47 protein-coding genes and 1 other annotated feature (1 of these 48 only partly in view) are annotated in these 57,671 nt (G+C 34.2%); of the genes, 5 read left to right on the top strand and 42 right to left on the bottom strand.

Annotated features, from left to right (window positions below; all coding sequences use genetic code 11):
* Positions 1 to 121 precede the first annotated feature (121 nt).
* The gene (locus AN960_RS05745) at positions 122 to 4,264 is read right to left on the bottom strand and encodes a S8 family serine peptidase (RefSeq protein WP_056468135.1); all 4,143 of its coding nucleotides are present in this window, start codon (positions 4,262 to 4,264) and stop codon (positions 122 to 124) included.
* Between the two features lie 474 nt (positions 4,265 to 4,738).
* Here AN960_RS05745 and AN960_RS05740 point away from each other — a divergent pair, with 474 nt between their 5' ends.
* A complete protein-coding gene (locus AN960_RS05740) occupies positions 4,739 to 5,290 on the top strand; it encodes a signal peptidase I (protein ID WP_172795397.1) in 552 nt (183 codons plus the stop codon).
* 21 nt (positions 5,291 to 5,311) lie between these two features.
* On the opposite strand, the gene AN960_RS24380 is transcribed toward AN960_RS05740, so the two are convergent.
* Entirely contained in the window at positions 5,312 to 5,455 is a 144-nt protein-coding gene (locus tag AN960_RS24380) for a hypothetical protein (protein WP_156339630.1), read from the bottom strand.
* Between the two features lie 312 nt (positions 5,456 to 5,767).
* Between AN960_RS24380 and AN960_RS05735 the strand changes: the two genes are divergently transcribed.
* On the top strand, positions 5,768 to 8,794 hold the full coding sequence (locus AN960_RS05735) for an efflux RND transporter permease subunit (protein ID WP_056468130.1): 3,027 nt from the start codon (positions 5,768 to 5,770) through the stop codon (positions 8,792 to 8,794).
* 150 nt (positions 8,795 to 8,944) lie between these two features.
* Here AN960_RS05735 and AN960_RS24375 read toward each other — a convergent pair whose 3' ends face one another.
* The 20 genes from AN960_RS24375 to AN960_RS05635 all read right to left on the bottom strand — a co-directional run bounded on the left by AN960_RS24375 (position 8,945) and on the right by AN960_RS05635 (position 33,044).
* Complete coding sequence (locus tag AN960_RS24375; protein WP_156339629.1) at positions 8,945 to 9,097, bottom strand: hypothetical protein; 153 nt, start codon at positions 9,095 to 9,097, stop codon at positions 8,945 to 8,947.
* Entirely contained in the window at positions 9,094 to 10,353 is a 1,260-nt protein-coding gene (locus AN960_RS05730; RefSeq protein WP_056468127.1) for a helix-turn-helix domain-containing protein, read from the bottom strand. The genes AN960_RS24375 and AN960_RS05730 overlap by 4 nt, the downstream gene beginning before the upstream one ends.
* 169 nt (positions 10,354 to 10,522) lie before the next feature.
* Entirely contained in the window at positions 10,523 to 11,230 is a 708-nt protein-coding gene (gene chbG / locus AN960_RS05725; protein WP_056468124.1) for a chitin disaccharide deacetylase, read from the bottom strand.
* Complete coding sequence (locus AN960_RS05720; protein ID WP_056468121.1) at positions 11,227 to 12,558, bottom strand: 6-phospho-beta-glucosidase; 1,332 nt, start codon at positions 12,556 to 12,558, stop codon at positions 11,227 to 11,229. Before AN960_RS05720 ends, chbG begins: the two co-directional genes overlap by 4 nt.
* 179 nt (positions 12,559 to 12,737) lie before the next feature.
* Positions 12,738 to 13,853, bottom strand: a complete 1,116-nt coding sequence (locus AN960_RS05715) for an RNA-guided endonuclease InsQ/TnpB family protein (RefSeq protein ID WP_056468120.1) — start codon at positions 13,851 to 13,853, stop codon at positions 12,738 to 12,740.
* Between the two features lie 185 nt (positions 13,854 to 14,038).
* Positions 14,039 to 14,359, bottom strand: a complete 321-nt coding sequence (locus tag AN960_RS05710) for a PTS sugar transporter subunit IIA (protein WP_056468118.1) — start codon at positions 14,357 to 14,359, stop codon at positions 14,039 to 14,041.
* Between the two features lie 171 nt (positions 14,360 to 14,530).
* A complete protein-coding gene (gene celB, locus AN960_RS05705; protein ID WP_056468115.1) occupies positions 14,531 to 15,847 on the bottom strand; it encodes a PTS cellobiose transporter subunit IIC in 1,317 nt (438 codons plus the stop codon).
* Between the two features lie 22 nt (positions 15,848 to 15,869).
* Entirely contained in the window at positions 15,870 to 16,175 is a 306-nt protein-coding gene (locus AN960_RS05700) for a PTS sugar transporter subunit IIB (RefSeq protein WP_025671987.1), read from the bottom strand.
* 1,003 nt (positions 16,176 to 17,178) lie between these two features.
* Positions 17,179 to 18,519: a germination protein YpeB gene (ypeB, locus tag AN960_RS05690; protein ID WP_056468109.1), complete on the bottom strand. Its 1,341-nt coding sequence runs from the start codon at positions 18,517 to 18,519 to the stop codon at positions 17,179 to 17,181.
* A gap of 16 nt (positions 18,520 to 18,535) precedes the next feature.
* Positions 18,536 to 19,249 (bottom strand): spore cortex-lytic enzyme, encoded by a 714-nt coding sequence (sleB, locus tag AN960_RS05685; RefSeq protein WP_056468108.1) that lies wholly within the window; start codon positions 19,247 to 19,249, stop codon positions 18,536 to 18,538.
* A gap of 152 nt (positions 19,250 to 19,401) precedes the next feature.
* Complete coding sequence (locus tag AN960_RS05680) at positions 19,402 to 21,168, bottom strand: LTA synthase family protein (protein ID WP_082459382.1); 1,767 nt, start codon at positions 21,166 to 21,168, stop codon at positions 19,402 to 19,404.
* Positions 21,169 to 21,220: 52 nt separating this feature from the next.
* Positions 21,221 to 23,473, bottom strand: a complete 2,253-nt coding sequence (locus AN960_RS05675) for a glycosyltransferase (protein WP_056468104.1) — start codon at positions 23,471 to 23,473, stop codon at positions 21,221 to 21,223.
* A gap of 7 nt (positions 23,474 to 23,480) precedes the next feature.
* The gene (locus AN960_RS05670; protein WP_056468102.1) at positions 23,481 to 23,819 is read right to left on the bottom strand and encodes a hypothetical protein; all 339 of its coding nucleotides are present in this window, start codon (positions 23,817 to 23,819) and stop codon (positions 23,481 to 23,483) included.
* A 161-nt stretch (positions 23,820 to 23,980) separates the two neighbouring features.
* Complete coding sequence (locus tag AN960_RS05665; RefSeq protein ID WP_056468099.1) at positions 23,981 to 24,901, bottom strand: DMT family transporter; 921 nt, start codon at positions 24,899 to 24,901, stop codon at positions 23,981 to 23,983.
* A gap of 229 nt (positions 24,902 to 25,130) precedes the next feature.
* The gene (locus AN960_RS05660) at positions 25,131 to 26,609 is read right to left on the bottom strand and encodes a protein adenylyltransferase SelO (protein WP_056468097.1); all 1,479 of its coding nucleotides are present in this window, start codon (positions 26,607 to 26,609) and stop codon (positions 25,131 to 25,133) included.
* 418 nt (positions 26,610 to 27,027) lie between these two features.
* A complete protein-coding gene (locus AN960_RS05655) occupies positions 27,028 to 27,420 on the bottom strand; it encodes a VanZ family protein (protein WP_056468094.1) in 393 nt (130 codons plus the stop codon).
* On the bottom strand, positions 27,417 to 28,331 hold the full coding sequence (gene vanY / locus AN960_RS05650; protein WP_056468091.1) for a VanY-A/VanY-F/VanY-M family D-Ala-D-Ala carboxypeptidase: 915 nt from the start codon (positions 28,329 to 28,331) through the stop codon (positions 27,417 to 27,419). Before vanY ends, AN960_RS05655 begins: the two co-directional genes overlap by 4 nt.
* Before the next feature lie 102 nt (positions 28,332 to 28,433).
* The gene (locus AN960_RS05645; protein ID WP_056468088.1) at positions 28,434 to 29,546 is read right to left on the bottom strand and encodes a HAMP domain-containing sensor histidine kinase; all 1,113 of its coding nucleotides are present in this window, start codon (positions 29,544 to 29,546) and stop codon (positions 28,434 to 28,436) included.
* Entirely contained in the window at positions 29,539 to 30,237 is a 699-nt protein-coding gene (vanR, locus tag AN960_RS05640) for a vancomycin resistance response regulator transcription factor, VanR-F/VanR-M family (protein ID WP_056468082.1), read from the bottom strand. Before vanR ends, AN960_RS05645 begins: the two co-directional genes overlap by 8 nt.
* 275 nt (positions 30,238 to 30,512) lie before the next feature.
* Complete coding sequence (locus AN960_RS05635) at positions 30,513 to 33,044, bottom strand: vitamin B12-dependent ribonucleotide reductase (protein WP_156339628.1); 2,532 nt, start codon at positions 33,042 to 33,044, stop codon at positions 30,513 to 30,515.
* 364 nt (positions 33,045 to 33,408) lie between these two features.
* On the opposite strand from AN960_RS05635, the gene AN960_RS05630 reads away from it, so the two are divergent.
* Entirely contained in the window at positions 33,409 to 33,903 is a 495-nt protein-coding gene (locus AN960_RS05630) for an acyl-CoA thioesterase (protein ID WP_056468078.1), read from the top strand.
* 63 nt (positions 33,904 to 33,966) lie between these two features.
* Here the strand turns inward: AN960_RS05630 and AN960_RS05625 are convergent, their stop codons facing one another.
* From AN960_RS05625 to AN960_RS05595, 6 genes are all read right to left on the bottom strand, one after another.
* A complete protein-coding gene (locus AN960_RS05625) occupies positions 33,967 to 34,674 on the bottom strand; it encodes a M48 family metallopeptidase (RefSeq protein WP_056468075.1) in 708 nt (235 codons plus the stop codon).
* Positions 34,675 to 34,808: 134 nt separating this feature from the next.
* Positions 34,809 to 35,621: a DUF5995 family protein gene (locus tag AN960_RS05620; RefSeq protein ID WP_056468073.1), complete on the bottom strand. Its 813-nt coding sequence runs from the start codon at positions 35,619 to 35,621 to the stop codon at positions 34,809 to 34,811.
* Between the two features lie 206 nt (positions 35,622 to 35,827).
* Positions 35,828 to 36,157, bottom strand: a complete 330-nt coding sequence (locus tag AN960_RS05615) for a hypothetical protein (protein ID WP_056468072.1) — start codon at positions 36,155 to 36,157, stop codon at positions 35,828 to 35,830.
* Positions 36,158 to 36,180: 23 nt separating this feature from the next.
* Positions 36,181 to 36,633: a VanZ family protein gene (locus AN960_RS05610; RefSeq protein ID WP_172795396.1), complete on the bottom strand. Its 453-nt coding sequence runs from the start codon at positions 36,631 to 36,633 to the stop codon at positions 36,181 to 36,183.
* Positions 36,634 to 37,359: 726 nt separating this feature from the next.
* Positions 37,360 to 39,087 (bottom strand): AAA family ATPase, encoded by a 1,728-nt coding sequence (locus tag AN960_RS05600; protein WP_082459381.1) that lies wholly within the window; start codon positions 39,085 to 39,087, stop codon positions 37,360 to 37,362.
* Positions 39,088 to 39,300: 213 nt separating this feature from the next.
* Positions 39,301 to 39,597: a hypothetical protein gene (locus AN960_RS05595; RefSeq protein ID WP_056468064.1), complete on the bottom strand. Its 297-nt coding sequence runs from the start codon at positions 39,595 to 39,597 to the stop codon at positions 39,301 to 39,303.
* A 365-nt stretch (positions 39,598 to 39,962) separates the two neighbouring features.
* Between AN960_RS05595 and AN960_RS05590 the strand changes: the two genes are divergently transcribed.
* Positions 39,963 to 40,694, top strand: coding sequence for a hypothetical protein (locus tag AN960_RS05590; protein ID WP_056468061.1), 732 nt, complete (start codon positions 39,963 to 39,965; stop codon positions 40,692 to 40,694).
* A 123-nt stretch (positions 40,695 to 40,817) separates the two neighbouring features.
* On the opposite strand, the gene AN960_RS05585 is transcribed toward AN960_RS05590, so the two are convergent.
* From AN960_RS05585 to rpiA, 4 genes are all read right to left on the bottom strand, one after another.
* A complete protein-coding gene (locus AN960_RS05585) occupies positions 40,818 to 41,489 on the bottom strand; it encodes a hypothetical protein (RefSeq protein WP_056468058.1) in 672 nt (223 codons plus the stop codon).
* A gap of 15 nt (positions 41,490 to 41,504) precedes the next feature.
* Positions 41,505 to 42,176 carry a GNAT family N-acetyltransferase gene (locus AN960_RS05580; protein ID WP_056468055.1) on the bottom strand — a complete coding sequence of 224 codons (672 nt, stop codon included), beginning with the start codon at positions 42,174 to 42,176 and terminating at the stop codon, positions 41,505 to 41,507.
* A gap of 34 nt (positions 42,177 to 42,210) precedes the next feature.
* The gene (locus AN960_RS05575) at positions 42,211 to 43,065 is read right to left on the bottom strand and encodes a carbon-nitrogen hydrolase family protein (RefSeq protein ID WP_056468052.1); all 855 of its coding nucleotides are present in this window, start codon (positions 43,063 to 43,065) and stop codon (positions 42,211 to 42,213) included.
* A gap of 112 nt (positions 43,066 to 43,177) precedes the next feature.
* Positions 43,178 to 43,846 carry a ribose-5-phosphate isomerase RpiA gene (gene rpiA, locus AN960_RS05570; RefSeq protein WP_056468050.1) on the bottom strand — a complete coding sequence of 223 codons (669 nt, stop codon included), beginning with the start codon at positions 43,844 to 43,846 and terminating at the stop codon, positions 43,178 to 43,180.
* Between the two features lie 171 nt (positions 43,847 to 44,017).
* Here rpiA and AN960_RS05565 point away from each other — a divergent pair, with 171 nt between their 5' ends.
* Entirely contained in the window at positions 44,018 to 44,215 is a 198-nt protein-coding gene (locus AN960_RS05565) for a hypothetical protein (RefSeq protein ID WP_056468048.1), read from the top strand.
* 97 nt (positions 44,216 to 44,312) lie between these two features.
* Here AN960_RS05565 and AN960_RS05560 read toward each other — a convergent pair whose 3' ends face one another.
* From AN960_RS05560 to AN960_RS05515, 10 genes are all read right to left on the bottom strand, one after another.
* Complete coding sequence (locus AN960_RS05560) at positions 44,313 to 45,662, bottom strand: FAD-binding oxidoreductase (protein WP_056468046.1); 1,350 nt, start codon at positions 45,660 to 45,662, stop codon at positions 44,313 to 44,315.
* A gap of 98 nt (positions 45,663 to 45,760) precedes the next feature.
* Positions 45,761 to 47,092, bottom strand: a complete 1,332-nt coding sequence (locus AN960_RS05555; protein WP_056468044.1) for a cytochrome P450 — start codon at positions 47,090 to 47,092, stop codon at positions 45,761 to 45,763.
* A gap of 309 nt (positions 47,093 to 47,401) precedes the next feature.
* Positions 47,402 to 49,189, bottom strand: a complete 1,788-nt coding sequence (locus AN960_RS05550) for a helix-turn-helix transcriptional regulator (protein ID WP_056468042.1) — start codon at positions 49,187 to 49,189, stop codon at positions 47,402 to 47,404.
* 96 nt (positions 49,190 to 49,285) lie between these two features.
* Positions 49,286 to 49,864, bottom strand: a complete 579-nt coding sequence (locus tag AN960_RS05545) for a sensor domain-containing protein (RefSeq protein ID WP_056468039.1) — start codon at positions 49,862 to 49,864, stop codon at positions 49,286 to 49,288.
* Between the two features lie 197 nt (positions 49,865 to 50,061).
* On the bottom strand, positions 50,062 to 51,408 hold the full coding sequence (locus tag AN960_RS05540; RefSeq protein ID WP_056468036.1) for an erythromycin esterase family protein: 1,347 nt from the start codon (positions 51,406 to 51,408) through the stop codon (positions 50,062 to 50,064).
* Positions 51,409 to 51,746: 338 nt separating this feature from the next.
* Entirely contained in the window at positions 51,747 to 52,730 is a 984-nt protein-coding gene (asnA, locus tag AN960_RS05535; protein ID WP_056468033.1) for an aspartate--ammonia ligase, read from the bottom strand.
* Positions 52,731 to 52,800: 70 nt separating this feature from the next.
* Positions 52,801 to 53,061, bottom strand: a binding site (T-box leader).
* 272 nt (positions 53,062 to 53,333) lie between these two features.
* Complete coding sequence (locus AN960_RS05530) at positions 53,334 to 53,594, bottom strand: hypothetical protein (protein ID WP_056468030.1); 261 nt, start codon at positions 53,592 to 53,594, stop codon at positions 53,334 to 53,336.
* 565 nt (positions 53,595 to 54,159) lie between these two features.
* Positions 54,160 to 55,332 (bottom strand): sugar ABC transporter permease, encoded by a 1,173-nt coding sequence (locus AN960_RS05525; RefSeq protein ID WP_056468026.1) that lies wholly within the window; start codon positions 55,330 to 55,332, stop codon positions 54,160 to 54,162.
* A gap of 15 nt (positions 55,333 to 55,347) precedes the next feature.
* The gene (locus tag AN960_RS05520) at positions 55,348 to 56,862 is read right to left on the bottom strand and encodes an ATP-binding cassette domain-containing protein (protein WP_056468025.1); all 1,515 of its coding nucleotides are present in this window, start codon (positions 56,860 to 56,862) and stop codon (positions 55,348 to 55,350) included.
* A gap of 111 nt (positions 56,863 to 56,973) precedes the next feature.
* A protein-coding gene (locus AN960_RS05515; RefSeq protein WP_286131601.1) for a sugar ABC transporter substrate-binding protein crosses the window boundary here: on the bottom strand, positions 56,974 to 57,671 show its 3' portion. 451 nt of this gene lie beyond the right edge of the window; only the last 698 of its 1,149 coding nucleotides appear in the window; its start codon lies off the right edge, out of view — the gene reads right to left on this strand; the stop codon is at positions 56,974 to 56,976.

Genomic DNA, 57,671 nt, shown 5'->3' with positions numbered 1-57,671 from the left:
TTTTTGTAAAGGTCACTAATCTTGATTGTGTACCGAGGACTGATTTGCCTTTACCTACAAAAACATTATGTAAAGACAAATCCCCCCCGCCTTTTCCTAGATTAAAAATCCTTCTAGCTTTCTATTTTTTATTAGGCTCAAGACCTAACGTGCGTAAAATATCTTCTAACCCTTTTTTACCAAGCTTTTCTTGCGGCTTTGCATTTTTCTTCGCATTTTCTCCTATTTTCAAGAAGTTCTTTTCAATAAAACGAACATCTTTTTCATCTACTATGCCGTCCTGGTTGATGTCTTCTTTGTCATGTTTTTTACCGTATTGTGCTGCAACTTGAATTAGATCATTAATATCAATCACTTCATCCCCGTTTACATCGCCAGCAGGAAACTGATCTGTGTACGTTCGAAGGCTTACTCCCACTAGTTCTCCATCGACCTCTTTACTTAACTTAGCAGTTGTCTTACTAGTTAAATGCCCCGGAACTTCTACATAAATATCATAATCTTTAGTTGAAACTGGAATTCCATGAATCTCATATTGTCCCGATTTATCAATCGTTCCTACATATTCTTGGCCATTTCCTGCTTTTGCATAAACTTTGGCATGGATTTGGGTTTTGTTATTTGAATCTAATGCTTCCGGCTTAACGAATCCACGTACATTGGAATGTTTTGGGATGATGGAGAACTGCTCATTTGTGTATCCCGGTATCGTTGTTTCCTTCGTTTCTCCGACTTTCGTATACATAAATTTATTTACATTCATGCCTGCAAGTCCATCGTAGCTTTCATCATTAATGACTTTAAATGTCACATCAAGGAATGGGGTATCACCATCAAAGCCTTTAAAATCCTTTTGATTAAAGGATGCACCAACATTTACTGTTTTCGTCCATAAATCATCATTAATTGTCGGTTTATCTAGAGAAACATTTAGTTTGTGGTCATTTGCATATTTTTCAAAAGCTTTGTTTAGCACCACATCTCTAAATTCGTATAAACTTTTCGTATATTCAACTCCATATTTTCCGGAAACGAGCTTTTTCACATTATTGATACTTAATGTCATCGTAATTGTATCGCCTAGTTTTACTTTTTTCTTGTTGTAGCTTGGTAATACATACTCTGTTCCTTCTTTGACAAATGTATAATTATAGCCTAAAAGATTCCCAGCTGTTGCTAGATCAAATGGGTATAGTTTTAGATTTACAGGTGTTTCAACTTCTTCCGGTAATAATCCAAATTTGAAATCCCCGTTAGGTTGAATAGGCAGGATGCCTGTTGGCCATGCCGAATTTTGATAATAAAAGAGCCAATTTGCAGTTTGATCATAGTTAAGACCTTTTGACTTTAATAGATCAATCGTAGAGTCATATACATTACCATGTGCCCATAAAGCGTGGTAGCCGTCTTCATCCGTGTACATTGACTGATCCACTTCGTAGAAACCTGGCTTATAGTCCTTGAAAGTTAATTCCGGTGGCTTATTATCTACAATAATCACTTGATCATTCACATAAGTTTTTCCATCATTATCTTTAGCGATCATTTCAAATGTATAATCACCATCAGGCAAACTAATACGTTTATTAGCTATAGGATTCGCTGGGTCATTGGTAAATGGATAAACAGATCCTGTAAAAGCCCATAAAATATATTTTTCTGAATCTGGTTCAATGTTATCGACATTTATTAGTGAACCAAGAAAGCCAACAGGCTGACCCGTTTTTCCGTCCTTGATGATAATATCGATTGTTTTCATCGGGCTCTTCAATTTAAACATTGCATTTACGAATGGAGTTAAGTATGGATGAAATTTCGTTGTATCCGTTGCAACAGCCGGTCTATCTAATTCAGCATAGTCGATCCCTTTATCTGTGTAGCGAATCGAAAATGGTATTTGATAGTTTTCGGTTCCATCCTTTTCATTTACAAAATGAATATATCCTTCATATCTTCCTGGTTCAGCGTTCGTCGGAACATGGATGGATGGTTGAATTTCTTTTGATTGGCCAGCGGTTACCGTAATAGATGATGGTGTTGTCACCTTCACACCATTTTTCACTGCATCCTTCACATTTCCTTTTGCTGGTGAATATTCCACTTCCACTTTAAATTCTTTCGCTTCTTTCGCATCTCTGTTTTGAATCACTACTTTTCTGCTTTCATCTATATCCTTATCTTTTTGATAATGGCTGCCTAACGCCATTGAGCCTGTCTCTTCATCAATTTCAACAGTTTGGTTTCCATCCATATTTTCTGTTTTATCAATTACTTTAATGGATGTATTAGCATGAACCGCCTCGTACGTATCAATACGACCTGCCCCTACTTCATTTACTGAATACTTTTCTTTTAACTCATCTGCTGTATTCATCAAGGCTTCTTTCACTTCAAATGGTGTATATTCTGGATGCTCTTGTAAAATTAAAGCTGCTGACCCTGCAACATGAGGGGTCGCCATTGAAGTTCCTGACATACGTGTGTAGGCGATATCGTAATTTTCACCATCTCCAGGGTCATTCATATATTCTGGATAGGTTGAAAATACCGCCACTCCAGGTGCAACAATGTCTGGCTTAATATCATAGTTCTTCTCAACTGGTCCACGAGAGCTAAAGTCTGCTAAATGATCTCCTTCTGTATGCACACTGCTCATTTCTTCAAATGTAAAGGAGCCACTTTCCAGAGATTTTAAACGTTCCCCTTCTGCTTTTGTAAGTTGGAAGGTTGGAACATAACTAGCGCTTTCTCCCAAATAAGCTGGAATCTCTCCATCTACATTGTTGTATACAATGATCGCCTTAGCTCCCGCGTTCTTGGCATTACGAATCTTTTCATCAAACGCGATTTCTCCGCGTTGGATTAAAGCTAATTTTCCGTTTAAATCTTTTCCTGTAAAATCACTACTTTTTCCTAACCCCACATAGATAACTGGGAGAGATTTTCCTTTTAATTCATCTAACTTATCCGTAAAGTTCTTTCCTAGTAACTTCATTTCATTAAACTTCTCATTTCCCGCACTCGCGGAATACGTCGTAATCGTTTGTGAATAATCACTCGCTCCAACTGTTATGGCAAATGAAGATGTACCTGGCGAGCCAACTGTTTTTTCACCCGGCCCCGAATTTCCAGCTGCAACTACAGAAACTACTCCAGCAAGCATTGCATTATTAATAGCTACGGATGTTGGGGAAAGGGCATCATTAATACCTTCACCAAGAGATAAATTGATTACATCCATTCCATCTTTTACCGCTTTATCAATTCCGGCAATAACTGCATCTGTAGTACCTCCTCCATAAGGTCCTAACACACGATACACATAAAGATCAGCTTCTGGTGCGACTCCTTCCACTGCATGGTCAACATTATTTTTCTTTTCCGCAGCAATTGTTCCCGAAACGTGCGTCCCATGCGAAGTATAATAAGGTGCGCCAGAATAAGGGTCTATTTCAGGATAATTTGTTTTTTTCCAATCTTCATAGGTAGCTTCCATTGGATCATTGTCGTTGTCAACAAAATCATATCCACCTTTATATGCATCTTTTAAGTCGGGATGATGATAGTCGATTCCTGTATCAATTACCCCTACTTTGATGCCTTTCCCTGTGATTTTTTCTTTATGAAGCTTGTCCACGCCAATTTGGCTATTGCTATCTTCGGATCCTGACATTGCGGTTGACTTTAAATCTTGCGTTTCTTTCGGAAGAGCCAATTTTAGCTCCTTATTATTCCATACGCGTTTAACAATACCTGATTGAACCAAGGATTCAATCATATTACCCGGCATAGTTACCGCTACTCCGTTAAAGGCATTTTTATATTCTCTAGTAATCTTTGATTCATTTAAATTTTGACTGAATGTAGTTTTTGAACCTTTAAGTTTATTAAACTCTTTTTTAAATTGTTGATGAGATTCCTCTACTTTATTCTGTGCAGAGGATAGTACCATTCTTTTTCCTGAAGCCATTTGTTTCATCATTTCCACTTGTGCTGGTTCTTGCTTGAATTCTACAATGACATTTACCATTTCAGGACTGTTAACTTTAATATCTGGCGCGATAACAAACCCTGATCCTACTTCAATCTCCTTAAGTGCCTTTCTTTGTTCAACGCTTAAGTTGTTCAGTATTTCTTCGGCATTCGTAACCTTTGCCTTTTCCTGAGCCCTCGCCAACACATTAAAAGGAACACCCGAAGCTGCTACTAAACTAACGGTTAACGCAGAACCCAACAATACACGGCCAAATTTCCCTTTCTTCATTCCCTTTCGCTTCCTCCTTTATTTCCCTTTTTATTAGTGAACTAAGAAGTAATAATGTTTCTAGATGTCTTTATTCGATTACTTAGATTTGTTTTCTAAATTGGACGAATATTCACTCTACTCACATTGTAAATAGGCCATTATTTTTCGTAAATCGTGGTTTATTGGATCATCATAAAGCGGGCCCATTTTCCTGAAAATTTATAGGAAATATTTCTCATTTTTGTTTTCTTTTGATGCGATTCATGAAAAAAACGACTTTATACCTATAGTCTTTTTTCCTATTTAAAAATAACAAAAAGTGAAAAAACGATAACAATTACCCCAAAAAAGGGGTAATATCGTTAATTTTTGAAAGTATGAAAACGGTGTGGCAATATTCTTCAGTTTTAAAAAAAATAGCAAGAGCTTATAATAAGTGAAATAAGAGGGGTTATAAGAATATTCTGATATCAAATGAAGGTTGGGGAACTCATGATTAAAACTGTATCTAAAAGCATTTCTATTATTTTTCTGATTATTATTTTATTCGTCATATTATTTTTGCTTTACTTCACATTTCAATCAAAAAAACATCCAGAGAAAATGCCCTCCATTTTTGGAGTCAGCCCATTAACCGTGTTAACTAACAGTATGCACCCTTACATTAAAGCGGGTGACTTAGTCATTATTAAAAAGGCGAAGCCATCGGATGTAAAAGTAAATGATGTGATTACTTTTAGAGATTCACCTACAAAGTTTTTTACCCATCGTGTCGTCTCCATTAAACAAAATCAAGGAAAGATTGGATTTGTAACAAAAGGGGACAATAACAATACAGCAGATTCCAGTGTTGTCACCTCTAATAATCTCGTCGGTAAACTAATATTGAAGGTTCCGAAAGCTGGATATGTAGCAAAATTTGTTAGTGGACCAGTTGGATTTATTGTACTAATACTAATACCTGCTACCGGATACATTTGTTTAGAGGTTTTCGAAAGACTTTCTAGGGAAAAAACACAATCGTCTGGTATTTTCAAGGGGTAATTGGGTTTTATAAAACTTTATTTAAATCCACTGGAATCGATTGTCTAAAATAGTAATTATAAAAGCTGCCATTTTATAGTGGCAGCTTTTTAATTTGACAGCTAGTAGCTCTGCTTGATCACTCCGTTCAACCCCTGTCAATGATCGCTCTCTTTCGCTAGTCATTCAACTATAATCTCTCGAATTCTTTATCAGATTCATTAGCTGGCTGGACTAGTTAAGAACGACAACGGAATTAATAAAACTGTTTTTTTAAATCGTCTATCTTAATCATTAAACAAGTATAAAAGACAAATTGTCTCATATTTTAGTAAAGTATGTATTAATTCATTTACCACTTAAACTGTTCAAATGTCGAATTGTGCTCTTAAATATTTTGTAAATTCTAAATTGAATGTATTTTAATTTTAAGATTAGTGTGTTACGATTCAACTTGTGCGTTACTGGATATATTTACCATAAAGGGGGATAACTTGAATGTCGTGGTTTACAAAATGGGCCTTTAATAATAAAGCCGCCATTACCTTTTTATCAGTTCTCATTTTATTAATTGGAGTATTAAGTTATAAAAAGCTTCCAATGGAATTTCTACCTGCTGCAGATCAGCCAATTGTTTCTGTCATTGTTATGGGCCAAGGTACTGATTCGAAAACAATGGAGGATCAAGTAACTACTCCGATCGAAAGTGCTGTCTCTGGTGTGAAAGGTAAAAGTCATATTTATTCAAGCACAAGCAATGGTTTCTCAAAGATTGATGTATATTATGAATCAGGAACAAACATGAAGGACGCTAAACAAGAAGTCCAAGAATCTTTAAATAAAGTCACCCTACCTCAAAATGTTAGTAAACCTACAATTGTTCAATTAAACACTTCCATGATCCCTATCGCAGATGTTGCAATCACTTTTGAGGATGGATTAAGTCCGAATAATATTGATTTTGCAAACAAAAAAGTTATTCCATATTTCAAAGACATAAAAGGCGTAGCTGACGTTCAAACATACGGTACAGAAAAATCTTTTGTTTCTGTAAAAGTCGATAATACGAAGCTTGCGCAAAATAAAGTATCACTAGAAACTGTCATGGGTATTATTCGAGGCCAAAATTCTGCAGTTTCAGTTGGTGAAGGTATTATAAATGATAAAACTAGTAATATAAAAATTGTTGGGAATTTAGACAATATAGACAAAGTAAAGAGTCTTATGGTCGCTGATCATGTTAAATTAGCTGATATTGCAACTGTTGAAGTGAAAAAGCCAGCAAACAATCTAACAAGAATCAACGGAAAAGACGGATTATTATTAATCATCACAAAGGATAGTAATTCTAATGCTGTTAGTATTACAAAGGATGTAAGAGAAGCTACTAAACACTTAAATAAAAAATATAAAAATATGAATTCAGATGTAATGGTCGCAACATCAGATATGGTTAAAACTTCTGTACATGCAATGATTAAGGAAGTTTTACTTGGTGCATTATTTGCTACGATTGTCATCATGTTATTCTTAAGAAATGTACGTTCAACACTAATTACAATTGTTTCAATTCCTCTATCTTTATGTTTAACATTATTTTTACTTGCGGAGTCCGGCATTACACTTAATGTTTTAACACTTGGTGGAGTAGCTGTAGCAGTTGGACGATTAGTTGATGATAGTATTGTAGTTATTGAGAATATTTTTAGAAAAACTCAATCAGAGAAATTTTCGGTTCAAATGATTATTGACGCTACAAAAGAAGTCGGGAGTGCAATCACAGCCTCTACTTTAACGACTGTTGCAGTATTTTTACCAATAGGAATTATTAGCACGGGGCTTAAAGATTTCATGCTTCCATTTGCTTTAACTATTACTTACTCTTTATTAGCTTCATTATTTGTTGCATTGACGGTCGTTCCATTATTAAGTGCATTCTTCCTTAAAAAGGCTAAATTAAAAGCTCATAAGCCTTCAGTACGATATAAAAAAGTTCTCACATGGTCATTAAATCATAAATGGGTCATTTTAGTCGTTTCATTTTTATTATTTGTCGGCTCAATAGGTACTTATTTCGCTATGCCAAAAGGTGCGACAGATAATTCATCTTCAGACTTTGTTCAAACAACATTAACGTATCCAAGTGATACACCAGTTGAAAAAGTAAAGGAAAACACGCTTAAACTAGAAAAGTATATTCTTGAACAAAAAGGAATAAAAGGAGTTTACACTCAATTAGGTAGTACAGCTGATGCTGCAAAATATGGGGATGTCCGCTCTTCTACCCAAGCAATCTATTTAATTACACTAGACAATAAAAAACTTACTGATCAAGTCGTAAAAAAAATCAATACGCAAAAATCTAACTATGCGGATGCAGAATTAAGTACAATGGCATCTAGTTTATTTGGAGGATCTAAAACTCAAATTACAATTGATGTGGTCGGAAATAATTTAAATGATTTAGAGAATACCGCAAGTGAAATTAAAAATAAAATAAAAAATATTGATGGAGTTAAAAAGGTAACAACAAATGAGGAAGACAAAAAAACGGTTTACTCGTTAGAGGTTGACCCTTCCAAAGGTAATGCTGAACAACTATCGCAACAGTTATTTGTTATGTTGAATCGAACTCCACTTGGAACAGTTACAATTGATCAACAACCGACTGATGTATATCTTGAACCAATATTAGAACCTAAAACTCCTGACGATATTAAATCAGTACCGATTATGACTAAAACTGGAATGATTCCGGTATCGTCAGTAGCTACACTAAAAGTAGAGGAAAAGTCTACGAATCTATATCATAAAGACGGCGATCCATATTTAAGTATATCCGCTGAAGTAAAGCCGGATAAACTTTCAAAAATTAATGCAGATTTAAATAAAGTTATTTTTGGAGATAAAAAATCAAAAGGTATGAAAATTGCCGATGGCGTAAATGTTTACATTGGTGGTGCTCTTGCACAACAATCACAAGATTTCTCAGATCTATATATGATCATGCTTGTCTCAATCGGCTTAGTATTCCTAATCATGATTATTACATTTAAAACATTCCGTGCACCAATTGCTATACTATGTTCTTTACCTTTAGCAGCGATTGGAGCTGTGCTAGGATTGATTATAAGTCGCATATCAGTTGAACCAACAGCACTATTAGGAGCACTGATGCTCATCGGAATTGTCGTAACAAACGCAATCGTATTACTAGACCGAGTAAAACAAAAAGAAAAACAAATGATTCTACGTGAAGCAATTATTGATGCTGCGGTAACTCGAATTCGGCCAATTCTCATGACGGCTGTTGCTACAATTTGTGCAATGCTACCACTACTATTCAAAAAAGCCGAAACCGGTAGTCTTGTATCACAAAGCCTTGCAGTTGTAGTAATTGGCGGATTAACTGTTTCAACATTATTAACACTAATTGTCATCCCTGTCATTTATGAGTTACTTTATTTTAGAAAATCTAGAAAACAACGTAGAAAGCAAGATACTAGTAAGCCAGTAAGTTTGTAAATAAATGCGGGATGTCTTAGTAGTATTGAGACATCCCATTTTTTTGGATAGAGATCAATCACGAACACTTTAAGGAATCGGCTTAATTCAAATAAAAATAAAAAACACAAGGAAAATGAACTAACCTTGTGTTTCTTCTTTATATCCCCATCAACTGCCTGGAGGTTTTGGATCGTCTTGCTTCTTATTGGATGCGTAAATTTCATTGTTTGAAGAGTGATGAATTTGAATAGTATTTATTCCTACATTCACCAGCACAGTGATGATTAAGGAGAGAGCGATAATTTTAATCATTTTTTTCATCTGATAACCCCTTTATTATGTGTCTTCTTCATTTGATGTAAACTGATTTGTAAATACTTGTTAGCTAAAAGTGGGTCTCCTTGATCTTGGTAATACTCGGCGATTCGTTCACTATATTCATAAACCTTCATTCGATTACCATGTTTCTCCATGATTGGTAAGCCGTCTTCCATTAAATATTGGATTAATGCTTTCTCTTCATTTTTTGCTTCAAAATATAATACGCGTAATTTCACATATTCTAATTTTGTTTTTTCTTCAAATAACTCTAGTTCATGTTCTAGCATATTCACAACTTGTTCATTTTTTTGTAGCTTTAGCAAATGAGAAGCAATATTCCCTAATGTAAGATAATAACTCTCGGTATTTTTCTCAATTAACGCTAGTGATTTATAATAACACTCCAGCGCTTTTTCTGAGAGGTTTTTAGCGCCATACAAGTAACCCAAATTATGCCATGCCATTTCGACAATTGTTGTGTTTTGAATTAATTCTGCATCATCTAGTATTTCTTTTAATAAATTTTCTGCTCTTTCGTATTCGCCAGTTTCAGTTAAATGAATTGATAAAATTGTTTTTACATCTAACGTTCGTATAATGTTATTCCTTTGTTTAAAAACCTCTAATGCTTTATTACCAAAATAAATTGCTAATGCTGATTGTCCTAATCTACAATGCATTAATGATTTTAAATAATAATATTCTGTTATTTCATCTCGATACTGTTTCCTTAAATCCTTTACTTCATCTAAAAAATTCAAAGATTTAATAAAATTATTCCTTTTATGATTAAAAATTGCATTTAATACATTCCAAACAAATAATTCAAATTCAGAAAACATCCTTACATTTTGACTCATTTTTTCAATCATTTGCTCTGCTAATTCGAGTTGATTTAAAAACAAAATATACCTTAACATGTACAATTCATATACATAAAGTAGTTCCGTATATAGAACAAACTCCCTATATTTCCTTAGATCTAAATAGAGCGCATCTGCTTTTTTATGATGAAGTCGTTCAATTGAGTCATAGAACTCATGTAATTTTATTTTAATATGATTAACTTTATTTTTTTCATCCTCAACTGATATACCTAACTTCATACACAATAAGTTTAAAGTTTCGATATTAACCTCTTTTGAGTTGTTCTCAATCTTACTTAAATGAGAAATTGAACAAATTCCATCACAGAGTTGCTCTTGTGTCATCTGTTGTTTTTTTCGATGGTAATTAATAATTTTTCCAATTTTCATAGGTATTTTCCTTAAATATTATTTTAATATTGTTAATATTCATTATAGTGTAAAACTACTCCTATTTCATCTTACATTTTTTCCCATGATTATAAAACTCTAATTATATATTTATACAAAAAAAAGCATAGAGTCCCATTCCGACTCTATGCTAATAAATCAAATTAGCCTATAATAATTCAATCCCTTTTGGTAGTTTAACAGCAGATAAAATTAGCGTCTCCTTTACTCGATCTTTAGCATAAGAAGAATTGTTTAGTATCTCATGATCAAGATAACCAGGATGACACATGACTTCAACAGATTGACCGTCCTGAACCCGCGTTAAAATCTTATCAAAATAGTCATCCGTTACGCCTTCTCCATAGAAATCATGAAGAAAAACATCTGTAAAAGGAGCAATCCCTTGTAAAGCATTTTCAGAAATGCGTCTAGCACATAAATTATATTTTTGAGCTAACTTCTGTACGACTGGTAAAAATTCAGGAACAGTATGAACATGGTGGTGGCTATCAAAATGAGTTGGTTTCAGTCCCGATTCTAAGAATTTTTCTATTTGTGCAGTCCATTCTCTTTCCAATTCATCTAGTAATATATTTTTATTTTCAAAGAATTCATGTCTACTTTTAAAGTTACCCTTTTCATTAACAAGTGTTGGAACATTATTTAAAAGTGGCTTTCCACAAGTTAAAACAAGATGTATTCCAACTTGAAGGCTTGGATTTTCTTTTGCTAGCTCTACCGCATGACTTACGCCGGGCATATTCATCATCATCGTAGCTGAGTTAACAACTCCATTTTTATGTGCATCAATTATTCCATAATTAATTCCCCTTGAATAACCAAAATCGTCTGCATTAACAATTAATTTAATCATTTAACCTTCACCTCTTTAAAAAATTGAGGTAAATATTTTTTATGTGCTTCTAGCATTTCATCAACAATTTGTTTAGCAACTTGATCAGATGCAACTAACGGGTTAATCGTTAACGCTAGAATTGCCAGTTCATAATCACCTGTTACCGCTGCTTCACAAGCTACTCTTTCAAATGATTTGATTTGTTGAACGAGCCCTCTTACAGAAACCGGTAGATCCCCCATTACGATTGGTTTTGGCCCATCCTTTGTAATGACACAACTAACCTCAACTGCTGAGTCGTTTGGAATACTAGCAATCGAACCATTATTCATCGTATTAACTGGTTGAATATCACCTTTATCATTATAAATAGAAGAAATTAAACGAACGGCTGCATCACTATAATAAGCTCCCCCTCGTTTTTCGAGCTGAGGTGGTTTGATTGATAGATTTGGATCTTTATAAAGTTCAAAAAGATCATCTTCTAATTTTTTAACAACTTCAGCACGGGTCCCTACAGTTTCGGCATTTTTAATATCTTTATCAACCATTTCACGAGTTTTATAATAATAGTTATGATATGGACATGGTAGTGCGTTTAAAGCACGGAGAAACTCAGGTTCCCATCCATATCCTTGAATATTTTTAACAAAACTAGAGTTTTCCGGATTCGTTAATAATTCAATTACTTGATCTTTTACACTTTCGCCGTCAACAAATACATCTAACCCATAAACCATATGATTTAATCCAGCAAAATCAATCCGTACGCGTGAATGCTCAACCTTTAATAATTTGGCAATTCCCATTTCCATTCCAATTGGGACATTACATAAGCCAACTACTTTTCGGTGGTCGGTGTAACGAAGTACCGCCTCGGTAACCATACCAGCAGGATTCGTAAAATTAACTAACCACGCATTTGGACAAAGATCTCTCATATCTTTTACAATATCTAAAATTACTGGAATTGTTCGCAAACCTTTAAATAATCCTCCTGGTCCATTTGTTTCTTGACCAAGTACCCCGTATTTTAAAGGAATTCTTTCATCTTTTGCCCTCGCATCTAACAAACCAACACGAAATTGGGTTGTAACAAAATCGGCATCTTTAAGCGCCTCTTTTCGATCAAGAGTCAAATGAACTTCTACCGGAAGACCTGCCTTTTCAAACATTCGTCTTGCTAATTGACCAACAATCTCTAATTTCTCCTTGCCCTCTTCAACATCTACTAGCCAGAGCTCTCGTAAAGGAAGCTCATTGTACCGCTTAATAAAACCTTCTACTAACTCTGGAGTATAACTTGATCCCCCACCAATTGTCGCAATTTTGATAGTTTTACTCATGCTATGTAACCGTTGCCAAAAAATTATAAAAATCCAAGTATCTACTATTTTTATAGATTTTGTTTACTTCCCTGTTCTACGTGTCCGATTTTGCCGAAGCTACTCTCGTTTGGTATAACACTCCAAGGGCGTAAATTCGGATACAACGAATCCTACATATCAGTAATGACGTCTAAGTGTCAGATTACTAATTTATATCGTGACAAGTTGATCGCTGCGTTTAGATCTCGATCTATTCCATGACCGCATTCACATTTAAAATATCGGTCTGATAGTTTTAAATCATTTTTCTTATTTCCACAACTTGAACACGTTTTAGAAGATGGGTACCATTTATCAGCTTCAACAAATTCAATCCCATATTTTTCACATTTATATTGAATTTGGCGTTTGAATTTACATAAACACTGCTTCGCGATTGCTTTTGACAGGTGCTTATTCTTCATCATTCCTTTGATATTTAAAGTTTCCATTACGATGTGAAATGGTTTGGTTTTCACGATTTCGCTCGTGGATTGATGAAGATGGTCTATTCTGATATTTGACAACCTTCTATATAATAGTTGTATCTTCTTTTCGATTTTTATAATGTTGCTTGTTTTGACGTAACGGTCTCCCTCCTTATTCATTTTATATTTACGAGAAACTTGACGATGCAACCTACGCAGGCGTTTCTCTAACCTTCTAACAGTGCTTGTTTTGTTAATATTTTTCTTTTTGATGCCATCTGAACAAACTGCTAATTCTTTTATCCCTACGTCAATACCAAGTGAGACTTCAGTCATTTCAACTACTGGTTTTAATTCTTCCATTCCTATAGATATATACCAGTATTTCCCGTCATTACTAATTCTAGGATTATAGTATTTTTCATCTGATATAATTTCAGAAGTTACAACCCAACCGACTTTTTCAATCAACACTTTCTTTCCTTTTACTTTTAACTTCACATTATCATTATAAAAAGATGGTTTTGATTTTCTTCTACTTTTGAATTTTGGTTTATCAGCTAACCCTTTAAAGAACTTTTTATACGCATTACAAAGATCTTTTATCGCTTGCTTTGTAATATTATTCGATACTTTATACAACCAAGAAAATTCTTCAGTTTGTTTTAATCTAGTTAATTCTTTTCTTAACATACTATCAGAAATAAATTTCCCACCTGTTTTAAAATTTTCTTTCTGCTTAGCCAATGCCCAATTATATGCCCATCGTGCTGTACCAACTGATTTCCATAATTGTATTTCTTGTTCTTTAGTTGGCTTTAATCTCACTTTCTTCGCAAGTATCATTGTTTTGAACCATTTTCTATGAGTTTGTTCAGTCTCCTTATCTTTTGGGCAAATCCACCTTTCAAATATAATTTCAAATTAATCACCTCATGTAAATTTAAACACAATAGGTGAATTTGATTTAGAACAAATTGTGATATTTTTATAAACTTGTATCAATTTAAATTACCTGTTGTAACCTCCCTTTATTGATTGCTTACTTCTTGCCGCAGTTCAATTATCTCCCTTGCTAAATCTTTAAGCGTCATTGCTGTCATTAAATGATCTTGTGCATGAATTAATAGAATTGGTGTATCAAAATCTTCTCCACCAGCCTCTGCCTGAATCAATTGAGTTTGAAAGCGATGTGCTTGACTAAACTCGCGATCTGCCTCTGAAAGCTTCTCAAAAGCTAGTTCAAAATTCTTTTCTTTTGCTGCATAGATTCCCTCCATTGAAAGACTTCTAGCATTTCCACTATGCAAGATTAACTGAAAGGAAAGGTTGTACAATTCTTCTTTTGTCACTAGAATCACACCCTTTACAAGAATTTAAGAAAACAATACCAAGAGCTTGCCCATAGGCAAGCTTCCAGTGTGTTTACGCAGAATCAAAACTTTTGTAATCTGACTGATTGAAAGCGAGCTCTTTCCAATAGTTTGGGAGCCTGCTAGTTAGCAAGCCCCTTTATGCATTTCTTATTTTGGTGCGCCTTGTTCAGTTTGTAAGTTTTGTTTATCCCACATTCTAAAGAATGGGAAGTAAATTAAAAATGCTATAACAAGATTAATCAATTGCATTGCAGAACCTCTCCAGTTACCTCCAGTTGCTAGCCAACCGCCGATAATTGGTGGAGTCGTCCAAGGAATAGCAATACCATGTGTTTTTGGAGCAAATCCCGTTTTCATTCCTATATATGTGGTTACAACAAGAACTAATGGAGTTAGAATAAATGGAACTAAAAGCAGTGGATTCATTACAACAGGCGCACCGAATGTAATTGGTTCATTAATATTAAAGATACCAGGTCCAATTGATAGCCTTCCTAGTTGTTTTGCATGCTGACTCTTTGCAAATAATAGCATCATAAGAGCAAAACAAATTGTTGCACCAGAACCACCCATGTAGACGAAGATATCAAAGAATTGTTGTGTAACGACATTTGGCATTGCATGATGAGATTGCAGGGCTAAACGGTTTGCATCAGTTGCAGCTAACCATACTGGGCCCATTACACCACCAACAATTGCCGCACCGTGTAAACCAACTGACCATAATAACTGAATTAATAATACAGCAATTAACGCGCCAGCTAATGACCCACCAAGTCTACTAAGTGGATCTTGTAATAGATCTCCAACGACATTGTGTAGAGTTTCATAGTGTGTATTTTCAATTAATAAACGAATAATCCATACTAGGAGAATAACTAAAAATGCAGGGAATAAAGCAACGAATGATTTACTTACACTAGGTGGTACGCCATCTGGCATCTTAATTACGAAGTTCCTTTGAATTACCCATCTATAAACTTCAGTTGAGAATAATGCAATAATAATAGCAACAAACAGACCTTTACTACCTAAAAATGCCATAGGAAGTACGCCGCCTACTTTAATAGCAGCAGTTGCTCCATCTGGAGTAAACATTGTGAAGTATGGTGTTGATAAAATAAATGAGGCAATCGAGATCGCACCAGCATTCAATGCATCTACTTTGTAATGTTCAGCGAGTCGATATGCAATACCAAATCCTGCAATGAGCGCCATTATATCAAATGAAGCACTTACAGGATAAAGAAGTTTTGTTTGCCAAGCTGCACCGAATGTTTTTGCCATAAAATCTGGATATCCGTCAAACGGTAAGAAGCCTAAAATTAAGAAAATAGAACCGACAATAATAAGAGGCAGTGTTAAAATAATTCCATCACGTAATGCTTGCAAGTGTCTTTGACCTGCAATTTTACCAGCAACAGGCATTACTTTCTCTTCTAACATTTGAGTAAAGTTGGCCATCACAAATCACCCCTATATGAAATTATGAACCTATTAAATCGATTGCAAATTTCAGGACCTCTGCTCCTTTACACATCCCGTAATGAACCGGATTGATGGCATCAACTGGTATTCCTTTTTGTAAACCTTCTTTTTTTAATTGTGGGAGTAGGTACCTTACTTGGGGACCTACAAGTAATACATCTGCTTGATCAAGATGATTTTTAACATCATTAGCACCCACTGCCCAAATCCTTGCATCGATTCCTTCAGATTTTGCAGCAGCTTCCATTTTTGTAACTAATAAACTTGTAGACATACCGGCAGCACAACATAATAATATGTTCATTTAATCCCCCTTTCTCTCTAAAGGAAACGCTTACAAGACAATTAAACTTCTACTAACAAGCAGAATCTACCCCTTACCTCTCTCCCTCTAGAATTTTAATCTCAAGAAATATATATTCGCCATTTTGGACATTAGGACAAATATAAAAAATATTTTTTTGCTACTTGAATTCTATAAATTCCTACTCCTAAAGTCGCTTAAAATAAAGCTTTGTACAAGCCTAAAGTATGATATCTTGTCAGACTTAACGGACAGGATTATGTATGTAAACGATCTGAAAAAAGTCTCGTATTTGTAATAAATAATGCATGTATTTTGAACTGAAATGCTAGTTTGGTATTCCTACTATTATTAAATCTAGTAAAAAAGGAAATGGTTATAGCTTATTTCATTTTTCTTTTTTTATCTTCATTATTATTGGGAGAATCTTTAAAGTAAATAGAGGACTTAAGTTACATACTTAAGTCCTCAGAGTGTTGAAATATAAAATGGTCAGTAGGAAAACGGACATTAAATAACATTTATTAATGATGAAATTATCATTTTTCGGGTGATTTATTATAGGTTTTAAAATTTAAAATGTTTGAGCAATTTGATGATTCCAATAACGCTAGTAAGTTTTTTTGAATTCAATTGAATAGTTTATTAATTAATGTTCGATATTATTTGACCTACAATCTGATTAATAAACAACTGATAGGATACTTTAAGTAAAGGCTATTTGAATTGGTTTTATTGGTGACTTTTTTTGGTGAATAAGTTGATTGGAACGGAGGGGTGCTCGACTCCTATGGGATTAGCGGGAAGGCTGAGACCCCGCAGGAACGAACGTGACGAGGAGGCTCAGGTCTCGCCCCATGGAAAGCGAGCATCCTGTAGTGGAAATCAACATCACTCTACTCCTTTACGAAAATTTGGTAATTTAATTGACAAGGCTTTTTTCAACAGTGTGAGAGGACTTAAGTTACATACTTAAGTCCTCATCATTAAAAAAGTGTAAGCTTCAGTCGTAGTTTTCGATTAAGACATTCAATTTCTTAATCTGTTCTTCTACACCAGTATCCGCATTCACGAAAATTTGATATGTGTCGTTTCCTCGTGTTCCTACAAATTCATAGCAAAGTACTTCTTGATTCAATTTATTTAAAATGATCGCTTGACGCTCTTCCATTATTTTTAAGTTTGAATTAATATTATTTCTCGCTTCTTCAACCGATATTTTCGGCTTTGGAATCGTTCTTTTTGTATATGCTGCTAAGTAATTTTTTGATGAAAAACCTATAATACTTCCGTCATCAAGAGCAATCTTCATCGTAACAGATTCAGGATAAATTCTTACACCATCCTGCTTTGTTACGTATGTAAATACACCAATCGTATCATATTGCGAGCTTTCTGTTAGTTCCATATTGGAGAATTTATTACGCTCTAAAAATTTCAGACCGTTAATTGAAGCCTGATTTAAATCGATTTTTTGCCCTTTAATATCACGACGATCAATAACCCAAACTGGATATCCTCCCTTTTCAGTAATATCCATATAAATTTCGCTATTTGTTTTTGGTTCCCGAATTTCTAAGCTATAGTACCGATCTGCTAATTTTTCACCTGTAAGATCAACTTTTATTTGTGCAGTACTATTTAATTCAAGAAACTTTTTTGCAATGTCCTTTGCTTGCTCGGTCGTTATTTTTTCACCTTTTACATTCGAAAGGTTTGTACGATTTACTTTATAATTTGTCAGTGATGGATCTGCATTTGCATCGGAATATGTCATTACATTCCTTTCCACTGTCTTAAATCCATCAATAATTACGTTATTTTTCGGATTTTGATCTTTTGCATAAGCAAGCTCTACATCCATCCAACGTAATTTATTCTCAAATACCATATGCTGAACTTTTCTAATCTCTCCTTGAATATCAGCAGAGTTATCGTATAACTTTTGCAGTGTTGCGTATTCATTTTGAGTCAATGGTTCTTTATCCAAATCTCTTACTGCAGTTCGATAACTAAAATCACCAATATTTGTTAGAAATTCTTCCGTTTTATTAACTGGTAATAGTCTCAAAGGAAGTTGCCCTACGTTAGATCTAGCTTGAGAAGTTAGTCCCCATACTTCAACTAGTGCTGGAGAAAGAGATGACTTTGATTTCATTGCTAAAGTATCCCCAATTTTATCATGTAATAAATCTATTTCATAAGTTAGTTCATGAAATGCCCGTTGATAGTTGTTTTCTGCCTGGATATTGATTTCGTTTTTAGCCTTATGCTCTGTATAACCCCAATATGATGTTCCGATAATTCCAATTGCTAACACGCCTATTGTAGCTTCCTTAATCACTTAAAACACTCCTTTCTTATCGGCAAAATATATGTCTACCAATTTGTTTTATTTGTGGTCTGCTCCAAATCCAAGCACTTGTTGCTGTGTCAGGATTAAAATAATAAAGTGCACTTTCGCTCGGATCCCAACCATTTACAGCATCTAAAACAGCTTTTTTGGCTGTCTCATTTGGTGTTAAATAAATTTGTCCGTCAGACACGGCAGTAAATGCACCCGGCTCAAAAATAACACCAGACACTGTGTTTGGAAATGATGAATTGCTAACGCGATTCAGAATTACTGCAGCAACTGCTACTTGTCCAATATACGGTTCACCACGTGATTCCCCATAAACTGCATTAGCCATTAACTGAATATCATTTTGCGAATAGCCATTCGGAACATTCGATCCAGCACCTGCATTTTCACCTTTTTCATATTTTGTAGCTTTTACTAGCATCGCTTTTGTCTTAGCTCCAACAATCCCATCGACAGGCATTCCGAAATTATTTTGGAAATTCCTAACTGCCCAATATGTGTTGTATCCAAATACCCCATCCACTTTGCTTGTGTAATAGCCGTTGTATTTTAACCGAGACTGTAATTCAATAACATCTTCTCCTGTAGCACCCATTTGAAGTACTTGGCTTGTAAAAGCATTTACATTATTATGTTGAACATTACAAAAGAAACTAACAAATACTATTAGTAAGATCAAAGGACCTTTTAAGAAAACTAGTTTCCTCATTTCAAACCTCCTAAAGTATACTTATCCCTTTTTGTATTTTTTTCAAGAACTCCCAATTTATGTAAACACTTTTAAAATGCAATCAGATTTCTTTCCGAAGTATTAAAATAAGTCAGTTTTTCCCAATAAAAAAGGGCCCTTTTGGCCCGTTTTTATTTTCTATTAAAGGTTATTCCTTCACCATATACTCGATCATAGATTACCCAATCCCAAATATCATTTGAATGTTTTTGAAGTACCCAGTCATACCATGAATGTTCAATCTGACCGTTTGTTAGAACTTTCATTAAAAGTGGTGCAATTTCGTATGATTCTAATTTAAGATTTCCTTTCTCTAAAAATGGCTTCGAATAGTTTCGGATCTTGTCCATTGTATTTTTGTCGTTACTCCAAATCCACATCGGAGTTTCATTATACCAATCTTCTTCTTCACTCTTCTCCACTGGTGCTCCCCACTGCTCGTATGTTGCCTTTTTATCGCCAAATGTTGGACGATGGTCACCATAAAAAAGGACGATTGTAGGATTCTTACGTTTTTTTATTTCTTGCCATACTGAAACGAGAGAATTGCCGCTTTTATAAATCCCACTTGCATAACTCTCCACTTTTCCTTTTAAATCCTCATCCATCGGTACTCCATTAACTTTCATGTTTTCTTCAGGAAAATGGCCTTTACGCCAATCAAAATGATTTTGCATTGTCACAAAAAATACAAATTGGCTCCCTTTTTTACTAATTAATGATAATGCTTTTTTCAAACTACACTCATCTGATAAATATGAACCAAACTTTTCACAAGAAGATAAATCTGCTTCTGACAAGAACTGGTTAAATCCTATGTTAGGATAAACTTCTTTTCGTTTGAAAAATGATGTTTTAAATGGATGAAGGGCTATTGTATCCATACCAAAGTTTCTAACATCTTGAATGAAACTAGGTGATGGCCTATTACCCATTTTTCCTTCTTGGTATGGTGTCCGCTCTTCGAATTTACGTTTTAATTTTAGACTAGTTAATACTTCAAACTCCTCGTTAGCCGTCCGTCCTCCAAATGTATTACTTATTAAAGTTCCATGAATCCCTTCATTTATAGAGCGAAGAGGTGCATTGGGATCAGAGTCCCATTTTAATTTCATGTCATCAAGAATGCTGTAGGCCTCACTTTGAATCACTAAAATATCTGGTAATTGTTTAGGTTTGGAAAGTGGTTTTAAAGAATTGATCTCTTTAATGACCTCATTTTTCACTTCATTAGATACTTGAGGTTCTCCACGCTTGCTATTTACATAAGTTACTAAAAATGCTGGATACATACCATATCTTTCAACACTAGTTTCGTAATTCCAAGGTATATATTCAACATTTGAGTTTTTTACAAAATAAGCATAGCCTTCTTTTGAACCAATTGTAAAAAAGACCCCAAGAAATACAATTAGTAAAAAGCGTAGACTATTTTTCCTTGCAGAAGCATTTCTCCATTTTTTATAGGCAAAAAAAGTCCCTAAAAAAAGAAATGTTATGATTCCAATTAATGCTCCCCATTTGAGAAGAAATGGAAGCTTTGAAAATTGTAAAAAAACGATTGGGTCACGCAGGAAAAATAAGTCGCTTGGATGAAAAGGCTCTCCAGTATATTTTATTTTTTCTGATAGCGCATATGAAAAAATCCCAATTGAACCTACAATCGTAATTAAAATCCACCAAACATTATAGCCTAGAACAAGAAGCCCAATGATTAATACTGATACAACAACTGACACAATCATAAAGTTCCACTTAAAAAAATCCGTGATAATCCAATTCTGATAAAGATTCACATTGTTCTTCCACAAATAATTATGAGACCAAATTACAAGTAAATAGCTACAGACCAATCCGATTAGAATTGGTCCGAGCAAATTAAAACCCTTTTTAATCATGAAGAATCTACCCTTTACAAAATTATAATAATTAACTTTGTTTTTTTCGTTATTACATTAATTTCTCATTCGGTAATGCTTCATCAAGCTGCTTGTATTGTTGAATTAACTTCTCCGTAACTAAAGATTCAAACACTTTAGTAGCACCTTCAATATCGCCAATCTCTGATTTGTATTTCGTTTCAAATCTACTTAGAATACTGCCTTCTTCAAAAATTCCCCATATATTATTCCCACTACCTTTGTAGTCGCTCAATTTAGAAGGTAAGTATGGATTAATATTTTTATAATCCTTCGTAAACGCATCGTTAACAATTAGACAATCGAATTTTGTTGTAAAATTTAAAAACTCTAAAAAGTTAACATATGGATTTACTTTGATATGTTTTTCAATTACTTCTCCCGAAAGTTCATTTGCAAGTGATTTTGGATCAGAAGTAAAAATATGAAGTTTAATTTTATCTCTTAATTCAGGTTTAGTTAAACTAAGCCCTTCAATTATTTCATTTAACTTCCTCGTTTGATAAAACGTACCAAAGTACCCTAAGTTCACTTTGTCTTCATCAATTCTATATTTACTTGCTTTAACGTGATAATATTGCTTCGGTAATGTCGGTTGATTACAAATTTTTGCTTTACTTAAAATGACTTCTTTCATTTCCTGCATTGGGAACATTTCTGACATGTATTTCAACTGATTTTCATTTGTAAAAACAATTTCATCTGCAAATGCATAGGCAATGTATTCACACCAAAAAAACATATTGTTATTTAACGCTAGTGGGAAGTTTTTTTTCTTTAAAAGTGCATTTACTTTTTTATAAAACCCTAAATCAATAATTGCTGACTTCCGTTCATTCCCATGAATATCTAATAGGATCGGATCAGAGAATTCTGCAACCCATTTTACCTTTGGATTTTTTAATTTGTATTCAAATGCTAAAAAATGTGAAGCAGGCCACAGTGCTCGGCTATAGATTTTATGGTATGTTCCATTTTTTCTTTCTTTAAATTTAATTTCCTTAAGAGATTTTTTAATAAAATCTTTCATTGATTTCCATTGTTTAAAACTACTAGCAGAAGATATTTCCATGCGATTATTAATAAAACCGTCTACCATTGCATTTTGTCGATAATCAACTTCCCTTACCTTCGACATATTATTATAAATTACATCCACCACTTCATTATTTTCGATAATACGCTTAGCCATTACAGTTCCACTTGTATCAACGTACGGTGGAAAACAATAAGAAATAATTAAAGAACGCGTCTCTCCATTGTATAACTTAAAATAAGGGAAATAGACGAAACAATGTTTATTTACTTCTTCAATTACTTGTTCTCTCAATTCATTGCTATTGTTTATATATCGATCTATAAATCCGTATTGAGCGTGTATTTTACCTTTAATGAATTGTTGGATTGTTGGACTATTCGTTTCTCCTAGTAAAACATCAAGATTTTTCATTACTTCCAAACGTTCTTTTACATTAAACTCAAATGAGTTTTTACGTCTAGAAACTGAGTTATCTCTTAAAACACGATAATAAATTGCCTGATCTTCTAATGGGACAATCTTTAGATGAAAATGATGCAAAGCAAATAATTTAGTAAAAAACACTACATCTTCTCCACTTTTTAAACCGAGTTCGTAGCGTTGCGTTTTTACTTTCTTTGTTGGTATTAATTTACAAGCATTCATTGTTAAAACACTATTTAAATCAGTATAAGTATAAATTTTAGTATCTAACGCTTTTTTTATTTGAGAGTTAACAGGGTTATTAGGATTACTATTACCTTCTAGATCTACGTCCACAACTTGTGAAATGACAACAGATTCTTCATCAGCATGATTGAATAGTTTTTCAAGAAAGTTCGGTGAAATGTAATCATCGTCGTCCAAGAATGTAATGTATTTTTTTGACGCTTGTTGAATTCCCATATTCCTTGCAGATGAAACACTAGCTTCTTCTGAATGAAGAATGTTAAAGTGATTTATATTATGTTCCTTAATGAAATTCATTAATATCTCTTCGGTATGATCTTTTTCTCCATTGATTATAAAGAACACTTCAAAATATTTTGGTGATAAAGTTTGATTTTTTAATGATTCAATACATTTTCTTATAACTTTTTCACCTTTATATGTCGGGACGATTACGCTAATACCGTTTATTAATTTTTTAAAATGATATTTTGAAAATATTAAGTCTTCCGGGATTTCTTTATTCATTCGTTGGTAAATTTCGATCTTAATTTTTTCAATTTCTTCTAACCTTTGCTGAATTTCAAATTTGTTCAAAACTTACTCACCAACCTCTTATCTTTCTAAAAAGCCATCTTTTAGCTTTCCAATAAAACTGAATTAATCTGCCAAGCTTTGAGTGCATTACTTTTCGATAGCGTTCTTCCATTATTTGAATTTCATTCTCTAGCTTTTCAATATACTTTATATTTTTATATTGCAGCTCTAACGCTGTTTCTTCATTAATTAATACGGTTAAGAACTGTTCATAAAACTGAGACTCTATCTCCAAATTATTTAAATTAGATTTAAGCTTGTTTAATTTTGTAAACCAACTAGGTATTTCTAGTTCATTCTCAATTGTTTCTGCATTTAATGATTGAGTTCTTGGATCGATTGGCATCTTGATGAGTCCTTCCTAATAGCTTGAATACTTTATAATATGCCCTAAATTTGTAGTTTTTTTTCATGAAAAAATGAATTAGAAATCATTTCTTAAAATAAAAAAAGACAATCACCTTATTGGTAAATTGTCTTAAGATACATGGTTATACTATTTTGAATTTAGATTTGGAATTGATTATCCCTTTTAAATTTGCGGGATACATCTTCATATACTCCTGAACCAAACATCACACCTATTAAAATTAAAATAAAACCGACTACTTGAGTTAAAACAATTTTTTCACCTAAAAATAATACCGCACCAATAAGTGAAAAGAATGGATTTAAATTTAAAAATATAGCCGCCTCTGTTGTGCCAACCTTACCAAGAGCAAAATTATATAGCATATGCCCCATAGCTGTTGCAACAACTGCTGATGCAAAAAATACCGCCCAAATTCCTACTGAATGATGCACCATACTAGCCAATCCACCCGGCTCAAGTATTTGGCTAATTCCAAATAATATAATCGAACCCATCACTAGCATATATCCAGTCATTAACCGTGGATCTAAAGTCTTTGAAACTTTTTTAATTAAAACAAAGCTAGATGCTTGAGCTAAGATTGCTAAAAACACATAAAAATCTCCATGCGAAACGCCATGAAAACCTCCTCCGCTCTGGAAGACAATAAAAGCAACACCTGCAAAACCAAATAAAACGCCTAAAATTCTAACAAAGTTCATAGTACTACCTAAAAAGAAAACCGACAATAAGGCTGTTAAAAGCGGCCCCATTCCTAGAATTAGACCTCCGTTTGATGCTGAAGTTTGGGAAAGACCAATTGATAAAAAATAATGGTGTGCAACTACATTCAATAGCATCGCAAAAAATACATACCCAAACTCTTTTTTAGTAAGTAAACGAACTTTTTTTATTAAAAATAAAATAATAAAAACACTTACTCCAGCAGTGAAAACACGAATAGCTGTCATCGTAACTGGCATAAAGTTCTCTACGAGAACTTTTGTTGCAATTACATTAAATCCCCATACCACCATAATACAAAATAAAATGATATAAATTTGTTGCTTCTTCAACTTCCCCACTTCTTTCTACTGGCCTAAATATAAAAAGAGGGAAATTTGCCCTCTTATATTATCATTCAGAAAACTTTTAATTTACTTTTTCTAATATAGTAAATTTTCGACTTTTATTCAAAGTGTATGCTCAGATTCACTAAAAATATGTTCCTTGTTTTTACTAAAAAAATAAAATACTACCTATAGATAAAGGTAGTATTTGTACTATAAAAATATATGAATAGAATCAAGTACCACAATAAGTCTGATAAGGACGATCTGGGTCAGGAGGTAGTGTACAATAATTTATCTGTTCCTTCGATTCAATAAAAGGATTAGAAAGTGCTTTAAGCAATTTCTCCATCACGCTATAATCTCCGTTCTCTACCGCTTTTTCTAATGCTTCTTCTACGCGATGATTTCTTGGGATTACGGTCGGATTATTGTCTCGCATCAGTTGAAGAGATGCTTCATTTGTTTCTGATTGTCTACTTAATCTCTCCTGCCACTGTTTCTCCCACTGTTTAAATTCAGATGATGTAAACAAAGGCATTTCATCTTGAATACCATATGATAATGCTCTGAACGTATTCGTATAGTCGGCTTTATACTTTTCCATTATTTCAAGTAACTCATCAATTAATGACTTATCCTGCTCTTCTTCATTAAATATTCCTAACTTTTTCCTCATTCCTGCAATCCAATTATCTACATAAAGAATAGGGTATTCTGAAATTGCATTCTGTGCTATTTCTAAAGCTTTTTCCTGATCATCATGCAATAAAGGTAATAATGTTTCAGCAAATCGCGCAAGATTCCATCCAGCCATTTTTGGTTGATTTCCATATGCATAACGACCGCGAAGATCAATTGAGCTAAAAACTGTTCCTGGGTCGTATGTATCCATAAATGCACATGGACCATAGTCAATTGTCTCACCACTAATTGTCATATTGTCAGTGTTCATTACACCATGTATAAAACCAACAAGTTGCCATTTGATAATTAAGGAAGCTTGACGTTTAATGACTCCTTGAAGAAGTGAAAGATATCGGTTTGGATCATTTTGATCAATTTCTGGATAATGCCTTTGGATTGTATAGTCAGCAAGTTCTTGAAGTTCATTCACACTACCCCATCTTGAAACATACTGAAACGTACCAACACGAATATGACTAGCAGCAATTCGGGTCATAACTGCCCCAGGTAATCGGGTTTCACGCTGGATTTGTTCACCCGTCGTTACAACGGCAAGACTCCTTGTAGTTGGTATCCCAAGCGCATGCATCGCCTCACTAATAATGTATTCCCGAAGCATCGGGCCAAGTGCTGCACGACCATCTCCACCGCGTGAATAAGGTGTTCTACCTGAACCTTTAAGTTGTACATCAAATCGTTCGTTTTTTGGAGTGATCTGTTCACCGAGTAATAAAGCTCTTCCATCCCCTAGCATATTGAAGTGTGCAAACTGATGCCCTGCATATGCTTGTGCAAGTGCCAATCCACCTTCTGGCACTTGATTTCCGGCAAAAACATTTACACTTTCTTCGCTTTGAAGTGATTGAACATCTAGACCAAGTGATAATGCTACCGGTTTATTTAGAACAACCAATTTCGGTGAACTTACCGGATTTAAATCCTGAGTAGCAAAAAAGAATTCCGGTAATTTTGAATAACTATTATCAAAATTCCATCCTGCATCACTTTTTACATTTCCCTGAGTCATCTTATCCCCCTTTTCCACTTTTTTCTTTTTTATTAATTACTCTCTACATATAACAAAAAAACCATAGATTTTCTATGATTTTGTTTTCACAATCCATTCCTCACGTTAGTTTCTACTCCACAACTTCAATATATTCTAACATTGCCTGAAAAAGGCATAACTTCAATTAGCTGATTTAACAAAAAAAAACGGCTACTTCATAGCAGCCGTTTCTTACCTAATAACCAGTCCTATTATTAATGATATGGTCTTCCTCGAAATTTTAAAATTCCTGTTTATCAACAATCTCTCTATCTTGGCCAACGCCTGATATATCTATAAATTTATTATAAACCCTATCACAAAACTTGATCGCACAATAGCCAAGCAATCCCCCAGAGGTATTTAGTATTAAATCATCCACATCAAAAATTCCTAACTAAAAAACAACTTGAGATGTTTCTAAGCATAAACTAAAAATCAAAGATCGACCGAATACGCCTATGAATGACATCCCTCTATTTTTAGATAAAAGAACAAGAAACATTCCAAATGGGATGAAAGCTACGATATTCCCAACCAAATTACTAAAATCAGGCCAAGATGATAGAGTATTAATATTAATGAATATAGTTTTAAATGGGATAAGATTTCCCATTTTCAATTCGTTTATGAGATTAACAGGATTCCCGAGATTAGTCTGAAGTTGATACGAAAGAAAGGATAGATCTCTCCAGCGGAACTTAAATAGAATGACCCTAATTACTGCATACATATAAAAGACAAATAATGCTGAAACAAAAATTTTGTTCATTAATTTTATTATTTTCATTCCGCTAAGCTATCCTCCTTAAGATTTGTTGAGTTATGAAATACAGTTACAAACACACCATCCATGTTGTTGCCTGATATTTCATAATGAAGATTGGTTGGCACCTGAATGTTCATATTTTTAGTAACTGGATAATAAGATATTTCGTATTTTTCGCCATTTATAGTAACGGAAATAGACTTTTGTTTTTTTAAGAAATCTAAATACTCTTCTAAAGAAAAATTCTTTTCCTCCATAATCACACTATGTGGCAATCCAACATAACGAATATGCCAAGGTTCATACTGAATGCCTGTAATTGACGTTTTATCCTTTGGATAGCGTATAATAAAGCCGTATTTCCAAGCATTTTTTTCTAGCCACTTACCTTCAGGTGCCTCATTCATTTTCATTTCGGTAGATCCAACATCAAGAGATAGACCCAAATTGTGTTCACTACGGCCGGCGGGCAAGGCATAGTCAGATCCCATCTTTTGATAAAGTGCATTTTGCTCATCAAAGTCTCGGAAGCCACTATTAATTGTAAAATGGTGAACCCCTTCTTTTTTAGCAACAACAATCATCTCCGAAAAGTTACGGGCGACATCCTCTGACAATTCAATTTTAGTATCAAGCAATTCGTATTCCTTTTTCAATTCTTTGTAAGTAAATAAGTTTACAACATCTGATTTTATACTTTCTTGGTGCACAGGATATTTTTTGTTAATCAAGAGTAAGTTTCCTTTATAGACCATTTCTTTTGTAATGCTCTTCGTTTGGAAACTTTCAGCAGTCTCTTTGTGATCTAATTGTTCATTATTAATTTTTTTATATCTTTGAATCTCTACTTTATCTTGAAGAGACGTTCCCTTATTAACGAATGTAAAGCTCAGGCAAATTACTAAAAACACTAAAAATCCCCACTTCTTCATTTTCACGTTCCTCCTAATTCTGATTGATTCTAGAATAGGAAAAACTTTTTAAATAAAAAGTAGGGTAAAATTTAAATTTTTCTTAAATTCTTTATGAAACTTTTAAACTTGGTCAATTTGGACACTTTCCTGCGGTAATCGAACTTCAAATACAGTACGGATTATACTACTGTCGGCCGTAATTGTTCCATTATGTTGCTCTACAATATTCTTTGCGATGAATAAACCAAGACCCGTGCTATCTTCTTGATGCGTCCGTGCTTTGTCACCGGTATAAAACATATCAAAAAGAAATGGAAGTTCCTCCGGAGGAATACAATCTCCATAATTAACAATCTGAACAATCACTTCTTTTGCATCAACAAACCCGTTAATATCTACAAACTGACCATCATATCCATAACGATTTGCATTCGTTAAAAGATTTTCAAACACACGAGCTAACATCTCTCCATCAGCCAAAATAGGTAAATGAGGCGGAAGATTCATTCGAGCAATCAAATTATTTTTCTCGAAAACTGGGTACAATTCTTCTTTTAATTGGAAAAGTAGACCACTTAAATTAATTTCCCTTTTTTCAAGTGGTATCATCCCATAGTTCATTCTAGTTATTTCGAATAATTCATCAATCAGTTTTTCTAAACGCTGAGATTTAGTAAAGGCAATCGTTAAAAAATGTCTGATTTGTTCCTTAGTTAACTTCTCATCCTTAAGGATTAAATCTAAATAACCTAGCACAGAAGTTAGCGGAGTACGCAAATCATGTGCCAAATTTACAACTAACTGTTCTTTACTGTTTTCTGAAAAATCGCCTCTTTGTACGGCTTCTTCTAATTTTTCACTTGCTAGATTAATTGCTTGTGCAATATCTCCAAACTCATCATTTGATTGAATCGAAACCCGATGTTTAAAGTTGCCACCAGCAAGATAATGAATGCCGTTTGATATTTCTTGAAAATATGTAGAATAAGGCTTAGTCAGTAAATAGAAAAACAATATCGAAAGTGGGATAAATAGAAATAAAAAGAAGTTAACGTCTCCAATACTCTGTATGAATCGACGAAGCTGAGCCAAGGGGTCACCGTAACGAACCATCGTATGATAATAAATCTGTAATCCTTTAAAAATTATGTAGGTTATCATACCAGCCAGAGTCATACTTAAGCCAAATAATACGATGATTTTAGAACGAAAACCGTATATAAATTTAGCCATTGAATATATACCCCACTCCCCAAACTGTTTTGATTAACTTATTTTTCCGCTTATCTTCTCCGAGTTTTTTCCGCAAGGTGCGTATATGTACCATTACGGTATTACCACCTTCAAAGTATGCATCACCCCATACCTGCTGAAAAATATTTTCTACACTAAAAACTTTCTTTGGATGACTGGCTAATAAATACAAAATATCAAATTCTTTCGGCGTTAGCTCGATGTTTTCACCATAAAGCTTAACTGTACGTTGATCAGGGGAAATCATTATTTCACCAAATTCCAAGATACCTTTATGATCATCTACTTTTGGTTGGTTCAACTTCATAAAGCGCCGCAATTGAGCATTCACACGTGCAACCAATTCAATCGGGGTAAATGGTTTCGTTATATAATCATCTGCCCCAATGACCAGACCTTGTACTTTATCGAAATCAGATGTTTTAGCACTCAAAAATATTATCGGCATGTTATACCGCTCACGAATGAGCCGAGTTACTTCATATCCATCCATTTTCGGCATCATAATATCCAATATTAATAAATCAATCGACCCGGTCTCGACTACACGAACTGCCTCATGTCCATCCGAAACTTTAATAACATGATATCCTTCTTTTTCTAAATGTAATGCTACCAGATCAGCAATCTCCTGTTCATCATCCGCTATTAAAATAGATATAGGTTTCATCTTTTCCTCCTATTTATCGTTACATTCAGTGGATGATTATCCAATTAAATATCCTAACGATGATTTCTCTAAAAAGATTTGAATTAGCAATGTGAGTTACCGCTAGCTTTAGTTGCCCAATAAACTTTAGGCTCTGTCTTATTTTCTATTATTTCCTCTTATTCTTCAAGAATATGGTCTATTTTGGAATAAGACTTAACTTTTTCAAAATTCTTTAGACATAAAAAATACCTCTTTAGATCATCACATCTAAAGAGGTATTTCTTCACTTTCTTTTAAATTCCACACTTCAACTGAACTTGGCAATTATCACATGTATTACAACCACCATGTTCAACTACAGTACCTGCTAAGCAGATTGGACAAGTGTCGCCGTTTTCTACACCTACGTTACCTGTTTTAGCTTGAGTAGTTTCATCAGTATCGTTTTTCGTTGCAGCTTTACTATTTTCAACTGTTTCTAGTTCTACATTTGTTAAATCATTTTCTTCATTTGTTAGCGATAGTACTTGGGCATCACGTGAACCGTCTACATAAACAGTCCCGCCTTTTGCTCCACCTTTGTGTAATCTTTCATACACTTTTGCTACTTGTTCAACAGAATAACCTTTAGGAGCATTAACTGTTTTACTTATTGAAGAATCAATCCATCTTTGGATAATACATTGAACATCAGCATGCGCTTCTGGAGAAAGGTCCATTGTTCCAACAAATTGTTCTGGAAGATGTTCAATCATCTCATAAACGTTTTCTTCATTTACTTCATATCCGTTAGCTTCTAACCATTCTAGTGCGATATCAGCTACAACTGGAATAAATTTACCTAAACGTCCTGAACGGAAGTATACGAAGTTGAAATAAGGCTCAAGTCCAGTGCTGACATTCATCATCGTTCCAGTACTTCCCGTAGGAGCAATTGTTAGTAAGTGCGAATTACGTATCCCATTTTCTAAAACAGCTTCACGAATTTCTTCAGGCATTTTTTTCATATAGCCTGAGTTAATAAAACGTTCGCGTCCATCTTCAAAAGTCGATAAGAACGGGAATTCTCCCTTTTCTTCCGCTAAATCAATTGAAGTTTTATAAGCAGTAGTTGCAATCACTTCAAAAATTTCATCAACTAATTTGTTGCCGGCTTCTGATCCATAAACTAGGCCACAACGGATTAGTAAATCATGTAATCCCATCACACCTAATCCAATACGGCGTTCACCTTTTGCTTGCTTTGTATTCTCTTCTAGGAAATATGGCGTAGCATCGATTACGTTATCTTGCATTCTTGTTCCGATTTGAACAGTTTGCTTTAACTTTTCCCAGATAACTTTGCCATTTTCCGTCATTTCGGCTAAGTTAACAGCTGCTAAGTTACAAACAGAGAATGGAGCAAGTGGTTGCTCTCCACAAGGGTTTGTTGCAACTACTTTTTGACCATACGATACAGCGTTCGTCATTTTATTTGCATTATCTAAGAAGAAGATGCCTGGCTCAGCAGAATAAGTTGCACACACATTGATTAAATCCCAAAGTTCTTTTGCTTTTATAGTGTGGTACGTTCGTACACCATATCCACGGGCAGCCCATTCACGTACATCTCCACATTCCTGCCATTCTTGATCATAAATTAAACGCATTTCATCATCATAGTTTTCTAAATCTGGGAATTGAAGCTTGTATTCTCCATCATTTTCAACTGCTTCCATAAAATCATCCGTTAAACAAACAGATATATTTGCACCAGTTAAAAACTCTGGGTTGTGAACTGAATACTTACCACCATCATTAAGCAGTTCTTTTGCCTGTTCTATTTCAGGTGTATTTAATTTCCCTTCAATTGTTGCAATATGAATTAATGCTTCATAAGCTGCTTTTTCAGTTGCACTAATTGGCTCGAACTTTAATTTACGCTCTACTTCTTCACGAATTAATTTCGATTTTGTAGTTTGCGCAATATAGCGTAAAACCTTTGGATTTTGGTTCTTTGATACGATAAACTCTACAATATCAGGATGGTTGACGTTCATCATAATCATTTGCGCACCACGTCTTGAACCACCTTGAATAACTAAATTAGTTAATTCAGATAAATCATGTAACCAAGAAACTGATCCGCTTGAGCGTCCATTCACACTATATACAATTGCATCGCGAGGACGTAAAGTTGATCCATTTGTTCCAACGCCACCACCACGTGACATAATTTCCATTACCTTCTTACGGTGCTCACCAATCCCATCACGAGAATCGTGGATATGAGGCATTACATAACAGTTAAAGAATGTTGTTGAAGCGCCTGTACCGGCACCAGCCAAAACACGTCCCGCTGGTACAAAAGTTTTGTTAGCTAAAATTTCATAAAACATATCTTTTACTTCGGAGAATTTTTCTGGAGTTTCTGCAGATGCAAGCCCACGTGCCACACGGTCTGCAATTTGTTCGTAGAAGATTTCAAGTGGTTTGTCTACTTTATTAAATGCAACTGTAATGATTGCTCCGTCTTCAAACTGAGAATCTAATTGAACAGTTACTTCTTCCTGACTATTGTCAATAGCAATTACTTCACCATAACCACGACGAGGAAACTTTGGATCATCCTTATATGTTAGTACAACTAGGTCACCTACACCTAATGTAACAAGCTTAATATCTTTAAATGCGTATCGATCTAACATTACCGTTCTAGATACACCTTTAAAAGTTGTTTTATGCATTTTTTGATCAATAGGTGTAATCATTGGAAAATGCATTATGTCTTGATTTAATTTCTGTATATTCGCAGGTAATTCAGCATCAATTATTGTATTTATCATCACCTGTTCCTCCTCGCAAAAGATTATATCGATTTTACCATATATCGATATATAGGTGTTTTCTTTATTTTCAACACCCATATGTAGTATTTATCCCGTCTCAACAAGATATAAATATACCGAGTTAAGAAGTAAAAGTCAATGTAAACGACTGAAATAAACTTATTTAAATTTGCTCTATTTCCCACAAATTTCATTGACAAATAAAAATTTTACTACCTGATGTTTAAAAATAACTACAAGAATTCCTTACTCATAAATAACCTTCAATAGAAAGATTGTTCATATATTTTTTTAAATAAGCATGCTAATTTCTCTATTAAATAGTGTACAATTTATAGATATTAAAGAATGGAGAAAACACATGGTAACTTGTAATGAAACGAGAGTCATTAGAACAAATTTAGTTCTTCCCAATGATGTAAATAGTCATAACACTTTGTTTGGTGGAAAATTAATGAATGACTTAGATATAATCGGAAGTATATCAGCAATGAAATTCTGCCGATCTTCAATTGTAACTGCTTCAACTGATTCAGTGGACTTTCTTCACCCGATCACGATGAAAGATTCGGTCGCATTCGAAAGTTATGTAACTTGGACTGGTACCTCATCGTTTGAAGTATTCGTTAAAGTAACTGCAGAAAACTTAAAAACGGGTGAGGAGAAAATCGCAGCAACCGCCTTTTTAACTTTTGTTGCCTTAGATCAAGATGGAAATTTAGTTAAAGTTCCACAAATTGTTCCCGAAACTGAGGAAGAAAAATTCTTATATCAAGGCGGAGAAGAACGCGCAAAAATCCGTAAAAATAGAAGACTTAAAAGTAAGGAATTAGCAGACTTTTTTTACAAAAAATAAAAAATGGGACGACAACTGTCGTTCCCATTTTAGTTTGTAGACATAGTACATTAAACTTGAAAATTATACAGTCATTTTCCAACTAGATAACGCTAACCACTCTTCTCTTTCCTTATATTCTGGAATTATTTTACCTACAAGTCGCCAAAAGGACCTGTCGTGATTCATATGAACCATATGGCACATTTCATGAACAACTACATAGTCAATCACCTTTTGCGGTGCCATTGCTAATTTCCAATTAAATGTTAGTTGCCTTTTTGAATCACATGTCCCCCAGTTTGTTTTACTATCAGTAATACGAATAGACGACGGCTTTACTTTAAAATTGCTTTGATACTTCTGAATACTTTTTTCAACTATTGCTTTAATTTGTTGATAATAAAATCTTTTAAGTGCCTGTTTTATTCGTTCATCCTCTAGTTGTTTTACAATAATATTTAGCCTATTTCCTTCAAAAACTACCTGATCTTGTTGAATACTTTCATCGTGTGAAATTTGGATAGGATATGAATTCCCTAAATAAAGAAATGTCTCACCAAATTCATAAGTCCGTTCTTTTGGACCACGAAGTCGCTCCTTCATTTCATTTGATTTTTGAAGAATCAACTCCCAGTTAGCTTCTAAAACTTCAATGACACTTTGATCAGATGCATCTTTAGGAGCCTGAACCTCAACATTTCCATAAGCATCTATATAAATACCGATCGATTTTCGCTTTTTATACTTTATATTAAAATTAATTGTTTCGTTTAAATATGTATGTATCATTTTTTATCACCTATAATATAATTAACCTTTTAATTACTTTTCTTAATTTCCAATCCTTAAACTTAGCTACCTTATATAGTATACAATAAAAGAAGCTTAAGTTTTTCAAAGTAAGCTTCTTACTCAAGTTCACCCTACATTTGAATAGCGCCAGTTGAAGTTTCAAACCGATTATGATTTAAAAGATCTAAGTTTCGTTCAATATTTTTGGATTCTCGAAAACTAATTGCCCATAAACCAGCCTTCAGCATCCAACTACTTGGACGTGCGACCATGTTACCAATCGATGCAACCTCATTATCATGCACTTTAATTATCCCTTCCCACTCACCTTCACTAGCTGCAGCAAGCTTTTTCGCAAAATCCCAGGCATAATTTCGTGACTTTTCTAGGCTAAAGTTTATTATTGCCTTTGAAGCTTTTGGATCAACGTGATCTAAAAATCCAATCCACGGCGAAATTCGATCCATGTCATCCCTTACCTCGTCCACTAGTGACGCCAAAATACTATTTATTATCATAAAGTCATTGTAAAGAGATAAAATATCAGAGCCTTGACATACCTTTGCAGCTGCTACTCCTAGATCCAAATTAATATGAGCATTAATGCCAAGCAATAAATGCTGTAACAAAATAGATTGACGTTTTTCAGCGTGACGAAACGCCAATTGCCAACTGAGACTTAAAGGTTCCCCATTTAAGTAATTTTTAAGTGCTTTTAAATAGAAGTTTGCAAAATTCACATCCAGACTTTCCATTCTTGCTCCGTCTTCGAACTGATTAGTTAAAATTCCATCTTTCACTTTAATCGTTACCAATCGATATAAAGAAGCAAAATAACCTAGTTTATTTTTTGTTTTATTACTCATTGAAATAATCTCATCTAATTGTTCAATTACATCATCGATTGTACTTGCGTTCCCTATTTGCTTTGACAAACTATTCATTACTCACTCTCCTAAAATTTTGTGACAAGTATGTTGAATTAGATTTGTTAATCAATATGCTATTAGTGTTGAAAAGATACTTTTAATAGTAGGGCTATCTTTTGATATTCAGTTTGTCTTTTGAGAATTCCTTCGTTATTGCGAATACCTCATAACTTTGCTTAAATAACAAAAAAAGAGCGACTCATCATGAGTGCTCTTTTTATTTATTTTTGACCAATATTTTTTAACCAAATATCGATTGCTTTTATAGAGTAAAATGTTTTTCCCTCAATTTTAATGATAGGCATTGGATTTTTGGTATTTTTATATTGATTTAGTAATGATGTTAGCTCACTTTCCGTGAGACCTAAATACATTTGTAAATCTACTTCATTTATTAATTCCGAATTACGCGTTAAATCTTTATTATTCATTTCAATTTGTTGATTTCTTGTAATACTATCTAATGAATTAGAGATTAATCTTGCACTTATTAAAAAGCAAATACTAAAAAAAATAATAGAAATAACTAATAAATTGTTCTTGTATTTCAAAAACATTCTCCTTATTTAAAAATTCACCTTTTGAGTTTATAAATATTAATAATTTTTGCCGGCAGATTTGTAGATAAAATTTTTAAAAACCACCAACCAATTAAACCACCTATTGTATTTAGAATTAAATCACTTGTATCGAATACTCTACTTGGATAACCAGTTATTAATGAAATACATAACTGGGTAATTTCAATTAATAAACTATATAAAAAAACTAGTAAAATTAGATTTTTAAATAAATAATTAGATTTATATAAACCTATAAAAACACCTAATGGTACAAACATAATTATATTTCCAATAACCTGGATCCATAATCCTCTTGTTAGAGAAATGACAATACTGCGATATGGCAAAAGTTCGATATATTGATTTAGTAAATAAATATTAAATGGATGTTTATCACCTATAAAAATATGAAATGGAAAAATCGCTACTTTAACTACTCCAGCTACGTATAAAAAAAGACCCAAACTCACTATATATTCAATAAACTTTTTTTTATTTTTGTGTTTAACAAAATTAATAGCTATAGAGATGATAGATAGAGCTACAACAATTTTCAGTATTAGAAATAGATTAGGATCAATAATTATTTCCATTAGTAATTAATTGTTACATTTCCGCTAAAAAATTCATTTCCTGAAGATTGATTTTCTAAGTAAAAATAATGAGGTTCAGAGTATTCTACTTTAATAGTACTAGAATCTGAAACATGTGCGTAATTCCAACTTTCACCTACACTTATATATCCATAACCCGTTTGTTGATATAGATGAGTTCCAATTTTATATTTCCCTGAGGCTCTATTATCTTTGTTTGGTGTAGTAGAGAACCTAACGACGTTCCCTTTCTTTAATTTAACGCAAACCTTACCTAATACTCCATGATACATTTTATATGTTGAGGAATAAGATGCGGCAAATGCTGTAGGGCCATCATAACAAATAATAAAGCTAAACTAGATATTGTTACTAAGAACTTTTTCTTCATTTAAATTCACTCCTTGCTATGTATTGGACTTTTATTATATTTCAGTTTCTCTATTAATTGGTTTCAATAATGTGAAGGAAAGATGAAATTAAATCATTATTCTAAATTTGTTCACAATTTCTGATGACTACAATTGAAAAAAATCCACAAGGCAATTACCTTGTGGATTCTCTTTATATTTAATCAATGAAGTACTAATGTTTCGGCTAATTCTGATCGCTGTCAGGTAATTTATCAAAATCTTTAAGCAATCCTTGAATATTTTTTTCATAAACGGACCCAATCTTTACAATAGGTGGTTCAGGACGCGTACGTGCATAAATGCTTTCGTAAAGATTTTCTATTTCTTCGCCTGTTAAGTCGCCTCTTTTTAGTAGCTCTTGTGCGATTGAGTGTACGAAATCGGCGTGTTCAGTAACAAGTTTTTTTACTTGGTTCATTTGGTCTTTTAGAAGAAGGTTAATTTTTGGTCGTAGTGCTCTAAGGCCTTCTGCTTGAGAGCCTAATGCATTCCAGCTGAATAGCTCGTCGCCCATTCCAACTAAACCTAAATATGCACCACCAAGTAGGGTCGCTTGTTGTAAATCAGATGTGACACCGTTTAATTTCTTGTGGAGAAACTCTTCTTCTACTGCTCTTGCTGCCAAACAAACTTGGATTGCTGCAAGTATTTCGCTATCGCTTCGATTATATCTTTCTGTTGTTGGCTTAGTCGCAGCCAGACCAAGTGCGTCACCTCTACGAATAATCGTTACCTTCCATACTCGATCATGTGGCTTTAACAAATATTGAGCTACGGCGTGACCTGCTTCATGATACGCTACATTTCTCTTCTCATCTTCACTCATCGATCTAAGTGGCTGCTTAAGTCCCCACTCATACGTTTCCATTGCATCTCGGAAGTCAGTGTAATTTGCAAGCTCAGCACCTCGTTGATGAGCAATTACGACAGATTCATTCACTATATGTTTAATTTGTGCAGGACTATATCCAATCGTATCAAGAGCAGCTCGCTCTGGTGTTAAAGTTGAATCGATTTTCACTTTTTTTAGATAATATTGGAAAACGTCAATACGTCCATCATAATCAGGAGAATCTACCCAAAGTTTTCGGTCAAAACGCCCTGGTCGTAGTAATGCTTGATCAAGTACATCAGGTAAATTTGTAGCTGCAATCGTTAGAACTGGGGGACGCTCTGCTTTCTTTTTACGTAAGCCGAGTGAGCGAAGAAATTTTGCTATTTTAGAACTATCAATGTTTGGAGGATCCATTTGTAGTAATAGCTCATTCAATAATCCAGAACCCATTCCCATACCGAACAATCCACCACCACCGGCTCCCCCCCCTTGACGAGACATACCAATTGCGTCGACTTCATCGATAAAAATGATACACGCTCCGTAAATATTAGCTAACTTTCTAGCCTTTTTGTAAATTCCCATTACTTTCAAATTCCCTACACCAAAGAACATGTTTTGAAAACTTGGAGCCGAGGCATAAGCAAATGGTACTTGGGCTTCATTCGCAATAACTTGTGCAAGATAAGACTTCCCTGTACCTGGAGGACCGCAAAGCAGCAATCCACGAATTGCCTCTCCTCCCATCTCTTTAAACGTTTTAACACCTTTTAATAGTGTTACGATTCGTTTTGCATTTTCAACAATCTCAGGGTTCCCACGATAATCATCCCACGTCGACCCTGTCTCACCTGGTAAGATCCAATAGGTACGACCTCTGGCTAGAAACCAGAAAATTGCTACAAACTGGATGATCGCCATGAAAATCATAACAGCGAACTGAAATAAAAGACTAACAATCGATATTGCTACACTCCAGTATGTTGGCCCTCCTTTAACAAGCACAACACCAATAAACACAATTACAGCTAACCAAATTAATACTCTTCGCCATTTAACCCATTGATATTTTGTCATAAACATTCTTCCTTCTAGGGAATTTTTTGAATATTCTATGAAAAAACCAGCCCATTGGTGCCTAGAAATATATGTATGCAAAAACTAAATAATTTTGTTCATTTAAATAAAATAAAAAAGCCTCTTTGACATTAGCTTTTTAAGTGCGTATACAAAGTACTTTAAACTTGATTTCAAACTAAAAAGCCCTCCTTGTAAGAGAGCTTTCAATAATTATTGAAATTTACTAAAAATGTCTTTCAAATACTTAATAACGATTGCGATTCCAGCAATGAAATAAAATGTTATTAAAATCCATCCAGTAGGATCGAGTCCAAACATTGTTATTAAAAACTTCAGTGGAAAAATGAAGTATAGAATATCCTTTAAATATCCTAGTATAAAAGATGTATCGAATGAACCTTTCCAGAATGAACGTATAAATGCTATTACAAAATCAAGAAGCATTAATCCAGTAACTGCCCAAATAGTATATAGCATCCAATCCGCAAGTCCGAAGCCTAAATCCATAGTTATCACCACCTTACATCATACTATTCAAAGAAAATAGGCTGGTGATATGAATTCACTTAATTTTCAGATATTTTTTTGTAGCTTTTAAAGACCATTGTTCTGTTCTTTATCCTTGTGTTTATCATATTAATTTAATAAGAGATTAATTGCTAAAATGAGTCTTTAGTTCCCACTTCATATTTACTAAAAATACTCTTTTACTAAAATTTTTTATAGGGGAGACAAAACATTACATACTTCAAATTTCCTAACCAATCGCCGTTTTCAAGCTACACTATAGCCCAACTAAACATACCCAAGTTCCCCCATCTGTACTTGAACATAAAATATTAGTAAAAAAACATAGAAAGGAAGAAATAGTAGTGGGATTATTTATTAATAAGAATGAACACCCTGATGTTTTTAAAAATAATGAAACAATACAAACACCGAATCAAGGGCATGTTCGGCATAATTATTTAGCTGAACTAATGGAAGAACAACAAAAAAATAACATGAGTCTAGAAAAATCCATCTCTGAATTAAAGCCACGATATGAGCAATTAGAAGAATTGCAAACAAGTCAGTGGAATCATGTTAAAAATCAAATAAGTAGTCTCATAGGGAGTAACCGTGAGCGTGAACAATTTGAAAGAATCATGATTCAGCGGTTAAATACATCAGACGCAAATGAAAGTCTGGAAAAACAAACGTTGATTACTCAAATGATTAGTTTAAATGAAGCTTATACAGAATTAGCAAAGCGATTGGAAAAAAGTGAAACTGATAATCAAGCTCTCTCATTACAACTTGATAAGCTAATTGAAAAACAAAATGAAGTAGCTCATGGATTATTACAGCAAGAGGAATTTCAACATGGGGTTTTAGATCGCCTTGATACTCAAGAAGCAATGATGGATAGAATCTCTCATCAGCTCAACAACATACGCTCGATTATTTTTGAACGAGCAAGCTATATCACGACAAAACTTGAAGACAGCTATAAACTAACAACTGACTATATTTATAAAATTATAAATGGATCCGATAAGCCAAAATCCTATACTACTTCAGTGAGCAATAAAAAAGAGGAAAAACAAAAACAAGCAGACTAAAAATATGGTAATTCTCAAATAAAGGATTGTTCGAAAACACTTTTAGTTTCATTAGATCGAATATAAAAAAAGCTTCTCGAAGTCTATAATTAGACTTTATCGAAAAGCTTTTTTTATGTTCACTTAAAAGTAGACTAATGCGACTTTTTCTTTCTCTTCTAAGTTTTCAATCATTGAATACCAAGACTCTGGCTTATTTGGTAATACTGTATAATAACGCTTTAGGAACTTTACGATTAAGTCCGATTGAAGTTCATTAATCTCCCCATCCATAGGAAGGAAACAAAGATCTAGACCTGTTACCGCTTCACCGTCATTGTTCCATGATGGGTGAATATATTCAAAATCTAGACGCTTATAACCAAGGTGAGCTAAAACTTCTCGACGAACATATGGATTCATTGGTTTAACGCCGCCAAACTCATGGTGTTCTACTCGATATGGATCGTAAATTTCAGCAAACATACCTGATAATTTTTTATTATTTTCAGTTGCTAATGTCTGTAAATCTTCTAATCTATTTTGTGCCAAATAAGGACCGATTCCTAAACCAGCTTGGCCTAATATTGTAAAGTCAGTCATAGCAACATTAAAATCATCATAATAGCGATATTCTGTAGCACCTACTACTCTTTCTTCATGGACAGCAACAAAAACACGAATTCCTGGATCCTCCAAAGGCTCTTTCCAAAGATCGAATTCTAATACTTCTTCTGGGGGAAATACATCTTGCATTAATTGATGCATTTGTTTAAATAATGGGTCATTGATATTTGTAATTCTTTTATATTCCATTTTCTTTCTCTCCCTTTAATTAGAATGTTTAAATGGATTTTTCCATTCCATTAGAGTCCCATAATTACATGATTCTTCGTCCTCTAAATAATTAGCTACTACCTTAACCGGGGTACGACCACATCGCAGTAAAAAACTAATAACTGGATCCTTTAGCTCCCCTTTTATTACAGCGTCTAAGTATTGTTCGGGTGACAAGTTATTCGCCTCTTTATGAAATCCTGGCATTCTGCCTCCTCCGAGCAATCTTTCCAAACCAAGATGTACAACAACATCATACATCGAAAACATTAGCCATTTACCTAAACCTAATTTTCGATAGGATGGTCTGACGCCGATATCAACGACATAAAGTGTATTACCGTTTGGGTTGTGGTTACGAATATAACCATGATCAGTAACCTCTTCCCACGAATGGTCAGGATGGCTAGGATCGAAATGAACAAGTAGACCTGTCATCGAACCCGCCATTTGACCATTTACTTCCATACATAAGGCTCCCTCTGGAAAAAGTGTTACATGATTTTTAAGTTGCTCCTCATTCCACCATAGTTCCGATGGGAATGGTGGAGGAAAGCTTTCTTGTTGAATACGGATTAAATCAGTAAAGTCATTCTCATTATAATGACGGATTACCACTGGGACTGGTTTGTCCTGGTCGAAAACAAAAAATTCCTTTCGATACATGTGCTAAACCTCTCTTTTCTATTAAAGAATAAGTTTACCAATCTGGATAAAGATCTGTACGTCTATCACGCCATGTTGTAACGGATCCTTTTTCCCTAACTTTGTATAATAAATCTAAATTAAGATCGGCTGTAACAATCATATCTTGATTCATTTCACCTTCTACCATAATTCCTTTTGGAGGAAATGGGATGTCGTTTGGAGTGATTACAACTGCTTGACCGAAATTTGCACGCATAAAATCAACAGTTGGAAGTGAACCAATCGTACCTGTATTTACAACATATACTTGATTTTCAATTGCTCTTGCATGACATGTATAACGAACTCGGTGGAACCCATGGCGATCGTCTGTGCATGATGGACAGAAAATGACATCTGCTCCTTTCGCTTTTGCCATTCGAACGATTTCTGGGAATTCAATGTCATAGCAAGTCAACATCGCAATTGTTCCTTTATCGGTCTCAAAAACCTCTAGACCGTCACCTGCACTCATATTCCACTCATTTACCTCTGTTGGTGTAATATGTAGCTTTGCCTGCTCACCAATTCGGCCATCTGGATAGAACAAATGTGCAACATTATATAGTCGATTGCCTTTTTTTATAACATGCGTTCCTCCAATAATGTGCATATTGTATTGTTTTGACAACTTTAAAAATAAAGAACGATATTGCTCAGTAAAGTTAGGTAAATCTTGAATCGTTAATGCCTCACCTTTTTCATTTCCAATTGACATAAGTTGGGTTGTAAAAAATTCCGGAAAAATGATAAATTCCGCTTCAAATTCCGCTGCTGTCTTAATATAATGCTCGACTTGATTTTCAAACTCTTCAAAGGAGTTTATTGTGTGAAGATGATATTGAACGGCTGAAACTCTTAATTGCATATAATCCCCCTCTTCCCATTAACTCTTTATCTCTTACTATTATTATTGAATAGATAGAAGGAACGGGCAAGTATGTACTCTTCATTACATCTATAAAATAACTTATTTATCACTATTTACTTAATATTTCTACACTTCCATCTTTATCTAAGGTGATAACCAGATCAGTCATTCCAACAAATAATCCGTTTTCTACCACTCCTGGAATTAAATTGAGCTCTCTTTCTACTATTTGAGTTTGAATATGATTAAGTATGTTGCAGTCAAAAATATAGTTTCCGTTATCAGTAATAAACGGAGTCGCTCCATTTAAACGAAGTTCTGGACTTAAACCGATTGCCATAATATGTTTCATCGTCATTTCCATGCCAAATGGAATAACTTCTACTGGAAGTCGGAATTTACCTAATCTCTCTACCATCTTAGTTGGATCTGCTACTACTATAAATGTTTTAGCTGCTTTCGCAATGATTTTCTCTCTTAATAGTGCGCCTCCCCCACCTTTAATTAATTCAAAGTTTGAATTAATTTCATCGGCACCATCAATTGCAATATCAATCTGATCAATTTCACTAAAGTTTACTAATTGAATACCAGCCTCTTTAGCAAGCTTTTCAGTTTGAATGGAAGTCGGAATACCCTTTATCTGCAGTCCTTCCTTAACTAATTGCCCAAGCTTTTTTATCGTATAAAAAACTGTAGATCCCGTGCCTAAACCAACGACCATACCATCTTTTACAAATTCTGCTGCCTTTTCTCCTACTATTTGCTTATCATTCATTTTTACACCTTCTATTTTGTTATTCTATTTCTTAATTAGTATAAGTAATAATTCCAAATTTCATTTTTCGATAGGATGTTCAATTTAATAGTACTGTATAAAAATATTTTGAATAAAGAATTTTAATGAAGAAAAACTAAATGAAAAAATACTAAGTAAGGTGAAGACTATATGGATGTCCCTAATTTTATTCTTAAGTTTTGCATCATTTTAATGATTTTACCTGTTACGATCGTGTGTTGTTATTTTGGTTACTTAGATAAAAACTACCAAATTGTTATTTTCGGTTTTGCACTGCTATTATTTTCAATAATTGGTAATTACTTTATCTTTATAAAGGGCACTAAAAATAGTAATTCGGAGCAATAAGAACCGATTTCTAGTAACTTCTAACTTATGAGAAAAACCGACCTATTTGGAAATTCAATCGATCGGTTTTTCACTAAATTTTTATGAATTTTTCACATTAAAACCAACTAATAAAAGGTGGAATGCTTTGCGGAAATTTAAATAGATTGAATGGATCATATTCTCGTTTCACAATTCTAAGGCGATTTAAATTACCACCATAATATGCTGTTGGCCAATTTCTAATAAACCGATCAGGCCAATTTACGTAATCACCAGTAGTATATCTTGATAAGGCATTCCTTAACTCTTCGACCCATTGATTGTTTTCTCGTTCTTCTTCAGGTGTGCTCCAATTAGCAAGATATTCTTGAGCGATAATGGCATCCCTGTAATAGTAGGCTGTTTCATTTGGCCTAATTCGCTTTACTGCGCCTCCAAGAGATTGGTGCCATATGCTAGAATTTCCATTTGGTGTATTTTCTAAAAAACTTTTCATAATCAAGATTGCTCTCTTTGGAAAAGTTTGATTTAGAAAAGATCCTGACCTCTTTTTATAAGCTGGAACATTACCACTTGGATCATCAAAGAAATGCACAGCTTCTATATAAGGTACTTCCTTTACCATTACGTCTATAGGTGAGCCAGTTTCTGTTAGTGGCCGAAGCAGTTCATTCAATTTTGTTGCCGGGCCTACAAATTCCCCTTGAGCAATAATTTGATTTACTTCCCTAGATTTAAATTCAATTTCTGAAGTTAGCTTTTTATCCGTGTTAATTGCCCAATTTTGCCAGGCATCAAAAGCGGCTTCAAAGTCTTCCCACTCCCATATAATCGAGAAAATTGAAACAGTTGAAATTGGGTGCACTTTAAATTTAAGCGACGTGACAATACCAAAATTCCCGCCTCCCCCTCCACAGCAAGCCCAAAAAAGATCACTATTCTTGTTCTTATTTGCTTTAATGAGTTTAGCTTTCTCATGTCCATTCGATACAACGATTTCTACTTCAAGTAGATTATCACATGTAAGACCATACAAGCGCGAAAGCATCCCGATACCACCGCCAAGTGTAAGTCCTACAAGACCAACACTACTTTCAGTGCCTGCTGGGATTGTCGTACCATTTTCCCATAGTATATTATATACCTTCCCTAAATCAGCCCCGGATTGTATTTTTGCGGTCATGCTTTTGCAATCTACACTAACCGTATTCATTTCACTAACATCGATCACAAGACCACCATCTACAAGTGAAAAATTTTCATAGTTATGCCTGCCACTTCTTACTCTAAATGGCATATTATTTTCTTTCACCCAGTTCAAAGCATTTAATACATCTCGTTTCTTTTGACAAAATACAATGATTTTAGGGAATTTTGGATTGTTTAAAGTATTGTTTGTTCTAGCCTGTTCATAATCTGGATTATCTGGGGTAACAATCCTTCCAGTAAGTTTTGTCTTTTCCAAAAAATATACCCCCTTTCAACATACTGTAAAGAGAATGCTATATTCTATGAAAAAACTCCTGGAAAAGACACTTGCCTAAGTGTATTCACTATATCCGCTCATTTTCTCTTTTTTACAATCATACGCAATCCATCTTTCGGCCGAAGTGTAATCAGTGGTTCTGTCTCCACTTTATGATGATCAGGGGCTAGTTCAATCCTATAATGCTGAACGATTGTTGCTAATACTAAAGTAGCTTCCATAATTGCGAAATGATTTCCAATACAAACACGAGGCCCACCACCAAAAGGAAAATACGCATATTCAGGCACACCTTCTACCTTTCCATTCTTAAACCGCTCTGGAAGAAACTCTTCTGCATGTGAGAAATACTTTTCAGAATGCTGCATAATATAAGAACTCATCATGACTGTCTCACCTTTTTGAATTCTATAATCTCCAATGCTGACATCTTCTATTGCTTTTCTACTAATAAGCCATGCAGGTGGATATAGCCGGATACTTTCCCAAATGATTTGCTGAGTATAAATTAAATCTTTCATAGAATGATAGTCTGCTCGTCTTTTGCCAAGAACACGTTCTACTTCTTCATATAATAATTTAGCTTTGCCAGGATGCTGAGATAAAAGATATAAGCACCAAGATAATGCATTTGCTGTCGTTTCATGACCTGCAAGGAAAATTGTCATTGCTTCATCCCTTAATTGTCGATTCGTCATGCCTTCATTAGACTCTTCATCCCTTGCTTGCATTAGTAGTCCTAGTAAATCATTCTTTATTTCTGAACTATTTCTTTTTTCAATAATCTCATATAACACCTTATCGATTGCCTTAATAGCCTCCGATAAAGATTTATTTTTTGGCGTATTCAGTTTGAGCGGAGCCTTTAAAACTGATCGAATTCTCTTAGTTGCAATATCCATAATAATGTCAAAGTGTTTCCCAACACGATCATGTCCTTGATTCAGATCCATACTAAACATAGTTTTAGCAATAATAGCTAATGTAAGTTCCATCATATCTCTACTAATGAGACGCTCTTCATCATCCTTCCAAGAACTAATAAACTCTTCTGTGAGCAACGTCATATCCCCTGCGTAGGATTGTATATGTTGCTTTGTAAACGATGGCTGAATTAAACGCCGCTGCCTCATATGTACTTCATCTTCACTCGTTAATAATCCCTCACCAAGCAAGGTTTTCATCTCTTGAAATGGCTTTGATTTATGGAAAGAATGTTGCTTAGTTACTAATACCTCTTTTATTAAATCGGGCTCTAATAGCAGGTTTATTTTACGATGAGCAAATCGAAATGAGACAATTGAATCATGACTTCTATAAAGTTCGGTTAAAAAAAATATTGGATCCTTCCGAAACTCATTCAAATGCCCTAAAGGTGAATACGAAGCCAGTCCTTTTACTTCAAGCATAAAATTCACTCCATTTCAGGAAATTTTAATCATAGGATACTCTTATTATATTAGGATGTGGAGGAAGCTAATGCTTTTTATATTTTGATATACTTGTACTTAAATTTAGCAGACTAGTATTTTAGGATTTTTTTAGAACTAAAAAAAAGACTGCCTAATTTAGACAATCTTTCAGTTATTATACGTTAAGATGAAAAAATTGGTACAAACCTTGAAAGGATTGAATCCTGTATTATCCAGGACTCAATCCTCTTAATTTTGTCTTAAGTCGTCTTCCGCTTAGCTCTAAAGAAACAACAAACATTTTTCTCATTCAATAATTCCGATTTCTTGAGCCATCTGGACAGCTTCTTCCTTGTTACGCACCCCTAACTTTGTATAAGCCGTGGAAGCATAGTTTCTGACCGTTCCATTCGATAAATATAACCTTGATGCGATTGTATTGTATCGTAGTCCCTTTGCTACTAGCTGCAATATTTCTACCTCTCTAGCTGTTAGCTCATAAGCAGTTGCTTTTGATTGTGGTGTCTCATTTTGCGCATCAAACTTCTCAAATATTTTGTGAGACATTCCCTGATCTATCAGGGTCCCACCTCTATGAATAAGTCGGATCGCATAAGCTAGCTCCAACGTTTCCATAGATTTAAGTAAAAAACCATTCGCACCGTTACGAAGTGTGTCCAACGCCTGTTCTGTATCCTGAAACGTTGTAAAAATTAATACACGGATATGTGGCCATTGTTGCTTAATCTTTTTGGTTGCTTCAACTCCATCCATGTGCTGCATATCTAAATCCATTAGTACAATGTCGGGTTGAAAGCGCCCGCATAAGTTGATGGCTTGCTCGCCATCTTCAGCCAAACCGACTACATTTAAATCTTCATATCTTTCGAGAAGCGTCCTCAAACTTTCCCGAACAAACGGTTGATTGTCGACAATTAACAAACGAATCAATCCATCATTTATTTCAGTTTGTCGCGGTATAGTACATGTAACAAGCATTCCTTCATCTGGCTTTGTATAGACAGACAATTGACCTTGCAAATTCATTGCCCGCTCTTTCATCGCTTTAATACCGAAGCCTTCCTGCCATTCTACATTTCCCTTACCATTATCTTGCACTTCCAACCTAGTAAATTGTTGTTCAAACTGCAATGAAACTATAATTTCATTTCCCTGACCATGACGTACTGCATTTGTAAGCGACTCTTGTAAGCAACGGATAAATGCTATTCTCGCTTGCTGAGACAGTTCGTATTCCTCTCCAAATGCTCGAAAGCTTACATTCACCCGAGCATACTCTTGAAATTCAGCTCCAAGATTTTGTAGAGATTGAATTAAGGAAAGCGATTGACACGGAGAATTCATTTGATGTAGGTAACCTCTCACGTCCCCAATGCTTTTACGTCCCATTTCAAGCAGAGAATCTAGCTTCTCTATACCCTTTTCAGAAACAAGTTCGGTACGCAGCGTTTCCATACCCAAAATAATGGAGGTATAAGCGTGACCAACTGTATCATGAAGCTCACTCGACAGCCTACTTCGTTCCTCTGCAAGTGTAATACGTTCGATCTGAGACATATATTGCTCAAGAACAGCGTTTTGTTTAGAAATTGCTTCATTTTGCTTATGATTGACGATTAATAAATGAAAAGCGAATCCCATTACATAAGCAAATCCGTAGTAGGTGACCATAATCCAATAGCTATTACTTGGTGCAACCGCATAGAAAATTCCAGTTATAATAAAAATTGTTGTCGGAGCTGTCCAATAATAGGACAAATGCCTACTATTTGCTGCGATAAGAAACACCGATATAAGAAATGTGTTGTTAGCTTCTGGAAATAAAGAAGTTAAATAGATACATAGTCCGCCATATAGCAATATTTCTGTGAACAAGTAATATTTGTAATTGAACAGTAAGGCTACCCATGGAATAGAGAAGGCAACAACCTCCCAAGGAATAATAATCCAAAGTGGTAATGTTAAACCATCCTGAAAATTTAATGTAGCTAGGATGATAGACATACTAACAAGTAGACGGATTCCTAACATAATCCAATCATACCAAAACCAATACTTAACCATATTCAACAAGTCATTTACCCCCTAAGTAGCCTTCCTTCTTACTTCCTATATTATAGAATAATCTTTCTCGCATTTTTATAACTTTTAAGTATAGGCCGCAAACTTCTATCGATTTAGCTGTCGAATCATACTGCGTGTATAACCTCCAATTTTTTTTGCCAGAACATCTACTATTTTAATGCTTATGGCGGTAGTCACTATACCAAAAGACATTACAAGGAGCGACTTGGCCAAAGTATCGATCTTCATGAAAATAATATTCATGTCGATGTATTGATACAGTAGTGGTGCCAATAGAAACATAAGTGGCATTACATATAAAATGACTGCACTAATGAGACTGAAAATTCCAATCACAAATTTCCGCATTAACCAAAATACAGCAGACCAGCTGCGACGATTCGTAAGCCCTAATTTTACTTGAGCCCAGTCCGATGTATCTATTGTTACACTTCTATTGTAAGAGTCTGTCGAAATATCAGTGTAAATTTTCGTTTGTATGCGCTCGAATTGGATAAAAGATGTGGTAGTCTGAAGTACGCGTATAATTAGTGGAATCCCGACTACGGTAAATGAAAGGGTCAAACTCAATAGTAAAGCTACGAGATAAAAACAAAAATAAAACAGTCCTGTAACAAAAGTTAGCAATAAAAAGTAACCATTCTGGATGAATCTTAATTTCATAAGGTTCATCACTCCTCTCCGTTTGATAACAGCATCATACTGCTGACTTTGTCAAACTCACTAGTGTAAAAATGTCATATGACATTTTTATATAATGCTAAAAAAGTAGAAGCAGCCTACTCCTTTTTAAAACAAGATGATTTCCTCTACAAAACAATCCCGTTCTTGACTCTGCAAGAAGGGATTGTTTTGAACTCTTATTTAATATGAGATGGACTTGTTTTTCGGATATGAAAAATTATATCGAATTGCTCAAGCAATGAAGTATCATTATATAACGAACTATTCGGGATGAGCTGTCCCCCTATACTCAGTAATGGCCTCTTTTCTCTAACCCATTTCTTTGCTTGACCATTAAGGTGACGATTATCTAACAAAAACATATTATATGGGACTTTTCCAAGGATAAAATTGAAACTATTCACATCTTGTGGAATAGTATCCGTTGCAATCTTACCGCCAGTGGAAGGACTATATTCGCTGTATAAGGTGAATTTCCCCTCCGTAGTTGTACTACCAATTGAGACATAATTATTGTCTAAACGTTCTTTCAAAAACTGTCCAGCAACATTAGGGTATAATTTCTCATCGATAATACCTTTGGCTATGTGAATATTGTGTGCCCAAACCATAGTTTTACCGCCAAATGTCTCTTGTGCCCACATTGCATGATCGGCTAAATATTGATCGTGTAGTTTCACCATACTTGAATAATCATTAGGAAGTAGCATTGTGGTAAATTCCTCTATTACATTCGCCGTCTCTTTCACCCAGATCAACTCGGATGAAACTGTCTCTGTGTTTGCATGTTCATTTTCATCATTTAACAATTGGACTACTTTCTCAGCATTTGCCTTGAATTTATCTTTTGTTTTAGGATCAAGCTGCATATATTCCTGTATACTTCCAGTGTAAGAAGAAAGCTCTTTATAGTTTTCTTCTACTTCTGCAAGCAAATCTGGTCGATGTAATTTTACATAATCAATTACTTTATTAAAGACACTTTGGTCCATTGTTTTTAAGTCAAGTCCGATAAATTGGATTTTCTTTTTATTGGATGGATCAGCATTATAATCTTTCATCCACTCAATCATGGCTATAATTTCATCAGTAGGATATAACAATTTTAAAAATTCCCTAGGGTTTCCTTTTCCTGTTTGGATATATTCATTTAGCTTTAAGCCGTTTCCCCAATCTTCTTCCATTCCGAAATTCGTAAAACCCATCTCGGTAACCAAATATTTCACAAGGCGAAACTTCATGGTGAAAATTTCAGAGCTTCCATGAGTATTCTCTCCTAATCCTACATATTGTGCGCTCCCAATCATGGTCTTAAGTGGTTTTAAATCGTCAAATGGTTTAGACGGTTCTATCGTGTTTAATGGCTTTGCCTGTGATTGTATTGATTTAACGATATTATTTTGGAATGGTTGAGCTGAATCTTTTACTGTTACCGTTTGAGCTTTTACTTCTCCAACACATCCAGCGACTAATATAGCTGTACTAACCATTGCACAATACATCTTTTTCTTTTTCTTATTCATTTTCCTCACCTCAATTGAATTTTTTCAAAAGCAATTTTGATTCATGTACTTACACGGACTCAATCAATTGCTTTTATTCAATTGTTAGTGCTTCAATATCACATTTACTAGTTACATATTGTCATAAGATTACCATTACACTTCGTAATATCGGTTTTATCAGTATTTTTTTGAATATTAAACTCTATTTTTACTTCCTATTAATCCTTTCAATATTCGGCTAAACTGCCACTGTCATTCAGTGCAATAAAAAAAAATCGAATTACATTCGATTTTTTTTGTACAACTAAATTCTTCTTGATATAGACTCATGCTTTCATTTACAGGTCTTATTTTTCTTAAAACAAATGAATGTTTTCCTTCTTACATGCTTCTCGTATTTCATCAGGCCATACAGAAGATTGAACTTCACCGATATGCGCTTTACGTAAGAAGAACATGCACATTCTTGATTGCCCAATACCACCACCAAGTGTTAGTGGAAGCACTTCTTCTAAAATACCTTTATGAAAATCATACTCGCGTTTGAAATCTTCACCTGTCTTCGTTAACTGCTCATCAAGTGATTTACGATCAACACGGATACCCATTGATGATAATTCAAATGAAGATTGCAATACTGGATGCCAGAATAAGATGTCTCCGTTTAATTTCCAATCGTCATAGTCAGCTGCACGTCCATCATGTTTTTCACCAGAACGAAGTACATCGCCAATTCCAATAATAAAAACTGCACCGTGCTCTTTTGCAATCGCATGCTCACGATCTTTCGGTGTTAATTCTGGGTATTTATCTTCTAATTCTTGGGCTGTGATAAATACGATATCTTCTGGTAAATACTTCCCAAGATACGGATATTTTTCAAATAAATGATTTTCCAAATCTTTGAAGATTCCATAAATTGTTTTTACGGTTTCTTGTAAATAATCTACTGTGCGCCATTCTTTTTGTATAATTTTTTCCCAATCCCATTGGTCAACGTAAATTGAATGAGTTGCATCAAGTTCCTCATCACGGCGAATCGCGTTCATATTTGTATATAAACCTTCACCAGCTTCATAACCATATTCATGCAGTGCAAATCGTTTCCATTTCGCTAGTGAGTGAACAATTTCTAACTCTTCTCCTGAATGAAGCATATCAAATTCAATTGGGCGTTCTACACCGTTTAAGTGATCGTTTAAACCTGATTTTTTTGTTACGAATAATGGTGCAGATACGCGGAACATTCCAAGACGTTTTGATAATTGATCCTCAAAAAATGTTTTAACTTCCTTAATTGCGATTTGTGTCTCTCTTACTGTCATTAATGATTGATACATGCCTATTTCCCCCTAAAATGTTTGGATGTAGTAGAAAAAAGCCAACAAAAAAAGCCCTTCTTTCCCAAAAAACTGGGACGAAAGGCTTTGGTTCCGCGGTACCACCCAAATTAGCAACAGAGGTTGCTCACTTATTTTAGTACGGAGATTAGAGAGATCTCGATACTGTTCTTCTTTAACGGCGAAGTTCACGGCTAAGTCTACTTTCCTCTAAAGGATTTCGGTTAGCGACTCCAGGAGGTTCTTCATAATAGGCTTCGTATCAGGCTCACACCACCCCTGACTCGCTTTGTCTACGTCCTACTACTACTCGTCCTTTCACAGTCGTTATGTTGTCACATCTCTGAAACATTTTATTAATGATTATTTTATAGATAAAAATGAGAAAGTCAACATTTTTTTCACTTTTTATTTTATTCTAACAAATAACTAAGATCATGATTTGGGCTTAAATTGTTCTCTTTTACGTTTTTTGCCGCCAGTAATAAACCGATGAACTGGTAGTTTTAAACATTGTAATGAACCCTTGTTTCATGGATGGCTAACGCACTCCGTTTGTATATAAGGTCACTGGTTTAGTTACATAATGTTATTAAGTATTTATTACTTATTAATTGGTGATTTTTCTTTTTCCCAATTTGAAGGACCCTCATTTTCGGGTAAAAATTTTCTCCAATATTCACCAGTTTCTTTATTAAAAATAATGACATTATTAGCGTTTACTGGAATCATTTCGTATTTATAATCATTTGAAAATTTGGATGTACTATTTTTATTATTTGAAAAAGTTAACATTATAAATAACCCTAAAATAGCACAACCAATTATAATTGAAACACCCATAAAAGCTGAATTACTTTTCATTTTCCACATCTCCATTTTACAAAATTTAACAAATTCTTACACATTCTATAAAACAGTTGTTTTATCCTCTTTCCTTATTGAACTAACTGCCATTTACTTGAATAAGAAAAAAATGGGTAAAATAGAAAGGATTTATCAGACAAATGAAAAGAAAGGATGATGAAGATGGAGAATTCAAAGAACAAATCCACCAAAACGAGCATTAATTGTCCAAACTGTAATTCAAACATTTCCATTAATGACGAGTATTCAAATAGTAGTAATGTAATTCAAGAACATTATGAATATGAGTGTCCAAATTGTGGAAAGCCGGACCTTTTTTATAATAAAAAATAAATTTTAAAAACGACTCTTAGAGTCGTTTTTTTAAATTAAACATAAAAAGTAATTGCAATTGCACCCCTTTTCCCGATTCTTTAATTTGTTCTGTTTCACTAATATTTCTTTATCTTTCAATTGAATACTAAAAGGCTAAATTGCATTTTTTGGCACTATCAAATTTATTTCATAAATAATAAAAAAACAGAAACCAGCCACTTCAATCGACTGTTTCTGTTTTTAAATATTATTTCCCTTTATTACGTGTCATTACGTCAAATACAACTGCAAGAACAAGAACTGCTCCTCGGATGATGTATTGGTATGAGATATCAATACCCATTAAGTTCATCCCACTTGTTAATGAAGCCATTACGAATGCACCGATAATAGTACCTGTTACTTTACCAACACCACCAGCAGCAGAAACACCACCTACATAAGCTGCAGCAATTGCATCTAACTCAAACATTGTACCTGCTTGGGGAGAAGCAGATGCAAGTCGAGCTGTAAACAATACGCCTGAAAGGGCTGCAAGCATACTCATTGAACCGAATACAATGTAAGTGATTTTCTTTACGCTAATTCCACTTAACTGTGCTGCTTCAGGGTTTCCACCAACTGCATAAATGTGACGCCCTAAAGGAGTTCTTGTTGTAATGAAATGGTAGACTACTACAACAATAAACATGATCACAGCAGTCCAAGAAATTCCTTGATAGCCGGCAAGAATATAGCAAATGTAACCAATGATACCAGAAATAAACAATAATTTAATAATTTGCATCGGCATTGAAAGTACTTCAAAACCGTACTTTATGTTTACGTTTCTCTTTTTAAAATCACTCCAGATAAAAAGAATGATAGAGATCGCACCAATTAATAGTGTTGATATGTGTAAACCATTCAAATTTCCTAAACTAGGAATATAGCCATTTCCAATCGCCTTAAAGCTTTCGTTAGCAACGATGATCGTACCAGTTTTAACAAGAGACATTAGTAGTAATCCCTTGAATATTAACATGCCTGCTAATGAAACTACGAATGAAGGAATTCCTAAATTAGCAACAAAGAATCCATTAATTAGACCAATAATAGCGCCAAATACTAGAACTGCAATGATTGAAATCCAGACTGGCAAACCATGTGTTAGAAATAGAGCAACTACTGCTCCTAGAAAACCAGCAACGAAACCAACTGAAAGATCAATATGTCGAATGACAATTACTAATGTCATACCAACTGCAAGGACTGCAACATAACCTGTCATATTGATTAAATCACTTAAGTTACGAGATGACATAAATAATCCATCTGTATTTAACGTAAAAACTAACATTATTACTGCAAGAGCTATATACATTCCATATTCACGGATGTTTTTTCTTAATAACATGCCTGCTTCTTGAAAAAAGTTCATTTTATTCAACCTCTCTTAAACGGTAGCTAGAGCCATAACGCTCTCTTGAGTTGCTTCTTCTCTTGATAATTCCCCGGTTATTTTACCTTCTGCCATAACATAAATTCGATCACTCATACCAAGGACTTCTGGAAGTTCAGAGGAAATCATGATAATGCTCATGCCTTGTTCGACCAGTAGATTCATAAAACTATAGATTTCAAATTTTGCACCTACGTCTATTCCACGAGTAGGTTCATCGAGAATTAGTACATTTGGGCTCGTAAATAACCATTTACTCAACGATACTTTTTGCTGATTACCACCACTCAACTTCCCTACAATTGAAGTAATTGATGGAGCTTTTATGTTTAACTTGTTTAAGTAATCATTTGCAACGACAATTTCTTCATGTTGATTAATCACGCTTGACTTGGAAATTTCAAATAAGTTCGTAATCGAAATATTATTTTTAATATCTTGTTCAAGGATCAATCCGTCGCCTTTACGATCCTCTGTTACATAAGCTATACCAGCTTTTATTGCATCTTTTGGATGTTTAAAACGCTTTTGCTCCCCTTGCACTAAAACGGAACCATCAAGTTTGAAATTTGTCGGATTTCCAAAAATACTTTTTGCTAGTTCTGTTCGACCTGATCCCATCAATCCAGCAATACCGATAATTTCGCCTTTTCGAACATTTAGATCAATATGATGAAGAATCTTACGACCTAATTTTGGATCGTACACATTCCAGTCTTTTAATTCTAATGAAACTTCACCAAACTTTTGATTTGGGCGCTTCGGATAAATATCATCAATTTCACGACCAACCATATGTTTGATTATTGTGTTTTCGGTGATTTCTTCTTTATTTAAAGAGCAAATTGTTTTTCCGTCGCGAAGTACAGTAACCGTATCTGCAACAGCAATTACTTCTTTAAGTTTGTGCGAAATCATAATACAAGAAATTCCTTGATTCTTTAGCTCTTTCATCAAGAAAAGTAGGTTTTCACTATCATCTTCATTTAAAGCAGCCGTAGGCTCATCGAGAATAAGCAATTTAACATCTTTACTAAGTGCTTTTGCTATTTCAACCAGTTGCTGTTTCCCTACACCTAACTCTTTAATTTGCACTTCCGGATTTACATCTAGCTTTACTTTTTTTAGCATTTCGATTGCTTTAACAATCGTTTCATTGAAATCAACAGTTATTCCCTTTTTAATTTCATGTCCGATAAAAATATTTTCGTAAACGGACAGCTCAGGAAAAAGAGATAATTCCTGATAAATGATTCCGATACCCTTTTTTTCACTATCACTTATTTTTGAAAACTTTTGAACTTCGTCTCCAAAAACAATATCACCTGTATAGGTTCCAAATGGATAAATACCACTTAATACTTTCATTAAAGTCGATTTTCCAGCACCGTTTTCACCGACTAAACAATGTATTTCCCCTTTTCTAACCTTGAAGTTAACATCGCTTAATGCCTTCACACCTGGAAACTCTTTTGAGATATTTCTCATCTCTAAAATAAATTCACTCATATGATCCGTCTCCCGAATTTGCCATCTACTTGAGTCATTGATTAAATTGAATAATTAACAAAATAGTGACGGTTAGACCATCACTATTTTGCAAGTTCTTTCTTCTATTAATTACTTCAATCCAGTGAAGTCAGAAGCGCTATAGTATCCAGAATCAACTAAATCCTTCTTCACTGTGCTTTGGTCAACAACAATAATATCTGTTTGTTTTGTTTTGATATCAGCTTTACCGTTGTTTGTAACGCCTGAAGCATCAGGTGTTTCATTTTTTAAGATTGAAGTTGCAGTAGCGATTGCATCTTTAACTAATGTACGAACGTCTTTGAAAACAGTCATAGATTGTTTACCGTCAATAATGTACTGTACAGAAGCTTTTTCAGCATCTTGACCAGAAATTATATATGAAGTTACATCTTTATCTGCTTTAAATGTATCTGCGATTGAACGAGCAGTCCCGTCATTTGGAGCAAGAACTAATACATCGCCTTTATCAGCTTTTGTAGCTTTTGTTAAGTTAGATGAAGTTAAGTTTTTAGCTACGTTGAAATCCCAGTTAGTTGTAACTTGACCGATAATTTTTGCTTGCTCATCACGAGTTAAATCAGCTTTAGCTTTTAAGCTATTTGCAGCTGCTGAATTCTCAACTTTGAAAGTTCCATCAGCAATTTTTGGTTGAAGAACTTTCCAAGCACCTTGGAAGAATAAGAATGCATTGTTATCAGATGCAGCGCCAGCGTATAGGTATAAAGGTTGACCTGATTTCCCTGAAGCATGATCTACAAGATATTGTGCTTGTGCAGCACCTACAG

This window comes from Bacillus sp. FJAT-25509, from assembly GCF_001420605.1.
GTDB lineage: Bacteria > Bacillota > Bacilli > Bacillales > Bacillaceae_G > Gottfriedia.
This window is presented reverse-complemented; position numbering and strand designations above follow the sequence as displayed.

Bases quoted from the DNA above. Each gene is read 5' to 3' on its own strand.
- AN960_RS05555 (WP_056468044.1), bottom strand. From the start codon at position 47,092: ATGCTTGAAGTAAAAGGACTGGCTTCGTATTCACCTTTAGGGCATTTG.
- AN960_RS05595 (WP_056468064.1), bottom strand. From the start codon at position 39,597: ATGGATTTAGGCTTCGGACTTGCGGATTGGATGCTATATACTATTTGG.
- vanR (WP_056468082.1), bottom strand. From the start codon at position 30,237: ATGAAACCTATATCTATTTTAATAGCGGATGATGAACAGGAGATTGCT.
- sleB (WP_056468108.1), bottom strand. From the start codon at position 19,249: ATGAGGAAACTAGTTTTCTTAAAAGGTCCTTTGATCTTACTAATAGTA.
- celB (WP_056468115.1), bottom strand. From the start codon at position 15,847: ATGGCCAACTTTACTCAAATGTTAGAAGAGAAAGTAATGCCTGTTGCT.
- AN960_RS05525 (WP_056468026.1), bottom strand. From the start codon at position 55,332: ATGAACTTTTTTCAAGAAGCAGGCATGTTATTAAGAAAAAACATCCGT.
- AN960_RS05625 (WP_056468075.1), bottom strand. From the start codon at position 34,674: ATGATACATACATATTTAAACGAAACAATTAATTTTAATATAAAGTAT.
- AN960_RS05540 (WP_056468036.1), bottom strand. From the start codon at position 51,408: ATGAATAAGAAAAAGAAAAAGATGTATTGTGCAATGGTTAGTACAGCT.
- rpiA (WP_056468050.1), bottom strand. From the start codon at position 43,846: ATGAATGATAAGCAAATAGTAGGAGAAAAGGCAGCAGAATTTGTAAAA.
- AN960_RS05630 (WP_056468078.1), top strand. From the start codon at position 33,409: ATGGTAACTTGTAATGAAACGAGAGTCATTAGAACAAATTTAGTTCTT.
- AN960_RS24375 (WP_156339629.1), bottom strand. From the start codon at position 9,097: ATGAAAAAAATGATTAAAATTATCGCTCTCTCCTTAATCATCACTGTG.
- AN960_RS05745 (WP_056468135.1), bottom strand. From the start codon at position 4,264: ATGAAGAAAGGGAAATTTGGCCGTGTATTGTTGGGTTCTGCGTTAACC.
- AN960_RS05585 (WP_056468058.1), bottom strand. From the start codon at position 41,489: ATGGAATATAAAAGAATTACAAATATCAATGACCCATTATTTAAACAA.
- AN960_RS05580 (WP_056468055.1), bottom strand. From the start codon at position 42,176: ATGTATCGAAAGGAATTTTTTGTTTTCGACCAGGACAAACCAGTCCCA.
- AN960_RS05730 (WP_056468127.1), bottom strand. From the start codon at position 10,353: ATGAAAATTGGAAAAATTATTAATTACCATCGAAAAAAACAACAGATG.
- AN960_RS05660 (WP_056468097.1), bottom strand. From the start codon at position 26,609: ATGACTCAGGGAAATGTAAAAAGTGATGCAGGATGGAATTTTGATAAT.
- AN960_RS05635 (WP_156339628.1), bottom strand. From the start codon at position 33,044: ATGATAAATACAATAATTGATGCTGAATTACCTGCGAATATACAGAAA.
- asnA (WP_056468033.1), bottom strand. From the start codon at position 52,730: ATGTATCAATCATTAATGACAGTAAGAGAGACACAAATCGCAATTAAG.
- AN960_RS05520 (WP_056468025.1), bottom strand. From the start codon at position 56,862: ATGAGTGAATTTATTTTAGAGATGAGAAATATCTCAAAAGAGTTTCCA.
- AN960_RS05545 (WP_056468039.1), bottom strand. From the start codon at position 49,864: ATGAAATTAAGATTCATCCAGAATGGTTACTTTTTATTGCTAACTTTT.
- AN960_RS05735 (WP_056468130.1), top strand. From the start codon at position 5,768: ATGTCGTGGTTTACAAAATGGGCCTTTAATAATAAAGCCGCCATTACC.
- AN960_RS05720 (WP_056468121.1), bottom strand. From the start codon at position 12,558: ATGAGTAAAACTATCAAAATTGCGACAATTGGTGGGGGATCAAGTTAT.
- chbG (WP_056468124.1), bottom strand. From the start codon at position 11,230: ATGATTAAATTAATTGTTAATGCAGACGATTTTGGTTATTCAAGGGGA.
- AN960_RS05700 (WP_025671987.1), bottom strand. From the start codon at position 16,175: ATGAACATATTATTATGTTGTGCTGCCGGTATGTCTACAAGTTTATTA.
- vanY (WP_056468091.1), bottom strand. From the start codon at position 28,331: ATGAAGAAGTGGGGATTTTTAGTGTTTTTAGTAATTTGCCTGAGCTTT.
- AN960_RS05620 (WP_056468073.1), bottom strand. From the start codon at position 35,621: ATGAATAGTTTGTCAAAGCAAATAGGGAACGCAAGTACAATCGATGAT.
- AN960_RS05575 (WP_056468052.1), bottom strand. From the start codon at position 43,065: ATGCAATTAAGAGTTTCAGCCGTTCAATATCATCTTCACACAATAAAC.
- AN960_RS05670 (WP_056468102.1), bottom strand. From the start codon at position 23,819: ATGCCAATCGATCCAAGAACTCAATCATTAAATGCAGAAACAATTGAG.
- AN960_RS05655 (WP_056468094.1), bottom strand. From the start codon at position 27,420: ATGAAAATAATAAAATTAATGAACAAAATTTTTGTTTCAGCATTATTT.
- AN960_RS05565 (WP_056468048.1), top strand. From the start codon at position 44,018: ATGGATGTCCCTAATTTTATTCTTAAGTTTTGCATCATTTTAATGATT.
- AN960_RS05530 (WP_056468030.1), bottom strand. From the start codon at position 53,594: ATGAAAAGTAATTCAGCTTTTATGGGTGTTTCAATTATAATTGGTTGT.
- AN960_RS05740 (WP_172795397.1), top strand. From the start codon at position 4,739: ATGATTAAAACTGTATCTAAAAGCATTTCTATTATTTTTCTGATTATT.
- AN960_RS05600 (WP_082459381.1), bottom strand. From the start codon at position 39,087: ATGACAAAATATCAATGGGTTAAATGGCGAAGAGTATTAATTTGGTTA.
- AN960_RS05715 (WP_056468120.1), bottom strand. From the start codon at position 13,853: ATGATACTTGCGAAGAAAGTGAGATTAAAGCCAACTAAAGAACAAGAA.
- AN960_RS05680 (WP_082459382.1), bottom strand. From the start codon at position 21,168: ATGATTAAAAAGGGTTTTAATTTGCTCGGACCAATTCTAATCGGATTG.
- AN960_RS24380 (WP_156339630.1), bottom strand. From the start codon at position 5,455: ATGACTAGCGAAAGAGAGCGATCATTGACAGGGGTTGAACGGAGTGAT.
- AN960_RS05645 (WP_056468088.1), bottom strand. From the start codon at position 29,546: ATGGCTAAATTTATATACGGTTTTCGTTCTAAAATCATCGTATTATTT.